The organism is Variovorax sp. PAMC 28711 (assembly GCF_001577265.1).
Classification (GTDB): domain Bacteria; phylum Pseudomonadota; class Gammaproteobacteria; order Burkholderiales; family Burkholderiaceae_C; genus Variovorax.
This window is the reverse complement of the sequence record NZ_CP014517.1, coordinates 2,394,601-2,452,271: the sequence shown is the minus strand read 5'-3', so window position 1 is coordinate 2,452,271 and position 57,671 is coordinate 2,394,601. Positions and strand designations below refer to the sequence as shown.

The following is a 57,671-nucleotide window of genomic DNA, read 5'->3' as shown; positions in this document are numbered from 1 at the left end:
GACGAAGGCATCCGCTTCGAAGCGACGCTCGAAGGCATCGCGGGCGTGAAGCTCATCGCCGAAGGCGGGCGCTGCACCGCGGCGACGGCGAGCCAGATCTGCGACGGCGCGAGCGGCGTGCTCATCGTGAACGAGCGCGGCCTGAAGGCGCTGGGCCACGGCGCGCGCCCGCTGGCACGCATCCACCACATGAGCGTGATGGGGCACGACCCGGTCATCATGCTGGAGGCGCCGTTGCCCGCAACCGAGCGCGCGCTCAAGAAGGCCGGCCTGTCGATCGACGAGATCGACCTCTACGAAGTCAACGAAGCCTTCGCGCCGGTGCCGATCGCCTGGCTCGAAACACTGCACGCCGACCCGGCGAAGCTGAACGTGAACGGCGGCGCGATCGCGCTGGGCCATCCGCTGGGTGCCTCGGGCACCAAGCTCATGACCACGCTGGTCCATGCACTCGGCCAGCGCGGCAAACGCTATGGCCTGCAGACGATGTGCGAAGGCGGCGGCATGGCCAACGTGACGATCGTGGAGCGACTCTGATGGCGCTGGTGATCTACGAGGTCGAAGACGGCGTCGCGACGCTGACGCTCAACCTGCCGGCCAAACTGAATCCGATCGCGAAGGAGCTTCAAGTCGAGCTGCGCGACGCGCTCGCCCGCGTGACCGACGACAAGGCGGTGCGCGCCGTGGTGCTCACCGGTGCCGGCAAGGCGTTCTGCGTCGGGGCCGACCTGAGCGCCATGAACGGATCGGGCGCGCCCGAAGCCGGCCAAACGCTCGGCGACGAAACGGCCGACTGGATGCAGTCGCTGAGCCATCCGCTCATCACCGGCCTGCGCAACCTGCCGGTGCCGGTGGTGTGCGCGGTCAACGGACCGGCGGCCGGGGCGGGCGTCGGCCTGGCGCTCGCAGCGGACGTCACGCTCGCGGGCCGCAGCGCCTTCTTCTACCTGCCCTTTTTGCCCAAGCTCGGCATCTCGCCGGACCTCGGCTGCACCTGGTTCATCCCGCGCGCCGTCGGCCGCGCACGCGCCATGGGCATGGCGTTGCTCGACGAGCGGGTGAGCGCCGAGAAGGCCGCGCAGTGGGGCCTCATCTGGGACTGCGTCGACGACAACGCGTTGCTGCCCGAAGCGCTCAAGCTGGCGCAGCGTCTCGCCAAACTGCCTGCGCACGCGGTGCAGGAAGCGCGCAACGCGTTCGCCGCCAGCGAGCGCCACACGCTCGACGAACAGTTGCACCACGAGAGCGAGCGCCAGCGCGAACTGATCGACAAGCCCAGCTTCGGCGAAGGCGTCGCGGCCTTCCTGCAGAAGCGTCCACCGGTCTTCCCGGGCCGTTGAAGGAACCCATGATCGAACGCACACTCTTCAGCGCCGACCACGCGGCCTTTCGCGATGCCTTCCGCCGTTTCATGGACAAGGAGATCGCGCCTTTTCACGAAACGTGGGAGGAGCAGGGGTACGTCGACCGCGCCGTGTGGACCCGGGCCGGCGAGAACGGCTTTCTCTGCATGGCGCTGCCGGAGGCGTATGGCGGCGCCGGTGCCGACCTGCTCTATTCCGTGATCCAGTTCGAGGAGTTGTGGGCGCGCGGTTTCACGGGCATCGGCTTCGGCCTGCACAGCGAGATCGTCGCGCCGTACATCGAACGCTACGGCACCGAAGCGCAAAAGGCGCGCTACCTGCCGAAGCTGGCGACCGGCGAAATGATCGGCGCCATCGCGATGAGCGAACCCGCCGCCGGCAGCGACCTGCAGGGCGTGAAGAGCACCGCGCTGCAGCAGGCCGACGGCAGCTACCTGCTGAACGGCAGCAAGACCTTCATCACCAACGGCTGGCACGCGGACCTGGTCATCGTCGTCGCCAAGACCGACCCCGCGGCCGGCGCCAAGGGCACCAGCCTCTTCCTCGTGGAGCGCGGCACGCCGGGCTTCGAGAAAGGCAAGCGACTGAAAAAGCTGGGGCTCAAGGCGCAGGACACGTCGGAGCTGTTCTTCCACGACGTGCGCCTGCCCGCCGATGCGCTGCTCGGCGGCGCAGCCATGAAGAACCGCGGCTTCGTGTGCCTCATGGAGCAGTTGCCGTGGGAGCGTTTGCAGATCGCGATCAGCGCGGTGGCCGCTTCGCAGGCGGCCATCGACATGACCGTCGCGTACGTGAAGGACCGCAAGGTGTTCGGCCAGCCCGTCGGCAGCTACCAGCACACGCGCTACGCGCTCGCCGAACTGCAGACCGAGGTGCAGGTCGCACAGGTGTTCGTCGACAAGTGCACCGAGCTGTTGATGGCCGACAAGCTCGACACCGCGACCGCCAGCATGGCCAAGTACTGGACCACCGACCTGCAGTGCAAGGTGATGGACGCATGCGTGCAGCTGCACGGCGGCTACGGCTTCATGTGGGAGTACCCGATCACGCGGGCGTATGCCGATGCCCGGGTGCAGCGCATCTACGGCGGCACGAACGAGATCATGAAAGAGGTGATCACGCGGCAGATGGGTTTGCCGGGGCGCTGAGGCTTGGCAAGGGACTGGCCGACGCACGAGAATGCGCCCATGCCTGCCTCCAATGCCTTCTACGCCCAGTCGGGCGGCGTCACCTCTGTCATCAACGCGTCGGCCTGCGGCGTCATCGAGACGGCGCGTCGGCACCCCGACCGCATCGGCACGGTGTACGCGGGGCGCAACGGCATCTTGGGCGCGCTGACCGAAGACCTGATCGACACCGCGCAGGAGTCGGCGGAGGCGATCGCGGCGCTGCGCAGCACGCCGTCGGGCGCCTTCGGCTCGTGCCGTTACAAGCTCAAGTCGCTCGAGAAGAACCGGCGCGAATACGAGCGACTCATCGCTGTCTTCAAGGCGCACGACATCGGCTATTTTTTCTACAACGGCGGCGGCGACTCCGCCGACACCTGCTTCAAGGTGAGCCAGTTGTCGCAGTCGCTCGGCTACCCGCTGCAGGCGATCCACGTGCCCAAGACCATCGACAACGACCTGCCGCTGACCGACTGCTGCCCCGGCTTCGGCTCGGTCGCGAAGTACGTCGCCATCGCCACGCTGGAAGCCTCGTTCGACGTGCGCTCGATGGCCGCGACCTCCACCAAAGTATTCGTGCTCGAAGTGATGGGCCGGCATGCGGGCTGGATCGCCGCGGCCGGCGGGCTGGCCGCGGACCACGGGATTCCGGTGGTGATCCTGTTTCCCGAAATCGCCTTCGACCCGGCGGCCTTCCTGGCGCGCGTCGATGCGCTGGTGAAGCAGCACGGCTACTGCACCGTTGTCGTGTCCGAGGGTGCGCACCATGCGGACGGCCGCTTTCTCGCGGAGCAGGGCACGCGCGATGCGTTCGGCCATGCCCAGCTGGGCGGCGCGGCGCCGGTCGTGGCGAACATGGTCAAGGACGCGCTGGGCCACAAGTTCCATTGGGCCGTGGCCGATTATTTGCAGCGCGCGGCGCGGCACATCGCTTCGGCCACCGACGTGCGTCAGGCCTACGAACTCGGCCAGCGCGCCGTCGAACTCGCGCTGGAAGGCCGCAACGCCGTGATGCCGACGATCGAGCGCACCAGTGACTCGCCCTATGCCTACACGCTGGGCAGTGCCCCGCTCGAGGCCGTGGCCAACGCCGAGAAATTCATGCCGCGCGACTTCATCACCGACGACGGATTCGGCATCACCGAACCCTGCCGGCGCTACCTGCTCCCGCTGATCCAGGGCGAGGACTACCCGGCTTACCGCGACGGCCTGCCGGTGTACGTCACGCTGAAGAATGCGCCGATGCCGAAGAAGCTGGCGGCCTTCGAGGTGGCATGAGCGAGACGCTGCGCGCCGTCGATGCCACGCAGTGCCCGCTGTGTGGCGAGCGCAATCGTTGCGCAGTGGAACTGGCGCGCGAAAGCGGCGAACCCCAAGCCGAATGCTGGTGCATGCAGGCCGACTTCAGCCGCGCGCCGCTCGCACGTCTCCCCGAATCGGCGCGCGGCCTCGCCTGCATTTGCGCCCGTTGCGCCGCGGGTCAGACGCGCGAGAAAAATCCGCTGTCGTAGGCGAAGCTCTGCGCCTGCTGCTGCATCTGCGGCACCGGCTCCGGCGCATCGTTCGCATCCGCTCCGACCGTCGAAGGCGCCAGGGCTGGCACAGCCGGTGGCGATTCGCCGAGCGCAGCCGGCGCCGGCGCCGAGCCAGTCACGCGGTGCCGTTGCTCGGTGATCACCTGGTGCACGAACTGCAGCTTTCCGACCGCGGCATGCGGCAACACGAACGGGTAGTAGTCGGGCTGGCCCATGCTGCGCGACAACTCGTTGAGCACGTTGGTGAGCCGCACCCACCCATTGAGAAAGTCCAGGAACTTGGCGGCATCCGGGTGGCCCGGCTGCCACAGGTCGCTCATCTCGAACAGGTCGCTGGCCAGCTCGGCGCGCGTCGCATCGACGCCGAAGCTCATCGCCGTGTCGGCGGTGTCGGCCATGTGCAGGTAGTGCGCCCAGGTTTCGGCCCAGTCTTCCCAGGGATGCGAGCTCGCGTAGCTGGTCACGTAGCGCAGGGCCCAGTCCGGCTTCGGGCCCAGTTCGTAGTGCGTTTTGAGCGCCGCCGCGTAATCGGCGCGCTCGTCGCCGAACAGCTCGCGAAAGCCCGCGATCCATGGCGTCGGCAGCACCACCAGATCCCAGTAGTAGTGACCGATCTCGTGGCGAAAATGCCCGACCAGCGTGCGGTAGGGCTCGCGCATTTCGGCTCGGATGCGTTCGCGCACCGCATCTTCGGCCTCCTCGGCATTCAACGTGATCACGCCCATCTCGTGGCCGGTGAGCACGTGCGGGCCGCCCGGCACGTTGCTGAGGAAATCGAAGGCCAGTCCGTGCACCGGATCGGCGAGTCGGCTCACCACCGGCAAGCCGAGCGCCAGCAGCTGCGAGATGAGGCGCCGCTTGGCCTGCTCGAGCTTGCGCCACTGCCGGCCGTTGCCTTCGACCGACTGGTCGGGGATGGTCCGCGTGACGCTGCACGACAAACAGAAGCCTGCGGCCAGGCCATCGACGTTGAAGGCATCGTCATCGCCCTCACGCGGGGCCGGCGCCATCCAGTTGCAGCTGGCGGCGGTCATCAGGTTGTTGCAGCGGCGATAGGCCCTGCCGTTCGTGTCGCCATGCACGGTGAAGGTGTCGGGCTCGGCGCCATTGAATGCGGCCGGCTGCAACGGCACGACGCCGAGGCTTTCGATCACATAGCCGAGCGGTGTGCGGCAAGCGAGGCATTCGCTGTTGGCGAGGAACACGGGGCGCCCGCACTGGCATTGGTAGGCGCGGCTGATGGTCGGCGCCTTGAGGTCGGCGGCCAGCGAGTGTTCGGTGTCCGGCGCGATGCCCTGCGCGGGATCGGCGTTGACGTGGGATTCCATGGTTGTTCTTCTTGGCGTGCGTGACAGCAAAGCGCGATTGTGCGGGTTGGCCCCGCGAGCGCAAGCGGGCGCAAAGGCCGATATCCTTGTAGGACGCTCAAACGCCCCCGAGCGCCCGCGCCACCCCCGACTTGCATGCCGCCCGCTTCCACGCCCTCCCCCGCTCCGCCCGCCCTCAGCGCCCTGCGCGAGCGCTACGGCGCGAAATACCGCTGGTATTTGCTGCTGTCGGTGATGGTCGGCGTGATGGCGTCGATCATGTCCTCGACCATCGTCAACGTGGCGATTCCCGACATGAGCCATCACTTCGCGCTGGGACAGGAGCGTGCGCAGTGGGTCAGCTCCGGCTTCATGGTCGCGATGACGGTGTCGATGCTGACCACGCCGTGGCTCTTGTCGCGCTATGGCTATCGGCGCACCTACGTCGGCACGATGGTGCTGCTGCTCGCAGGCGGCGTGGCGGGTGGCCTGGCCAACAATTTCTCGCTGGTGCTCGTGGCGCGCGTGGTCGAAGGGCTCGCGGCGGGCGTGGTGCAGCCGATCCCGGCCATCATCATCCTGCGGGCCTTCGAGCCGCACGAGCAGGGGCGCGCGAGCGGCGTGTTCGGCATGGGCGTGGTGCTGGCGCCCGCCATCGGGCCGAGCATCGGCGGCATCCTGGTCGACCTGTTCGGCTGGCGCTCGATCTTCTTCATGGTGGTGCCGTTCTGCCTCGCCTCGATCTGGCTGGCCTGGAAGTTCGTGCCGACCACGGCACCGGGCGGCGCGGTGGCGGCACGCGGCAACAGCCTCGACTGGCGCGGCCTCGCGCTGGGCACGATCGGCACGCTCTGCCTGTTGAATGGGCTGGTCGAATTGCGTGGCGACGCGCCGCTGCAGGCAGTGCTGCTCCTGGCCGGCGCGCTGGCCTCGGTGGTGGCTTTCATCGGCTGGCAAAAACGCATGGTCGCCAACGGGAAAGAGCCGCTCATGAACCTCGCGCTCTTCGGCTACCGGCAGTTCGCGATGGGCAGCGTGGTGGCCTTCATCTACGGCACGGCGCTGTTCGGCTCGACCTACCTGCTGCCGGTCTACATGCAGCTCGCGCTGCACCTCTCGGCCTCGCATGTCGGGACCATCATGCTGCCGGCCGGCATTGTGCTGGCGATCACCATCGCGCTGGTCGGCCGTGCCGCCGACCGGTCGCCGACATGGCTCCTGGTGAGCATCGGCCTCGGCCTTCTGGCGCTGTCGTTCGCGCTGATGATGGTGCTCAAGCTCGACAGCGGCATCTGGTTGCTGGTGCTGTTCGCGATCATCGGACGCATCGGTCTGGGCTTCATCCTGCCGTCGCTCAATCTCGGCTCGATGCGCCCGCTCGCCAGACCGCTCATTCCGCAGGGCGCGAGCGCCATCAGCTTCATCCGGATGCTGGGCGGCGCGGCCGGCGTCAGCCTGTGCGCGATCGTGCTCGAGTGGCGGCTCGCCGCGCACGGCGATTCGCTCGCCAACCCGACCACCAGCCTCGCGCGCATGGCCGCGTTCGACGAAGCCTTCGCGATGCTCGCCGGCCTCTGCGCCCTCGCCATTTGCGCCGCATGGCAGTTGCGCGAAAAAACCGCCGCCTGAAAAACGCTTTAATCCCCCCATGTGCCAATTGCTAGGGATGAACTGCAACACCCCGACCGACGTGACCTTCAGCTTCACGGGGTTCGCGCAGCGCGGTGGCCGCACCGACCACCACGCCGACGGCTGGGGCATCGCGTTTTTCGAAGACCGCGGCCTGCGGCACTTTGTGGACCACCAGCCGGCTTGTGAATCGCCCGTGGCGGAGCTGATCCGGCGCTACCCGATCCAGAGCCGCAATGTCATCGCGCACATTCGCAAGGCGACGCAGGGCGCCGTCAACCTGCAGAACTGCCACCCGTTCGTGCGCGAACTCTGGGGCCGCTACTGGGTGTTCGCGCACAACGGCGACTTGAAAGACTTCAACCCGCGCTTGCACGGCAGCTTCCGGCCGGTCGGCAGCACCGACAGCGAACGCGCTTTCTGCTTTGTGATGCAGGAGCTCGCCAAGTCGCATGCCGACGTGCCGAGCATCGAGGAACTGACGATCACGCTGCGCGAACTGGCGGTGCGCATCGGCAAGCACGGCACCTTCAACTTCATGCTGTCGAACGGCCAGGCGCTCTGGGCGCATGCGTCGACGAACCTCTGGTATGTGGAGCGCCAGCATCCTTTCGTCACCGCGCAGTTGTCGGACAAAGACCTCGCCATCGACTTCGCGCAGCACACCACGCCGAACGACCGGGTGGCGGTCGTGGTCACCGCGCCGCTCACCACCAACGAACAATGGACCGCGTTCGCGCCCGGCGAGTTGAAGGTGTTCGTCGACGGTCAGCTGCAGGACGATTAGGTCGCACGCGTTGTACTGACGCGTCAAATTCCCCTACTGCCGCATGAAAGTATCGGCGGACGCGACGCCGCCAAGAACAATAACGGTTCTCATTTGCAAAAAGAACCGAACATGGCCTCAACTCGTCATCCGCTGCGCGCCGTTTCCATTGCGAGCGCCCTCGCGCTCCACGCACTGAGCGCTACTGCGCAGACGACCGCAGCGCCGCCAGCGCCGACACTCGAAACCATCCGGGTCGAAGCCAGCGCCGATGCGTCGGCCGAGGGTTTGAGCAAGCCGTTCGCCGGTGGCCAGGTGGCCCGCGGCAGCCGCATCGGCGTGCTGGGCAACCAGGACATGATGGACACGCCGTTCAACACCACCACCTACACCCGCGACCTGATCTCCAACCAGCAGGCGCAGAGCATCGGCGACGTGCTGCTCAACGACGCGTCGGTGCGCTCGGCCCGAGGCTTCGGCAACTTCCAGCAGGCCTACTTCATCCGGGGCTTCCAGGTGTTCTCGGACGACGTGGCCTACAACGGCCTGTACGGCCTGGTGCCGCGCCAGTACATGGCGACCGAGTTCGTCGAACGCGTGGAAGTGTTCCGCGGTGCGAACGCGTTTCTGAGCGGGGCCGGTGGCGGCGCAGTCAGCGGCAGCGGCATCGGCGGCCTGATCAATGTGCTGCCCAAGCGCGCGTCGAACGAGGCGCTGAGCGAGATCACCGTCGGTGCGCAGACGGGCGGCCAGGGCTTCGCTGCCGTCGACCTCGCGCGCCGCTTCGGTCCCGACCAGTCCACCGGCATCCGCCTGAACGCGGTCCGCCGTGATGGCGGCACCGGCATCGACAACGAAAAGCACGAACTGAGCGCTCTGGCCCTCGGCCTCGACTGGCGCAGCCGCAACGTGCGCCTGTCGGCCGATTTCGGCTATCAAAACGACAAACAGAAGTCGCCGCGCCCCAGCGTGACGCCAGCGTCGGGCCTGCCGATTCCCGATGCACCCAGGGCCGACACCAATTTCGCGCAGCCCTGGACCTACTCCAACAGCCGCGACACCTTCGCCACCGCGCGCGGCGAGGTCGACATCACGGACAGCATCACCGGCTGGGCCGCACTGGGCGCGCGCCGCAGCACCGAAGACAACGTGCTGGCACCCACGAGCCTCGACAACACCTTGGGCGACTTCAGCGGCTACCGTTTCGACAACGCGCGCAAGGACAGCGTGAGCACGGGCGAAATCGGCCTGCGCGGCAAGTTCGTGACCGGCCCGGTCACGCACACCGCCACCGTGTCGGCTTCGCAATTCGAATCGAAGTCGCGCAACGCCTACGACTTCTTCGGCTTCGGCCTGGTGAACGACAACATCTACACCCCGCGCGGCTCGCTCGAGCCGACGCACTTCCCAGCCTATTCTCCGGGCGGTGGCCAGCTGTCGAACCCGCTGGTCACGGAACGCATCAAGAACAGCAGCTTCGCGATCGCCGACACGATGAGCTTCGCCAACGACGCCGTGCGCGTCTCGCTGGGCGCGCGCCGCCAGAAAATCGAAGACTTCACCTACGACTATGACGACGGTACGCCGTCGAGCGCATACAGCAAGTCCAGGACGACACCGGTCGCAGGCATCGTGTTCAAGCCGACCGCGAACGTCTCGATCTATGCCAACTACATCGAAGGGCTGGTCAAGGGCGACACGGCCGGTCAGCTCACCAGCACGGGCGCCGCGCTCCTCAACGGCGGCACCGTGTTCGCACCCTCTGTGTCCAGGCAGAAGGAAGTGGGCGTGAAATACGACGGCGGCAACTTCGGCGCCAGTGCAGCCTTCTTCGACATCGGCAAGCCGAACTACGGCGTGACCAACCAGGTCTTCGGGCGCGACGGCGAACAGCGCAACCGCGGCCTGGAACTGAGCGGCTTCGGCGAACCGGTGCGCGGCCTTCGCCTCTTGGCCGGCGTCACGCTGATGGACCCCGAAGTGCGCAGCCCCGGCAACAGCACCGATGGCAACAATGCGATCGGCGTGGCCAAGCGCCAGATCAACGTCGGCGCCGAATGGGACGTGCCGGGCGTGAGCGGCCTGGCCCTCAACGCACGCGTCATCCACACCGGCAAGCAATACGCCGATGCCGCCAACACGCAGGTCGTGAAGGCCTGGACGCGACTCGACATCGGTGCACGCTACCTGATGGACATCGGCGACAACCGGACGCTGATCCTGCGCGCGCGCATCGACAACCTGACCAACCGCTCGTACTGGGAATCGGTCGGCGGCTACCCGGGCTCCAACTACCTCGTGCTCGCCAAGCCGCGCACCTTCGCGGTGTCGGGCACCATCAACTTCTAAACGGGAACGCCCCGGCCGATGCGCGCGTTCTTCACCGTCGTCCACCGCTGGCTCGGCCTCGCCGTCGCGCTGTTCCTGATCGTCGCCGGACTCACCGGCGCGGTCACCTCGTGGGACCACGAACTCGACGAGTGGCTCAACAGCGCGCTCTACGACACCGACAGCCGCGGGCCCTTCCAGGACCCGATGGCGCTGGCGGCCGCCGTCGAGGCAGCCGACCCGCGCGCGAAGGTGAGCTACATCGCGCTCAACTTCGAGGTGGGCCACAACGCAGGCTACTTCGTGGAGCCGCGCATCGACCCGGCCACGAAGCAGCCCTACGACCTGGGCTACAACCAGGTCTACGTCGACCCCGTCACCGCGACGGTGAGGGGCCGGCGCGATTCGACGGCCGTGTCACTGTCGCGCGAGAGCCTCATGCCCTTCCTGCGAACGGTGCACTACAGCCTGCACATCCCGGCGCTGTGGGGCGCCGACCGCATCGGCTACTGGCTCATGGGCACGGTCGCGCTGGTGTGGCTGATCGACAGCTTCGTCGGCTTCTACCTGACGACGCCGCGCCGCTTGAAAACCTCGAAAGATGCCGCGCCGAAGCACCGCACGCCCTCGACCTGGTGGGCGCGCTGGATGCCGGCCTGGGCGATTCGCTGGCGCGCCGGCGGCTACAAACTCAACTTCGACCTGCACCGCGCGGGCGGGCTGTGGGTGTGGGTCTTCATCGTCATCGTGGCCTTCACCTCGTTCTCGCTCAACCTGTACCGCGAGGTGTTCTACCCGGTGCTGTCCCTGGTCTCGAAGACCACGCCGGGGCCGTACGAGACGCGCACGATGGCGACGCTCGGCACCACGATCACACCGACGCTCGGCTTTGCCGAGATCGTCGAACGCGCCGGCCGCGAAGCGAAGGCGCGTGGCTTCGACACGCCGCTCGGCGGCATCTACTACGAGGCGCGCTACGGCTTCTACAACGTGTCGTTCTTTTCCCCCGGGGCCGACCATGGCGCCGGCGGCATGGGCCTGTCGAACCTCTACATGGACGCCCACGACGGGCGCGTGCTGAGCCAGAACATTCCGTGGAAGGGCACTGCGGCCGATGTGTTCGTGCAGCTGCAGTTCCCGCTGCACTCGGGCCGCATCCTCGGCATGCCCGGACGCATCCTGATGTCGCTGATGGGTGTGATGGTGGCGATGCTGTCGGTCACCGGCATCGTGATCTGGGCCCGCAAGCGCAAGGCGCGGCTCAGCCGGCCGAGAGATGCGCTTCGAGCGCATCGATGAACATCGCCGGCACGTCGAAGCCGGTCTGCTCGGTGATCTCCTGAAAGCAGGTCGGGCTCGTCACGTTGATCTCGGTGACCGCATCGCCGATCACGTCGAGGCCGATCAGCAGCAGCCCGCGCGGCGCGAGTTGCCGGCCGATGGTCTCGGCGATTTCGCGGTTGCGCGCGGTCAGCGGTTGGGCCACGCCCTTGCCGCCCGCGGCCAGGTTGCCGCGCACCTCGGTGCCTTGCGGAATGCGCGCGAGCACGAAGGGTGCGGGCTCGCCGTTGATGATCAGGATGCGCTTGTCGCCCTCGGTGATCTGCGGCACGAAGCGCTGGACCATGATGGTTTCGGCGCCGCCCTTGTTGAGCGTTTCGATGATCGAGCCGAGGTTCAGCGCATCCTGTTTCACGCGGAAGATGCCCATGCCGCCCATGCCGTCGAGCGGCTTCAGGATGATGTCGCCGTGCTCGGCGTGGAAGTCGCGCACGGCTTGCGGGCTGCGCGTAACGAGCGTCGGCGTGACGAACTGCGGGAATTCCATGATCGCCAGTTTTTCGGGGTGGTCGCGCAATGCGCGCGGTGAGTTCACCACGTGCGCGCCCTCGCGCTCCGACTGCTCGAGCAGGTGCGTCGCGTAGATGTATTCGGCATCGAAGGGCGGGTCCTTGCGCATCAGCACCGCGTCGAAATCCTTCAGCGCCGTGGACTCGACGCGGTCGACGCGATACCAGTTTTTCGGATTGCCGGTCAGCGTGATCTGCTGCACGTTGGCCGTGACGAGCCCGCCCGATTTCCACTGCAGATCCTGCGCCAGGCAGGCCGCGATGCGGTGCCCGCGGCGTTGCGCCTCGCGCATCATCGAGAACGTGGTGTCCTTGTAGATCTTGAAGGTGTCGAGCGGGTCGGCGACGAAAAGGATGTTCTGGCTCATGGTGTCTTTCCGGCGGCCCGGTCGGCCGCCTTGCTGTCTTGCCGGATCTTGCAGGCAGGCGCGATGTCCTTGCCGGCAGCGGCCTTTTTGCCGAGTTGCTGCACCGCCAACGCGACCGCGCCAGCCACCACGCCCCAGAAGGCCGAGCCGATGCCCGCGAGCGTGACGCCCGACAGCGTGACGAGGAAGGTGATGAGCGCCGCTTCGCGATGCGATTCGTCGCGCACCGCCGCGGCCAGTCCGCCGCCGATGGTGCCGAGCAGCGCCAGGCCCGCGATGGTCGCGACCAGCTCTTTCGGAAACGCGGTGAGCAGGCCCGTCACCGCCGCGCCGAAGAGGCCGATGACCACGTAGATCGCGCCGCAACTCACGGCCGCCGTGTAGCGCCGTGCCGGATCGTCGTGCGCCTCGCGGCCCATGCAGATGGCGGCGGTGATCGCGCTCAGGTTGAGCGCATACGCGCCGAAGGGCGCGAGCAGCAGCGTGGCCAAACCGCTCAAGGTGATGAGCTTGCTGATCGGCATGTCGTAGCCCGCCGCGCGAATGGCGGCAACGCCGGGCAGGTTCTGCGACGCCATCGTCACGACGAAGAGCGGCAGCGCGAGGCTCACCGCCGCCTGCAACGTGAAGACGGGCATGGTGAACACCGGCATCGCGAGATGGAAGTGCACGGTCGACCAGGCCAGTTGGCCGCGTGCCGCCACGTACACGACCGCGACGAGCAAGGTGAGCGGCACCGCGTAGCGCGGCCAGAAGCGCTTGGCGAGCAGGTAGGTCGCGAGCATCAGCAGCACCAGCGGCAACGCGGTCTGCGCCGCGAGAAACGCCGAGAGGCCGAAGCGCGCCAGCACGCCCGCCAGCAGCGCCGAGGCGATGGCCATCGGGATCTTGTTCATCACGCGCTCGAACCAGCCCGTCGCGCCCGCGATGGTGATGAGCACCGCGCACACGATGAAGGCGCCGACCGCCTCGTTCATCGAATAGCCCGCGCCGGCCACCGCGAGCACCGCCGCGCCGGGCGTGCTCCACGCGATCATCACGGGCTTCTTCCAGTAAAGCGAGGGCAGCGCGGTGGTGAGGCCCATGCCGATGCCAAGCGCCCACATCCACGAACTGATCATCTCCGGCGTCGCGCCGAAAGACTGCGCCGCCTGGAACACGATGGCGACCGAACTGGTGAAGCCGACGAGCACGGCCACGAAGCCCGCGGTGAAAGCCGAGAGGCTCAGATCCTTGAAAAAACGCATGCCCGGATTGTGCCCGCGGCACATCTCTTGCAGCGTGCCTGACATGACTGCACGCTGGCCCGACAAACTCCCTTCCCACGACCGCTTCGACTATTCGCCGATCACGCAACGCGCCGACTACACCTGGCCGAACGGCGCGCGGCTCGCGGTCTACCTCGGCTTCAATCTCGAGCACTTCGCCTTCGGCGACGGGCTCGGCGCGCGCATCGGTCCGGCGTCGCCCGAGCCTGACGTGCTCAACCACGGCTGGCGCGAATACGGCAACCGCGTCGGCGCATGGCGTTGCCTCGCGCTGTTCGATGCGCTGGGCCTGCCGACCGGCGCGCTGGTCAACACCGCGCTGTACGACCATTGCCCCGATCTGTTGCGCGCGGTGCAGCTGCGCGGCGACGAAATCATCGGCCACGGCCACAGCAACGCCGAACGCCAGGGCGACTACAGCGAAGCCGGCGAGCGCGCCTTGCTGGAACGTTGCCGCGATCGCATCGCCGCCGAATGCGGCCAGGCGCCGGCGGGCTGGCTTTCGCCGTGGATTTCAGAGAGCAAGGTAACGCCCGATCTGCTCGCCGAAACCGGCTACCGCTACACGCTCAACTGGTGCCACGACGACCAGCCGACACGCATGCGCACCCGCAGCGACGCGCCGCTCTGGTCGGTGCCGTATCCGCAGGAGCTGAACGACATTCCAATGATCGTCGCGCGCCAGATGGATGCGAAAGACTTCGCCACGATGATCATCGACAACTTCGACGAGATGCAGTTGCAGGCGCGCGCGCAACCGCTGGTGATGGGCATCGCGCTGCATCCGTACATCGTGGGCCAGCCCTACCGGCTCAAGCACCTGCGGCGCGCGCTGGAGCCGTTGGCCGCCGCGCGTGACCGCGGCGAGATCTGGTTCACCACGCCAGGCGCGATCGCCGCGCACGTCGATCGGCTCGCCCCATGAATGCCGGGATCAGGGACGAATGACTGCCTCGGCGGGCGGGGCGAGCGAGGCCGGCATGCTGATGCGAATGTTGCCGCCGTTGTACGGGTTCGTGTGCCTGGCCAACTGCCAAAGGACGATGGCGACGCCCAGGCAGAACAGCGCAAGAATCAGCCGCCCGGCCGGTGGACGATCCATATGACAGGCCGCAAGCGCAGCGGCTGCGAAGAAGGTCAGGAGGAGCACGATGGCCCACTGGCTGTTGTCGGTGGCGTCGGAACCGATCAGCAAGCGACGATACCGCGCTTCCTCCAGGTCGTTGACCGAACGCATCCACTCGGCGGCGAGTACCGCAGGTTTGCCATCCCGCGCCAGCTGGGCGCCATGCAGGCGCAGCGCGTTGATGGCTGCGGCCGCGGCCGGATCCGCCGCGTGGTTGAAATTCAGGCCCCACTCCCGCCCGGTCACGGCCATCTGATACTGCGCGAGCATTGGACTGGCATCGGCCGTGTCCAGCGCGGTGGGGCCGGCCAGATCGCGCAGGCGTTGCAGTGACACGCCCTCTTTGAATGCCGCATCCACAGCCTGTCGCTGCTGGGCCCAGATGTCGGCGGCGAGAAAACCCAGCAACAAGGCAAAGAGAACGGTCAGCACCTGGAACGCCGGGCCGACAGGCAACAGTTTCGGGTTCCGCACATAGCGCGCGTGCAGGGTGCTCAGAATGACCAGGCTGACCGCAAGCACCACCCCACCGTAAACGATGAAGCAAAGGAGCTGCGCCGCAGCGGGGAGGTCAAAGAGAAGGTCAAGCATCAACGGAAAACACGCGAAGTCGCAGCGACGGGATCATGCCCACCGCTAGATATTGATCTTCGATCCCAACTCGACCACCGCGTTGTTGGGCAGCCCGAGAAAGTCGGCCGCGCCGCTCGCGTTGTGGTGCATCTGCGCGAAGAGCTTCTCGCGCCAGGGGCGCATGCCGCTGCCGAGCGTCGGGATGACGACGTCGCGCGACAGGAAGTAGCTGGTCGTCATCGGCTCGAGCTGGCAGCCGCGCATGCGGGCGTTCTCGAGCGCGCGCGGCAGGTCGATCTCGTTCTTGAAGCCGTAGTGCACGACCACTTGCCAGCAGTGGTTCCCGAGCGGTTCGATATCGATGCGCTTGTTCATCGGGATCCACGGCACCTCGTGGTTGCGCACCGTGACGAACAGGTTTTGCTCGTGCAGCACCTTGTTGTGCTTGAGGTTGTGCAGCAGCGCATTGGGCACCGTGCCGGGCTCGGCCGTGAGGAACACCGCGGTGCCGTCCACGCGCAGCGGCGGGCTGACGAACACCGACCCCAGGAACGCGCGCAGGTCGATTGCATCGGCGCGCTGCACTTCGCCCATCAGGCGACGGCCTTCCTTCCAGGTGATCATCAGCGTGAAGACGAAGCCGCCGATCATCAGCGGGAACCAGCCCCCCTCGAACAGCTTCAGCAGGTTCGATGCGAAGAACATGAAATCGATGACGAAGAAGACCGAGGTCGCGCCAATGCACAGCGCGAGCGGCAGCTTCCAGGCGTAGCGGATCACGAAGAAGGTGAGCACGGTGGTGATCAGCATGTCGGTGGTCACTGCGATGCCGTAGGCCGCGGCCAGGTTGCTCGACGAGCGGAACATCACGACCGCCAGCACGATCGCCACGAACAGGCCCCAGTTGACCAGCGGGATGTAGATCTGGCCGGCGGTGCGCACGCTGGTGTGCTCGATCTGCAGGCGCGGCAGGTAGCCCAGCTGGATGACCTGGCGCGTGACGCTGAAAGCGCCGGTGATGAGCGCCTGCGACGCGATCACCGTGGCCGCGGTGGCCATCAGCACCAGCGGGATGAGCGCCCACTCGGGCGCCATCATGTAGAACGGGTTCTTGACCGCTTCGGGGTTCTCCAGCAGCAGCGCCCCCTGGCCGAAATAGTTGAGCGTGAGCGCCGGCATGACGACCGAGAACCAGGCGATGCGGATCGGGCGCTTGCCGAAATGACCGAGGTCGGCGTAGAGCGCTTCGGCACCCGTCACGCACAGCACCGTGGCGCCCAGGATGATGAAACTGGTGCCCGGGTTGTCCCAGATGAACTTGAGCGCGTAGTGCGGACTCAGCGCTTTCAGGATCTCGGGATGGTTCAGGATCTGCGACACCCCGAGCACCGCGATCACCAGGAACCAGGCCAGCGTGACCGGCCCGAAGAACTTCCCGATGCCCGCCGTACCGCGCTTTTGCACCGCGAACAGCCCGAACAGCACGACCAGCGTGATCGGGATCACATAGTGCTTGAACGCGGGCGAGACCACTTCGAGGCCCTCGACCGCCGAGAGCACCGAGATGGCCGGCGTGATGACGCCATCGCCATAGAAAAGCGACGTGCCGAAGATGCCCACCACCAGCAGCACACTGCGCAATTTCGGTTTGTCATGCACCGCGCGGGACGCCAACGCCAGCATCGCGACGAGGCCACCTTCCCCCTCGTTGTCGGCCCGCAGCACCAGCACGACGTACTTGATCGACACGATGATCGTCAGCGTCCAGAAGAACATCGACAGGATGCCGTAGACGTTCTCCACGGTGAAAGGAACGTGGCCGTGGCCGAACACCTCCTTCACCGCATAGAGGACGCTCGTACCGATGTCGCCGTAAACGACGCCGATGGCCGCGAGGATCAGCGCGGCAGAAGTGGATTTGGGGGCTGACACAGACTCGTGGAGAAGCGCGGCAGGCCGCGGTGCGACATTGTGCCGCCCAATCTCAGGCGCCTGTCACTCGTAGACTTCTGCGTCGGGGTTGGTCGCTTCCATTTCGTAGCTGGCCGCGACCATCGCCAGGCGGCCGACCACGCCGTACATGTAGAAGCGGTTCGGCGCGCTCGCACCCGGCTTGGCGCCCGGCTGAGGCAAGTGCGCACTCTCCGAAAAAGCCAATGGCACGAAGCTCGCACCCGGCGACGCCAGGCTTTCGTCGGGGCTGCGTTCGGCGTGCACGCGGTAGAACCCGCCGACCACGTAGCGGTCCATCATGTAGACGACCGGTTCGGCCACGCCGTTGTGCACCCGCTCGTTGGTGAGCACGCCCTCCTGCACGATCACCTCGTTGATTTCGAGGCCGGTGCGGGTACTGCTCATCTTGCCCTTGGGCTTCTTGCCCAGCGCGTCGAGGTCTTTCACGTCGCGCACCGTCATCACGCCCATACCGGAGCCGCTCGCATCGCCCTTGACAATGACGAAGGGCTTCTCGTTGATTCCGTATTCCTTGTACTTGCGGCGCACCTTGGTGAGCATCGCGTCGACATGGCTGGTGAGCACGTCGAGCCCCATGCCCTCGGCGAAGTTCACGCCGTCGGCTTTGGAATGCATCGGGTTGATCAGCCACGGATCGATGCCCAGCAGCTTGCCGAAGCGCTTGGACAACTCTTCGTAGCCGTGCAGGTGATTGCTCTTGCGGCGCACCGAACTGCCCGCGTGCAGCGGCGGCAGCAGGTATTGCTCGTGCAGGTCTTCCAGGATGCCCGGCGTGCCGGCCGCCAGATCGTTGTTCAGCAGGATCGTGCAGGGATCGAAATTCTTGAGCCCGAGGCGCCGCTTGGTCCGCACCACGGGCTCCAGACACACGGTGCCGCCGTTCGGCAATTCGATCGTCTTGGGTGACTTGATCGCCGGGTCGATCGAGCCGACCCGCACGTTCAGCCCGGCCATCTGGAAGATGTGCACCAGTTGCGCGACGTTCGCCAGATAGAAGGTGTTGCGCGAGTGGTTTTCGGGGATGACCAGCAGGTTGCGTGCTTCGGGACAGATCTTCTCGATCGCCGCCTGGGCGGCCTGCACCGCGAGCGGCAGCATGGCCGGGGTCAGGAAATTCCAGCCGCCGGGAAAGAGCTTGGTATCGACGGGGGCCAGCTTGAAGCCGGCGTTGCGCACATCCACTGAGGTATAGAACGGCGGCGTGTGCTCCATCCACTCGAGCCGGAACCAGCGTTCGATGGCGGGCATCGAGTCGAGCACGCGTTGTTCGAGCTCATTGATCGGGCCGGTCAGGGCGGTGACGAGATGCGGAACCATGCGGCGGCCTTGTTGGACGTGTTCTGAATACTGGAGCGGGATTGTAGGATTTTGGGGCCGCCGCCCCGAATGACAAGTTGTCTCAGGTGCGTACTTCGCCCTGGCCCAACACCACGTATTTGAGCGAGGTCAGGCCCTCGATGCCTACCGGCCCGCGCGCATGAAACTTGTCGGTGCTGATGCCGATTTCCGCGCCGAGTCCGAATTCGAAGCCGTCCGCGAAGCGGGTGCTCGCATTGACCAACACGCTGGCCGAATCGACCTCGCGCAGGAAACGCTGGGCGTTGACATGGTCGCGCGTGACGATGGCGTCGGTGTGGTGGCTCGAATAGTGGTTGATGTGCGCGATCGCCTCGTCCACGCCGGCCACCACCTTGATGCTGATGACGGCCGCCAGGTATTCCTCGGACCAGTCCGATTCGACCGCGTCGACCACCGCGAAGCCGGCACCGCGCAACACGGCCGCGGCCGTCGCGTCGCAACGCATCTCGACACCCTTTGCTGCGAAGACGGCCCCGATCTGCGGCAGGAACGCGGCGGCGACTGACGCCGTCACGAGCAGCCCTTCGGCGGCATTGCAGGGGCTGTACTTCTGCGTCTTGGCGTTGTCGACGATCCTCTGCGCCATGTCGAGTTCGGCGCTGTCGTCGACGTAGACGTGGCAGTTGCCGTCCAGATGCTTGATGACGGGCACCTTCGCGTCGCGGCTGATGCGCTCGATCAGCCCCTTGCCGCCGCGCGGAATGATCACGTCGACAAACTGCGGCATCGTGATGAGCTGGCCGACGGCTTCGCGGTCGGTGGTTTGCACGAGCTGCACGGCATCGCGCGGCAGGCCGGCCTCGTCCAGCGCGGCGCCGACCAGCGCGGCCAACGCCTTGTTCGACTCGATGGCTTCGGAGCCGCCGCGCAGGATGGCCGCGTTGCCGCTCTTGATCGCCAGGCTGGCGGCCTCGATCGTGACGTTGGGACGGCTCTCGTAGATCATGCCGAAGACGCCGATCGGCACGCGCATCTGGCCGACGCGGATGCCGCTCGGCTGCTGGCGCATGCCGATGATTTCGCCGATCACGTCGGGCATGGCGGCCAGCTGGTCGCAGCCCTCGGCCACGGTGGCCAGCACTTTCGGGGTGAGCTTCAAGCGATCGACCATCGGCGCCGACAGGCCGGCCGCCGTGGCGCGCTCGACGTCGCGACGATTGGCCGCGTCGAGCGCCGGCCCGGCGTCGCGCACCCGCCGCGCCAGCGCTTTCAGGGCTCTCGTTTTGGTAGCGGCGTCGGCCTTCGCCATCAGGGCTGCCGCCGTTTTTGCCTGCAAACCCAAGGCTTGCATGTGCTCATGGACATTGAACGCGTTCATCCGGGCATTTTCCCACTCTTGCGCTTGCCATTGCGATATGTCGCGGCTACCCTACGCCCCGTCACACATCGTAGTACTTAAGGTTTCATATGAAAATCAGGCACCTGCCCCGGGGAGGGGTGGCCGCGGCATGCGCGGCACTGGCATTGCTGGCTTCTTGCGGTGGGGGCGGGGGCGGGGGCGGGGGCGGGAGCGGATTTCCGGTCATCGGCGCACCGACACCGACCCCTTCGCCAGCACCTGCACCCGCACCGGCCCCAGCGCCCGGTCCTGTGGCCGGCACCGATCCCACATCCACCCCGGCGCCGGCGCCTGCTCCCGTGAAGGCCGCCGTCCTCGCGAGCCCGCAGGCCGACAGCAAGCTCGCCGCGACCACCGTGTCGTTCGATTGGCTGGCCACCGGCGCGGATGAATACCGGCTGACGGTCAATGCATCCGGCGCCACGGTGCCGCTCTACGACGGCAAGACCACCGACACCCGTGTGAGCGTGGCGACACTGCCCGTCGATGGCAGTGCGATCACGGTGCAATTGCAAACCCGCGTGAAAGACGCGTGGCTCGATCCGGTCAGCTACACCTTTACCGCCGCCGGCTACACCGCCGCGCAGTCCACCGCCGCCAAACAGCCGTGGAGCGAAGTCATCGACCTGCCGCTGGTGCCCGCCTCCGCCGCCAACCTGCCCGACGGCAAGATCCTGATCTGGTCGGCCCGTGCGCCCACCTATTTCGGTGCGAACGAAGGCACTGCCACGTACACCTCGGTCTTCGATCCGGTCGCGAAAAAAGCGACGGCGGCTACGACGACCAATCCCGGCCAGGAGATGTTCTGCGAAGGTCTCAGCATGCTGGCGGACGGCGCCATCATGGTGTCGGGCGGCAGCGATGCGGGCAAGACGTCCATCTACGACAGCACCACCGCCAAATGGACGCAAAGCGCGATGCTGAACGTGCCGAGGGCCTACAACGCCAGCACCACGATGTCCGATGGCTCGGTGTTCACGGTCGGCGGGTCGTGGAACGGTGGCCTCGGCGGCAAGGTGGGCGAGGTCTGGTCGGTCACCAACAAGACTTGGCGCACGCTGCCCGGCGTGCCGTCGAACATGCCCGACGCCAGCAACGTGGCCGACCCGCCGCTCAATGGCCCCGACGCGGCCGGCTTCTACCGCGCCGACAACCACATGTGGTTGTTCGGCCAGGCGGACGGCTGGGTGTTCCAGGCGGGCCCGAGCGCCGCGATGCACTGGATCGACACGCGCGGCGCCGGCAAGATCGTCCAGGCGGGCCTGCGCGGCGACGATGCCTATGCCATGACAGGCAGCGCCGTGATGTACGACACCGGCAAGATTCTCAAGGCGGGTGGCGCACCGAACCATGACTCGGGTCAGGCCTTCAAGAGCGCCTACATCGTCGACATCAACGCCGGCCCGCCGAAGCCCGCGACAGTCCGCAAGGTCGCACCGATGGCGTATGGCCGCACGTTCCTGAACAGCGTCGTGCTGCCCAACGGCGAGGTGATCGTCGTCGGCGGACAGACGCAGCCGGTCGGCTTCTCCGACGCCTACGGCGTGCTCGCGGCCGAGCTCTGGAACCCGGTCACCGAGACCTTTGTCACGCTGCCGCCGATGCAAAAGGCGCGCAACTACCACAGCATCGCGCTGCTGCTGATGGACGGCCGCGTGATGTCGGGCGGGGGTGGCCTGTGCGGCTGTGCCGGCGACCACCCCGATGCCGAGATCTACACCCCGCCCTACCTGCTCGCACCCGACGGCTCGCCCGCGCCGCGCCCGGCGCTCACCGATGCACCCGCCAGGGCGACATGGGGCGACACCATCGCGGTCAAGACCGATCGCGCCGTGGCCCGCTTCTCGCTGGTGCGCATGGCCTCGACGACGCACTCGGTCAACACCGACCAGCGCCGCATCCCGGTGAGCTTCACCGGCAGCGCGGGCGACTACGCGCTGTCGATCCCGACCGATCGCGGGATGCTGCTGACCGGCAACTACATGCTCTTCGCGCTCGACGCCAAGGGCGTGCCGAGCGTGGCGCGGACGATCAGCATCCGCTAGCGAAAAAGGCTGCTGCATGACGAAGAACCTCTCACGCTCGCCGTGGCGCGGTCTGCTCGCACTGACCATCGCCATGCTGCTGGCGGTGGCCGTGGTTGCAGGCGTCGACGGCTGGCGGGAGCGGTCGGCACTGCAAGCCAAACTGACCCGTGGCGGACAGCTGTTCGACGGCCAGGAGCCGCTGGCCGGCATCTTGGCCGGGCACGCCGCGCCGATGCCGGCCGGCGCCATGCGCTGCAGCCAGTGCCACATGGGACCCGGCCCGGCGTCGCCCGTGGCCATCACGGCCCAGCCGCTGGGCCCGATCCTTGATCGCGCGCACTTGCAAGCCACCTTGTCGCGCCGCAACGGCCCGCCCACCGCCTACGACCTGCCGGGCTTTTGCCGCGCCCTGCGCATCGGTATCGATCCGGCGCACGTGACGCTGCCGCGGGTCATGCCGCGCTTCGAGATCGACGACGCGCGCTGCGACGCGCTGTGGACTTACCTCACCCAGGAACCGACATGAACACGCGCGTCCCCGACTCATTTTGCGGCCGGCGCCGACGCCTCATCGCCGCGGCCGGACTCGTCGCATTGGGCAGCCGGACCGGCGCCGCGCTGTCGGACGGCATGGGGCCGGTTCGGCCGAGAAGCGCGCCACCGTCGCTCCAGTTGCTTCGCAGCGACGGCCGCTCACTGCCTTTGGGCGAGCAGTTGAAAGGCGGTGTCACGGCTGTGCAGCTCATGTTCACGGGTTGCAGCGCCGTGTGCCCATTGCAGGGCGCATTGTTCGCTTCGTTGCAGGCGGGGTTGGCTGCGCGGTCGATGGGCGACGTGCGATTGCTCTCGCTCAGCATCGACCCGCTCGGTGACTCGCCCGCGGCACTGCGCGCCTGGCTGAAGCAGTACGGCGCCGATGCCCGCTGGAGCGCCGCAGCACCCGCCGCGAACGACCTCGACCGCATGCTCGATTTCCTCGGAAAGCGCGGCCAGACCACCGGCGACCGCCACACCACCGAACTCCATCTGTTCGACCGCGAAGGCCGTCTCGCCTGGCGCACGAGCGGGCTGCCGCCGGTTGCCGAAGTGCTCGGCGCGCTCCAGCAACTCCGGGCTTGAAGCGCGCCTCTTCAGGGGACGCACACATGACCTCATCGCCTTCGAGTCGCTTGCCAGTCCTCGCCCTCTTGCCCGCATTGCTTCTTGCCGCCTGCGGCGGTGGCGGCGGTGCCAGCGGTATCGGCTTCCTCCCCGGCACGACCGGCACGGCAGGCGCGCCCGCCGCCACCGAACCGGGTGCGCCAACGTCGCCCTCCTCACCGACCACCACGCCCGCAACCCCCGCAGCGTCCGCGCCGCGCGCCGCGGCCCTCGTCAGCCCCGCCGCGGACAGCAAGTTGCCCGGCGCCGACGTGCGCTTCAGCTGGGGTCCGACCGAGGGCGACGACTACGCGCTGCGCATCGAATCCGCCTCGTCGACCACCCCGCTCTACGATGGCATCGTCACCGGCAGCGAGACGACCGTGAAGGGCCTGCCGACACAAGGCGAAGCGCTGACGGCGACGCTCACGACGCGCAAGGACGGCGTGTGGCTCGCGCCGGTCGTGTACCACTTCACCGCGGCCGGTTACACGGCGCTGCAGTCGAACGCTGCCGTGCAGCCGTGGACGGACCCGATTCCGCTGACGCTGGTCCCCGCCGCCGCCGCCAACCTGCCCGACGGCCAGTTGCTGTTGTGGGCGGCGGGCAGCGACGACGGCATGGGCGGGCTCAACATCACCGGCCGCACGCTCACCGCCGTGTTCGATCCGCAGACGCAAACGGCCACCCCCCGCATGGCGACCGAAACCGGCCACAACATGGTGTGCCCCGGCATCAGCATGCTGGCCGATGGCAGCTTCATGGTGACCGGCGGCTGGGACAGCGGCAAGACCACGCTGTACGACCCGTCGCTGGGCGGCTGGGTCGGGGCGTCGTCGATGAACATCGCGCGCGGCTACCAGTCCAGCACCACGATGTCCGATGGGTCGGTGTTCCTCGTCGGCGGCTCCTGGAACGGCCTCGCGCTGGGCGGCAAGTACGGCGAAGTCTGGTCGGCGTCGGCCCGGACCTGGCGCACGCTGAGCGACGTGCCTGCCGACATGCCCTCGGCCGCCAACGCCAACGACCCGCCGCTGGCCGGCCCCGACCTCGGCGGCTATTTCCGCGCCGACAACCACATGTGGCTGTTCGGTTCGACGGACGGCTGGGTGTTCCACGCCGGCCCGAGCGCGGCGATGCACTGGATCGACACGCGCGGCAACGGCAAGATCGTCCAGGCCGGCCCGCGCGGCGACGACGCCTACGCCATGACCGGCGGCGCCGTGATGTACGACGTGAACAAGATCCTGAAAGTGGCCGGCTCGCCGGGCCACGACTACGGCATCCCGCTCAAGACGGCCTACAGCATCGACATTTCAGCCGGCGCGCCGAAGCCCCCCACGGTGCGCAAACTGGCACCGATGGCCTACGGCCGCACCTTCTCGAACAGCGTGGTGCTGCCCAACGGCGACGTGGTGGTGATCGGCGGCATGACCGAACACGGTCCGACGCCAGACGACTTCTCCGTCCTGACGCCCGAGCTGTGGAATCCGGCCACCGAGACCTTCATGCCCCTGAGGCCGATGCAGGTGCCGCGCAACTACCACAGCGTGGCGCTGCTCCTGATCGACGGCCGGGTGCTGGCCGGCGGCGGCGGCCTCTGCGGCACGGGCTGCGCCGCGAACCATCCGAACGCCGAGATCCTCACGCCGCCCTACCTGCTGACGCCGAACGGCAAGCTGGCCGAACGACCGGCCATCACAGCGGCGCCCGCGCTCACCACCTACGGCAGCGTGATCGCGGTGAAGACGGATCGCGCGGTGAGCCATTTCGCGCTGGTGCGCATGGCGTCGGCGACGCATTCGGTCAACACCGATCAACGGCGCATCCCGGTGAGCTTCACGGGCGCGACGGGGGACTACGCGCTGACGATCCCGACAGAACGCGGCGTGCTGCTGCCCGGCAACTACATGCTGTTCGCGCTCGACGCCCAAGGCGTGCCGAGCGTGGCGCGGACGATCAACGTCCGCTAGGCGGTGCGTTGGCGCAGGCGCGGCACAGCATCAGCGCGAGCCGCTGCAGCGCCTGCCAGCCGTTGGCCGGCCAGTCGGGCTGCTTCAAGCCCTTGACGATGCCGTCGACCACGTGCGCGGCGCGCAGCAGGCGCGCCAGCAGCCGATCGTCCATGCGCGGCAGCACCCGCTCGAAGGCGCGCTCGCGCGGTCCCCAGATGCGGTTCTCGCGCAGCGCCATCGGCAGCGGGCGGCCGGCGGCCATGGCGTCTTTCACGCGCTTGAGCGCGCGAATGTCTTCGGCCAGCGTGTAGTGCACCAGCACCTCGGCCTCGCCCTCGGCGCGCAGGCCGTCGAGCATGCGCGCCACGCGCACCGGGTTGCCGCCGAGCACCGCTTCGGACAGCTTGAACACGTCGTAGCGCGCCACGTTGTTGACCGCGCCTTCGACCTGTTCCCAGCTCAGCTCACCTGCCGGATGCAGCAACGCGAGTTTCTGGATTTCCTGGTGCGCAGCCAGCAGGTTGCCCTCCACGCGGTCCGCGAAGAACTGCAGCGTGCGCTGTCCTTCGTCGCCGGCCTTCACGCGCTGGTTCTGCGTGGCCAGACGTTGCGCGATCCACTGCGGCAGCGCGGCGCGCTCGACCGGATCGACCTGCAGGCTCACGCCGTTGTTCTCGAGCGCGGAAAACCACGCGCCGGTTCGCGTCGCCTTGTCCAGCCGCGGCAGCATGACGAGCGTGAGCGTGCTGTCGTTGCCGCGCGCCTGCTCGGCGATGTGCTGAAGCGCCGCGCTGCCGTCCTTGCCCGGCTTGCCCGACGGGACGCGAATCTCGACGATCTGCTTGTCGGCGAAGAGACTCAGCGAACCGCCGGCGGCCAGCACGGCGCTCCAGTCGAAATGCGCACCCGCCACGGTGTAGCTGCTGCGCTCGGTGTAGCCCTGCGTGCGCGCCACCGCGCGAATCGCATCGGCGGCCTCTTGCGCGAGGAGCGGCTCGTCGCCGTGCAGGGTGTAGAGCGAGCGCAGTCCCTGCTGCAAGTGCCCGGTGAGCTGGGCTGCGGCGAGTTGCATCGCTTCAGGCGGTCAGAGTTGCTTCACGGCACCGAGACGGCGCACCACCTGCTGCGCCACATCGCTCTGCATGTCGCGGTAAAGCAATTCGGCTTCGCTCTCTTTGGCGATCGCATTGGTCTCGTTGTAGGTCAGGTCGCGGCGCTGCTCGATGGTGGTGGGGCCGAGCAGCTCCTTGCCGCCGGGCGTCACCACCTTGAAGCGGAAACGCAAGCTCAGCTCGAGGTCGCGGACCAGCCCCGAGGTGTTGGTCGACACCACGTTGCGACCCCGCTCCTCGGCCAGCACTTCGACGATCGCGTCCGCCGCGATCGCGGTATCGAGCGTGCCCGCCGGCCCGGCATCGACGACGGTGACCGTGCCGGCCGCGCGCAGGTTGCGGCGGATCATGTTCACCGTGGCCGACGAGCCCCGCACCGAAATGGTCTTGAACGCGAACACCGGCGGCTTGCGCAGCTCGAAGCCGCAACCCGCCAACGCGAGCAACGGAACGCCGAGAAGGGCGAGCGCGCCGCGGCGCGTAGGGAGTGAGGTGGCTTTCATGGGACCGATCAAAGGACAACGTTGACGAGACGACCGGGCACGACGATCACGCGTTTGACGGCTGCGCCTTCGGCGTGCGTCGCGAACACCTCGCTGGCCAGCACCAGCGCTTCGATCTCCTGCTTCGACGCACCGGCCGGCACGCTCACCGAGCCGCGCAGCTTGCCGTTGATCTGCAGCATCATGTCGATCTCGTCTTGCACGAGCGCAGCGACATCGACCACCGGCCAGGGCGCATCGAGCAGGTCGCCCGACGCGTCGACGTAGCCGAGTTCGCGCCAGAGCTGGTGCGTGATGTGCGGCGTGGCCGGATAGAGGCAGCGCAGCAGGATGCCGAAGCCTTCGCGCACGGCGGCCGCATCGCCGGGACTGCCATCGGGCTTGAAGCCCTCGAGCGCGTTCAACAGCTTCATCGCGCCCGACACCACCGTGTTGTATTGCATGCGCTGGTAGTCGTAGTCGACCTGGCGCAGCACCGTGTGCACTTCGCGACGCAGCGCCTGGGCGCCCTTGCCGAAAACGGGTGCCGCGCCCTTTCCACCGGCGGGCGCGGCGCTCGCCTGGAGCGCGACGCCGAAGTTCCAGACGCGGCGCAGGAAGCGCGAGCTGCCTTCGACCGCGGCGTCGTTCCACTCCAGCGTGGCCTCGGGCGGCGCGGTGAACATCGTGTACAGCCGCGCGGTGTCGGCGCCGTATTTTTCAATCAGGTCCTGCGGGTCGACGCCGTTGCGTTCGCTCTTGCCCATCTTGCCGACGCCGCCGTATTCGACGGTCGTGCCGTCGGCCAGCGTGCCGCCGGTGATGCGGCCGGCCGCGTCGAGCACCGGCGTCACTTCGAGCGGCGGAAAGTAGTCCTTGCCGCCCGACGCACCGCGCTTGTAGTAGATGTGGTTGAGCACCATGCCCTGGGTCAGCAGCTTGGCGAAGGGCTCGTCGACCGTCACCAGGCCGAGGTCGCGCATCACTTTGGTCCAGAAACGGGCGTAGAGCAGATGCAGGATCGCGTGCTCGATGCCGCCGATGTACTGGTCCATCGGCATCCAGTATCTCGCGCCCTCGCCGACCATGGCCGTGTCCAGCTTCGGGTCGCAGTAGCGCATGAAGTACCACGATGAATCGACGAAGGTGTCCATCGTGTCGGTCTCGCGGCGCGCGGGTTGGCCGCACACCGGGCACACCACGCCGGCGTGGAAACCTTCGTGCTTCAGGAGCGGATTGCCCGAGCCGTCGGGTACGCAATCGGTCGGCAGCACGACCGGCAGGTCTTTCTCCGGCACCGGCACCGCGCCGTGTTCGTCGCAATGGATGATCGGGATCGGCGTGCCCCAGTAGCGCTGGCGGCTCACGCCCCAGTCGCGCAGTCGCCAGGTCGTCTGCAGTTCGCCGAGGCCCTTGTGCTGCAGCGCATGGGCGACCGCCGCGACCGCTTCCTTGAAGGACATGCCGCTGAAATTGTCGGAGTTGATGGTGACGCCGCGCGTCTTGTCGCCGTACCAGTCCTGCCACCGGTGGTAGTCGAAATGCGGCTCGTCGTCGACCAGCACGACCTGGATGATCTCGATGCCGTACTTGTTCGCGAAGGCGAAGTCGCGCTCGTCGTGCGCGGGCACGCCCATCACGGCGCCGTCGCCGTAGCCGATGAGCACGTAGTTGCCGACCCACAGCGGGACCGGCTCGTCGGTGATCGGATGCCGCACCACGAGGCCGGTGTCGACGCCCTTCTTTTCCTGCGTGGCGAGTTCGGCCTCGGTCGTGCCGCCGCCCTTGACGTCTTCGATGAACGCCGCCACGGCGGGGTTCGTCTTGGCGGCGTGCAGCGCGAGCGGATGCTCGGGCGCGACGGCGCAGAAGGTCACGCCCATGATCGTGTCGGCGCGCGTGGTGAACACGTACATGCGGCCGTCCTGGATCGCCTGGCCGTCGTCGCCGCGGATGTCGTGCGGGAACGCGAAGCGCACGCCTTCGCTCTTGCCGATCCAGTTCTCCTGCATCAGCTTGACGCGTTCGGGCCAGCCCGGCAGCTTGGTCTGTGTGTGCTCGAGCAGTTCGGGCGCGTAGTCGCTGATCTTGAGGTAGTAGCCGGGGATCTCGCGGCGCTCGACCGTGGCACCGGTGCGCCAACCCTTACCGTCGATCACCTGCTCGTTGGCCAGCACGGTCTGGTCAACCGGGTCCCAGTTGACGACCTGCGTCTTGCGGTAGGCGATGCCGTTTTCGAGCATCTTCAAAAAGAGCCACTGGTTCCACTTGTAGTAGCCCGGATCGCAGGTCGCGATCTCGCGACTCCAGTCGATCGCCAGCCCCATCGCCTGCAGCTGGCTGCGCATGTAGTCGATGTTCTCGTGGGTCCACTTCGCGGGCGGCACACCGTTCTTGATGGCGGCGTTTTCGGCGGGCAGGCCGAAAGCGTCCCAGCCCATGGGCATGAGCACGTTGTAGCCCGACATGCGCAGGTAGCGCGCCAGCATGTCGTTGATGGTGTAGTTGCGCACGTGGCCCATGTGCAGCTTGCCGCTGGGGTAGGGCAGCATCGAGCAGGCGTAGTACTTCTTCTTGCTCGCGTCTTCGGTCACGCGGTAGGCGTCGACAGCGGTCCATTGGGCCTGGGCGGCCGACTCGACTTCGCTGGGTTTGTAGCTGGGGTTCATGGCGTTCACTGGAGCCCGGCGCCGGGTGGCCGGGAACCCCGGGATTATCGCGGCTGCGCTCAGCCCGCGGGCCGGGCCGCCGTTTCAGGCGCCGACGCGCTCCAGCCGCCGCCCAGCACCTTGTAGATGACGAGCCGGTTGGCCTGCTCGGTGAGTTGCAGGCCGATCAGCGTCTGCTGCGCCGAATACAGCGAGCGCTGGGCGTCGAGCACGTCGAGATAGCCGGCGCGGCCGCTGCGGAACAAGGCCTGCGACAGCTCGAAGCTGCGCGCGCTGGCCGCCAGCAGCGACTGCTGCGCACTGAGCCGCTCGGCCATGGTGCGACGCTCCGCCAGCGCATCGGCAACCTCGCGAAATGCGGTCTGCAGCGTCTTCTCGTAGTTCGCGAGCTGGATCTGCTGCTGCGCCTCGGCCACGCGCAGGTTGGCGCGGTTGAAGCCGCCGTCGAAGATCGGCACGCTGACCGAGGGTGCGAAGCTCCAGGCCTTGCTGCCGCTCTTGAACAGGCCCGACAGGCTGCTGCTCGCGGTGCCGGCCGAAGCGGTGAGCGCGATGCGCGGAAAGAAGGCCGCCCGCGCCGCGCCGATGTCCGCGTTGCTCGCCTGCAGTGCGCGCTCGGCCGCCAGCACATCGGGCCGCTGCTGCAGCACGCTCGAAGGCAGGTCGGCCGGCGGAGCCAGCAGCCGGGCGACCGGCGCCGCTGCGGCAACGGTGCCGCCCTGCGGCAACAGGTCGTCGGGCGGCAGGGTGCCGACCAGCAGCGTCAGCGCGTTGCGATCCTGCTCGACCAGGCTGTCGAACGCGGCCGCATCGGCACGCGCCGCATCGACCGTGCTCTGCGACTGCGCGAGCGCCAGGCCCGACTGCGCGCCCAGCGCGTGGCTGCGCTCAATGAGGTCGTAGGACTTGCGCTGGCTTTCCAGCGTGTTGCGCGCGAGCTGCAGGCGCTGCTCATCGGCCGCGAGCTGCAACCAGGCGGTCGCCACCGACGCGACCAGGCTGATCTGCGTGCTGCGCCGCGATTCTTCGGTGCCGAGGTAGCTCTGCAGCGCCGATTCGCCCAGGTTGCGCACCCGGCCGAACAGGTCAAGCTCGTAGCTCGTCAACCCGAGGTCGGCGCTGTATTGCGACGCGACGCGCGACGCGCCGCTGGTCGACAGGCTGCCCGGCGTGCGCGAGCGGCTGCCGCCGGCGCCCGCGTCGATGACCGGGAACAGCGCCGAGCGCGTGATGCCGTACTCGGCTCGCGCGCGCTCGATGTTGAGCGCCGCCACGCGCAGGTCGCGGTTGCTTTCCAGTGCCAAAGCCACCGTGCGGCGCAGCTTGTCGTCGGTGAAGAAATCCTGCCAGCGGGTGTCGAGCGCGGTCGCCTCGCCGGCCGCGGCGGGTGCCACCGCGTCGCTGCGGCTTTGCCACGCCGCCGGCACCGGCGCGGCCGGGCGGGCGTAGTCGGGCGCGAGGTTGATGCAGCCGGCCAGGCACGCGAGCGCCACGAGGCTGCAGGCCAGCGGCACGGGGCGAAACGATGGAGATTCGATGCGTGTCATGTCAGCCTTCCTGCCCGGCCGCATCGCCAACGGCCGCTGGCGGGACCGGCTTGCGCCTGCGCTCCAGCAGCGTTCGGATCATCACGAAGAACAGCGGCACGAAGAAGATGCCGAGCGCCGTGCCGAGCACCATGCCGCCGAGCACGGCGGTGCCGATCGATTGACGCCCACCCGCACCGGCGCCCGTGCCGATGGCCAGCGGCAACACGCCGAAGCCGAAGGCCAGCGACGTCATCAGGATCGGCCGCAAGCGCAGGCGCACCGCCATCAGCGTCGCGTCGATCGCGCTCTTGCCCTGCTCCTGCAGGTGCTTGGCGAACTCGACGATCAGGATCGCGTTCTTGGACGACAGCCCCACGGTGGTCAGCAGCCCGACCTGGAAGTACACGTCGTTGCTCAAGCCCCGCACGCCGGTGAAAAGCAGCGCGCCGACGATGCCCAGCGGCACCACCAGAATCACCGAAAACGGCACCGACCAGCTTTCGTACAGCGCGGCCAGGCACAGGAACACGAACAGGATCGAAATGGCGTACAGCATGGGCGCCTGCGAGCCCGACAGCCGCTCCTGGTAGGACGCGCCGGTCCATTCGTGGCCGATGCCCTGCGGCATCTGGCGCATCACCTCTTCTACCGCCTGCATTGCCGCGCCGGAGCTCACGCCCGGGGCCGCGTCGCCCACGAACTCGTAGCTCGGACTGCCGTTGTAGCGAATGAGCTGGGGCGAGCCATACGTCCAGCGCGTGGTCGAGAACGCGCCGAACGGCACCATCTGGCCGAGCGTGTTGCGCACGCTCCATCGCCCGATGTCGTCGGGCAGCATGCGAAAGGCCGTGTCGCCCTGTAGGTACACGCGCTTCACGCGGCCGTTGTTCAAAAAGTCGTTGACGTAGGTGCCGCCCATGGCCGTGGACAGCGTGCTGTCGATCTCGCTGGTCGGGACGCTCTGCGCGCCGGCGCGGGCATCGTCGATGTCGACCGCGAACTCCGGCGTGTCTTCCAGGTTGCTGGTGCGCACGTTGGCCAGTTCAGGGCGCTCGGCCATCAACCGCAGTGCTTCGTCGCGCGCCTTGAGCAGCGCATCGTGGCCCAACGCATTGAGGTCTTTCAGGTAGAAATTGAAGCCCGCGTTGGCGCCCAGTCCGCGCACCGCCGGCGGCAGCGCGACGAAGATGCGCGCGTCACGGATCGCCGCCAGGTCCTTGCTGCCGCGCCGCGCGATGGCGGCGGCCGACTGGTCCTTGCCGGTGCGCTCGCGCCAGTCCTTGAGCTTGACGAAGGCGCGCGCGGAACTCTGGTCGCCGTTCTGGCCGGTGATCACGTTGATGCTCACGACCTCGGGCTGCCGCGCGAAATAGTCCTGCACCTGCGTGATGATCGGCTGTAGCCGCGCATTCGAGGAGGCTGGCGGCAAGGTGATCTGCACCGACACGAAGCCCTGGTCTTCGTCGGGCAGGAAGGACGTCGGCAGCCGCAAGAACATCACGGCCATCACCACGCAGAGCGCGAGATACACCAGCAGGCTGCGCTTGCTGCGCCGGATGATGGCGCCGACCCAGCCCTGATAACGGTCGGCCGCGCTGTCGAAGCGCCGGTTGAAGCCGATGAAGAAGCGGTCGACCCCGCCGAAGAGGCCGCGCCGCGGAGCGCCGTGGCCGTGCGCCCCCTTGGCGACCGGCTTGAGCAACGTGGCGCACAGTGCCGGCGTGAGGCTCACCGCCACCAGCACCGACAGCACCATGGCCGAGACGATGGTGATGGAGAACTGCCGGTAGATCACCCCGGTCGAGCCGCCGAAGAAAGCCATCGGGATGAACACAGCCGACAACACCATCGCGATGCCGACCAGTGCCGGCGTGATCTCGGCCATCGATTTCTTCGTGGCCTCGCGTGGCGACAGGCCCTCCTCGCTCATCACCCGCTCGACGTTCTCGACCACGACGATCGCGTCGTCCACCAGCAGGCCGATGGCCAGCACCAGCCCGAACATGGTCAACGTGTTGATCGAATAGCCGAAGACGGACAGCACCCCGAACGTGCCCAGCAGCACCACCGGCACCGCGATGGCGGGGATCAGCGTGGCGCGGAAGTTCTGCAGGAAGATGTACATCACCAGCACGACCAGCACCATCGCCTCGATCAGCGCCTTGACCACTTCGTCGATCGACGCGCTCACGAACGGCGTGGTGTCGTAGCTGACGAAGGTCTCCATCCGGTTGGGAAAGAACGGCTTGAGTTCGGCGATCTTGGCGTTGACCGCCGCGGCCACCTGCACCGCATTGGCGCCGTCGGCCAGCACCACGCCCAGGCCCGCGCCGGGTCGGCCGTTGAGCAGCGAACGCACCGTCAGGTTTTCGGCACCGAGCTCGATGCGCGCGACGTCGTGCAGCCGCACCACCGCGCCGTCGGGCGTGGCCCGCAGCACCACGGCGCCGAACTGGTCGACCGTCCTGAGCTTGCTGCGCGCGGTGATCGTGGCATTGAGCTGCTGACCGCTGGCGGCCGGGAGCGCGCCCAGCTGGCCGGCCGACACCTGCGCGTTCTGCGCCTGCAGTGCGCTGTTCACGTCCGACGCCATCAGCGCGTACTTGCGCAGCTTGTCGGGGTCCAGCCAGATGCGCATCGCGTAGCCGGTGCCCAGCGTCTGCACTTCGCCCACGCCGTCGATCCGGCTGATGACGTCGACCAGGTTGCTCGAGATGTAGTCGCCCACGTCGACCGCGCTGGCGCTGCCGTCGCCCGAGAACATCGACACGATCATCAGGAAGTCGTTGCCGCCCTTGATCACGAACACGCCGCGGGTCTGCACCTGCTGCGGCAGCCGCGCCATGGCGGGCTGCAGCTTGTTCTGCACCTGCATCTGCGCGGTGTCGATGTTGGTGCCGGGCGCGAAGGTGAGCGTGAGGCGCGACACCCCCGACGAATTGCTGGTGCCCTGCATGTACAGCAGGTTGTCGATCCCCGTCATCTGCTGCTCGATCACCTGGGTGACGGAATCTTCGACCGTCTTGGCCGAGGCGCCGGTGTAGGTCGAGACGACCGACACGCGCGGCGGCGCGATGTCGGGGTATTGCTCCAGCGGCAGCGTGCGGATCGACATCAGCCCCGCGAGCATCACGATGATGGACAGCACCCACGCGAAGATGGGCCTGCGAATGAAGAACTGCGCCATGGCGGTGCCTCAGCGCGCAGCGGAAGGGGCGGCGCTGGCGACGGTGCCCGGCGACGCGCCGGCGGGCAGCGGTCCGCTGCCGCTGGCGGGCGCCACCTCGATCGCCTTGACCAGGTCGCCCGCACGGGCGCGCTGCATGCCTTCGACCATCACGCGGTCGCCGGCGGCCAGGCCGCTCAGCACCTGCCATCGGCTGCCGACCGCACGGCCGACGACGATCGGCCGCTTGGCCAGCTTGCCCTCGCCGTCCACCACGAGCGCCGACGCGCTGCCGTCGGCGGCGCGGGTCACAGCCTGCTGCGGCACCAGCAGCGCCGCGTCGTCGACGCCTTCCTGCAGCACCGCGCGCACATACATGCCGGGCATCAGCAAGCCGTCCGGATTGGGCATCACCGCGCGCAAGGTCACCGTGCCGGTGCCGGCGTCGACCGTGACGCCACTGAAGGTCAGGCGGCCATCGTTCGGGTAGGCCGTGCCGTCTTCCAGCAGCAGGCGGATGCGCGCCTCGTCGCCATTGCCGCGCTGCAACCGGCCGCTGGCGAGTTCGCGCTTGAGGCGCAGCAGTTCGCTGCTCGACTGCGTCACGTGCACGTGCACCGGGTCGCGCTGCTGCACGGTGGTGAGCGCCATGGTCTGGTTGGCGGTGACGAGCGCCCCCGGCGTCACGCTCGAGAGCTCGACCCAGCCGGTGATCGGCGAATTGATGCGGGTGTAGCCCAGGTTGATGCGGGCCGTCTGCTCGGTCGCGCGGGCCACGGCCAGCTCGGCCTCGCCCTGCTGCACGGCGGCCTGCGACTCGTCGTTGACCTGCTGGCTGATGGCGTCGATCTTGACCAGCTCGGTGTTGCGTTTGGCCACCGTGCGCGCCGTCGCCAGTGCCGATTCGGCCTTGCGCACGCCGGCTTGCGCGCTGGCATACACGGCCTGGAACGGCGCCGGGTCGAGCTGGTACAGCGCCTGACCTTCCTTGACCTGGGAGCCCTCGACGAACAGCCGCTTTTGCAGGATGCCACCCACCTGCGGCCGGATTTCGGCGATCACCGGCGCCACCGTGCGTCCCGGCAGTTCGGTCTGGAACACCGCGCGTTCCGTCTTCACGGTGACCACGCCGATCTCCTTGGGTCGGCTCGCCGCCGCGCTGTCGGCACTGGCGGCGTCGGTCTTCTTGCAGCCCGCGACGAGCACGCTCGCCGCCAGCAAGACCCCGCAGCCGATCCGCAGCGACAGGGAAAAACGGGTCTTCGGGTATTCAGGGATGGGCATGGAAGGCGTTCGGGCGTGCGGTATGGCACGCCGATGGAGTGGAAGCCGGGGCATCGAGTTCACCACAGCGGGCGCAATCACGTCAGCTGATGGTCAGCTTTACAAAGCCGATACACGCGAGCCCGATGCCGGCAGGGAGAAGTGGGGCGCCGGTCGCGTGCCATCATGGCGGCTCGCCCTCCTTCGCGGACGTTTCCTGCCGAGCCTGCCCATGCCAACGCTGACCGCCCCCGAAACCCAAGCGCTGATGCGCGCCGAGCATGGCGATCCCTTCGCCGTGCTCGGCCTGCATGAAACCCCCCAGGGGCTGGTGGTGCGGGCCCTGATGCCCGGCGCCCGCAGCGTGGCCGCCTTGCACAGCCGCACCGGCTGGCCGCTGGCCGTGCTGGAGCGGGAACACGATTCCGACGTTTTCAGCGCCCTCGTGCCGGCGGCGCAGGCGCGCCTGGGCTATTCGCTCCAGGTCGACTGGGGCTCTCACAGCTCGGAACTCCAGGATCCGTACCGCTTTCCCCCCGTGCTCGGCGACACCGACGTGTGGCTGCTGGCCGAGGGAACGCACCTGCGCCCGTGGGAGCGACTGGGCGCACACCTGCGAGAGCTGGACGGCGTCAAGGGCGTGGCCTTTGCCGTGTGGGCGCCGAACGCGCGCCGCGTCTCGGTGGTCGGCGATTTCAACAATTGGGACGGACGGCGCCATGCGATGCGCTTTCGCCCGGAGTGCGGCGTCTGGGAAATATTCGCGCCGCACGTCGCGACCGGCGACGCGTACCAGTTCGAAATCCTGTCGGCGCAGGGCGAGGTGCTGCGCAAGGCCGATCCGTTCGCGTTCTCGGCCCGGCTGCGCCCCGACACCGCCTGCGTCGTGGCGCCGCTGCCGCCCGCCGTGGCACTGCCGGCAGGCCGCGCCGAAGCCAACGCCCGCGACGCGCCGATCAGCATCTACGAGGTGCATCTCGGCTCGTGGGAGCGCAAGAACAACGGGCAGGACTGGCTCGACTACAGCGAGCTGGCCGACACTCTCGTGCCCTACGCGCGCGACATGGGCTTCACGCACATCGAGCTCATGCCGGTCACCGAGCATCCGTTCGACGGCTCGTGGGGTTACCAGCCAATCGGCCTCTACGCGCCGACCTCGCGCTTCGGAACGCCGGGCGACTTCCGCTATTTCGTCGCGGTGGCGCATGCCGCCGGACTCGGCGTGATCCTCGACTGGGTGCCCGCGCACTTTCCGACCGACGCGCACGGCCTCGGCACCTTCGACGGCACGCCGCTCTACGAATACGCCGACCCGCGCGAAGGCTTCCACAACGACTGGAAGACGCTCATCTTCAACTACGGTCGCAACGAAGTGCGCAACTACCTCGTGGGCAACGCGCTGTACTGGCTGGAGCGCTACGGCATCGACGGTTTGCGCGTGGACGCCGTCGCGTCGATGCTGTATCGCGACTACAGCCGCGCGCCGGGCCAGTGGATTCCGAACGCGCACGGCGGGCGCGAAAACCTGGAAGCGATCGACTTCCTGCGCCGCATGAACCACGTGGTCGGGGTCGAGCGGCCCGGCGCCGTCACCATTGCCGAAGAGTCGACCAGCTTCCCCGGCGTGACGCGCCCGCCCGAAGACGGCGGCCTCGGCTTCCACTACAAATGGAACATGGGCTGGATGAACGACACGCTGGCCTACGCCGGCACCGACCCGGTCCATCGCAAGCACCACCACCAGAAGATCACCTTCGGCCTGATGTACGCGCACGACGAGAACTTCGTGCTGCCCTTCTCGCACGACGAAGTGGTGCACGGCAAGGGCTCGATGATCGGCCGCATGCCGGGCGACGACTGGCAGAAATTCGCCGGCCTGCGCAACCTGTACGGCTACCTCTGGGCGTACCCCGGCAAGAAACTGCTCTTCATGGGCAACGAGTTCGCGCAGGTCACCGAATGGAACGCCGACCGCAGCCTCGACTGGCACCTGCTCGACCACGAGGGCCTGCACCGCGGCGTGAGCCGGCTGGTGCGCGACCTGAACAACGTCTACCGTCATTTCCCCGCGCTCTATCAACAGGACAGCGAAGGCGACGGCTTCGAATGGATCGTGCACGACGACGTCGACCAGTCCGTCTTCGCCTTCGTCCGGCGGGCAAAGGATGGGTCGTTCGTGATCGCCGTCTGCAATTTCACGCCGGTGGTGCGGCCGGCGTACCGGCTCGGCGTCCCGGCGGCCGGGTCGTACCGCGAGATCATCAACACCGACAGCGCGACCTATGGCGGCAGCGGCGTGGGCAACGGCGTCGTCGCGAGCACCGCGCACGGGTGCCACGGAAAGGCGGATTCGATCTGCATCGACGTGCCGCCGTTGGGGACGGTGATGTGGGTGCTGGCATGAGGCTCGCCTGCGATCTGCGTCATGGACATGCCACCAGAGAATTTGTACAATAAAACGTACAACTACCGAGGTTCTCTATGGATGCCATCACCTACTCATCCGCTCGTGCGAACCTGGCTCGCACGATGGACCGTGTGTGCGAAGACCACGAGGCCTTGATCATCACCCGCAACGGCGAGCAGGCGGTGGTGATGCTTTCGCTGGACGACTACCAGGCCCTGGAAGAGACGGCGTACTTGTTGCGCAACCCCTCGAACGCCAAGCGGCTGCTTTCTGCGACCTCCCAATTGAACGAAGGCAAGGGCGTGGAGCGAAAGCTTGCCAAGTGAAGTTGATCTTCGCCGACGAAGCGTGGGACGACTACCTCTCTTGGCAGAAGCAGGACCGGAAGATGGTCGAACGAATCAACAAGCTGATTGCCGAAGTCACGCGCGATCCGTTCGCCGGCGTGGGCAAGCCTGAACCGTTGAAGCATGCGCTGGCGGGCTACTGGTCCAGGCGCATCAACGACGAGCACCGGATGGTCTACAAGATCGAGGGGGGCTCGCTGCTGCTGGCGCAGCTTCGATACCACTATTGATGCGCAAAGACTCATGAACCCCGGAACCCCCCACCCGCTTGGCGCCACGCCGACAGCGCAAGGCATCCACTTCGCCCTCGTCGCGCCGAACGCGACGAAAGTCGAGCTGTGCCTCTTCGACCACGCCGGAAAAAGCGAGCAGCAGCGCATGGCGCTGCCCGCCTGCACCGACGGCGTGTGGCACGGCCTGCTGCCGAGCGGCCGGGCCGGCCTCGTTTACGGCTACCGCGTGCACGGACCCTGGGCGCCGCGCGAAGGCAAGCGCTTCAACCCGGCGAAGGTCGTGCTCGACCCGTATGCGCGTGAAGTCGTCGGCCACTACGGCGGCGAAGACATCTTTGCCGGCCACAGCGCGGCAGACCCGATGCAGCCCGACCGGCGCGACAACGCCGCGCTCGCGCTCAAGGCGCGCGTCACCATGCCGCTGCCCGCCGCACCGGCCGGCCGCGCGCGCATTCCCGCCGGTGAACGCGTGCTCTACGAAGCCCATGTGCGCGGCCTGACCCGGCGCCATCCGGCCGTGCCCGAAGCGCTGCGCGGGCGCTACGCCGGCCTGGCGCATCCGGCCGTGCTCGACCACCTGCAGCACCTGGGCGTCACGACGCTGAGCCTCATGCCCGTGCAGCACCGCTGCGACGAACAGCGCCTGCTCGGGCTCGGCCTCACCAACTACTGGGGCTACAACACCATCGGCTGGTTCGCGCCCGAGCCGCGCTACTGGAGCGGTCAGGTCGGCACCACGCCGGCCAGCGAATTCCGCGCGATGGCCGACGCGGTGCACGCGCGCGGCATGGAACTCGTCATCGACGTGGTCTATAACCACAGCGCCGAAACCGACGAATTCGGCCCCACGCTCTCGATGCGCGGCATCGACAACACGCTTTATTACCACCTGCGACCCGACGATCGCGCCCTCTACGAGAACTGGACCGGCACCGGCAACTGCCTCCGGCTGGACGAACCGCGCGTCGTCCAGCTGGTGATGGACAGCCTGCGCCACTGGGTCACCGAGTTCGGCGTCGATGGCTTTCGCTTCGACCTCGCACCGGTGCTCGGGCGCAACGCGAGGACGGGTTTCGACCGACGCGCGCCCTTCTTCGCCGCGCTGCTGCAAGACCCGGTGCTCTCGCGCACCGTGCTCATCGCCGAGCCGTGGGACATCGGCCCCGGTGGCTACCAGCTCGGCGCGTTCCCGGCGGGATGGCTCGAATGGAACGACCGCTACCGCGACACGCAGCGCGGCTTCTGGCTGCGGCAGGGCCTTGCAGGCGGCGCCGGGCTCGGCGACTTCGCGCACCGCGTGACCGGCTCGAGCGCACAGTTCCAGCACGACGGCCGCGCGCCCACCGCGAGCGTCAACTTCATCGCCGCGCACGACGGCTTCACGCTGCGCGACCTGGTGAGCTACGACGCGCGCCACAACGAAGCCAACGGCGAGCACAACCGCGACGGCCACGGCGACAACCTGAGCCGCAATGGCGGCGTCGAGGGCCCGACCGACGACCCCGCGATCCTGGCCGAACGCACCCGCCTGCAGCGCGTGCTGCTGGCCGCGCTGATGCTCTCGCAAGGCACGCCGATGCTGCTGGCCGGCGACGAGCTCGGCCACAGCCAGCAGGGCAACAACAACGCCTATTGCCAGGACAACGAGATCACCTGGCTCGACTGGTCGGCGGCGGACCCGGCGCTCGGCGATTTCGTGGCGCGCCTGGCTGCGCTGCGCCGCGCAGCGCCTGCCCTTCGCAGCACGCGCTGGTGGCCGACCGACGCGGCGGCCGCCGCCTCCGGCACACCCGGCGTTCACTGGATGCATCCCGAAGGCCGGCCGATGGCGTCGTCCGACTGGGACCGCGGCACGGCCCTTGCAATCCTGTTCGATGCGGCGACGCCCGACGCGGCGGCCTGGCTGGTGCTGGTGAACGCCGGTGCCGCACCGGTCGAATTCACGCTGCCGCCAGGCGACTGGAACGGCTGCCTGTCGAGCGACCCCGCGGACGATCCGGGCCCGGTGCCCCGTCCGCTGGGGCGCACCCTGACGGTGCCGCATTCGAGTCTGTGCGTCGCAAGAACGTAGGAGCCAGTGGCACCGGCCGGTGCTACGCTGACCACGCCTAAAAAAGGAGACACAAAATGGACACCTCGAACCCGTCGACCCCGGCAATCCAGGCCACCCAGCCGGCCTTGCAGGCGCACCAGCTCGTGCGCCGCACCATCGCGCTGGTGCTGGCCGGCGGTCGCGGCTCGCGCCTGAAGCAGCTCACCGACCGGCGTGCCAAGCCGGCCGTTTACTTCGGCGGCAAGTTCCGCATCATCGATTTCGCGCTGTCGAACTGCCTCAACTCGGGCATCCGGCGCATGGCGGTGGTCACGCAGTACAAGTCGCATTCGCTCATGCGCCATCTGCAGCGCGGCTGGAGCTTTCTGCGGGCCGAGCTCAACGAGATGGTCGATGTGCTGCCCGCGCAGCAACGCGTGGGCGACGAGCACTGGTACCGCGGCACGGCCGACGCGGTGTTCCAGAACCTCGACATCATCCAGACGCGCTCCACGCCGCACGACTACGTGGTGGTGCTGGCCGGCGACCACATCTACAAGATGGACTACTCGATCATGGTCAAGGACCACGCCGAGCGCGGCATGGGCTGCACGGTCGGCTGCATCGAGGTGCCGCGCATGGAAGCCACCGCCTTCGGCGTGATGGCGATCGACGCGGACCGCAAGGTCACCGCCTTTCTCGAGAAGCCGGCCGATCCACCCGCGATGCCCGGCAACCCCGAGGTGGCGCTGGCCAGCATGGGCATCTACGTCTTCGACTCCGAATACCTCTACCAGCTGCTCGAGGAAGACAATCTCAATCCCGACTCCGATCACGACTTCGGCAAGGACATCATTCCGCGCGCCGTGGCCGAGGGCCGCGCGCTTGCGCATCCGTTCGGGATGTCGTGCGTCACGCGCGCCTCGAGCGGGCCGGGCGCGCAGGCGTACTGGCGCGACGTGGGCACGATTGATGCATTCTGGGCAGCCAACCTGGACCTCGCCTCCATCACGCCCGAGCTCGACATCTATGACACCGACTGGCCCATCTGGACCTACCAGCGGCAGCTGCCGCCGGCCAAGTTCGTGCTCGGTCGCGACGGAAAGCACGGCGTGACCTACAACACCATCGTGTCGGGCGGCTGCATCGTGTCAGGTTCGACCGTGCGCGATTCGGTGCTGTTCTCGAACGTGCGCATTCACTCCTTCTGCGACATCACGCGCGCGGTGCTGCTGCCCGACGTCGAAGTCGGTCGCGGCGCGCGCCTCACCAACGTCGTGATCGACCGCGCCTGCGTGATCCCCGACGACATGGTCATCGGCGAGGACGCCGCAGCCGATGCTGCGCGCTTCGAGCGCACCGAAGCCGGCGTCACGCTGGTCACGCGCGACATGCTCATGCGGCTGCAAACCGCCGCCGGCTGATGCGGGTTCTTCAGGTCAGCGCCGAGATTTTTCCCCTGCTCAAGACCGGCGGACTGGCAGACATCGCCGGTGCGCTGCCCCACGCGCTGATTGCCGTCGGGCAAGACGTGCGGGTGCTGCTGCCGGGCTTTCCAGCCATCGTCGCGGGTGTCGAAGATCTGGTGCCGCTGCACGACTTGCGGGCGCCGTGGGGCGACCGCACCCGCCTCTTGGTCGGCCGGGTCGCGACCGCCGGCGCGCCCGACGTCACCGCCTACGTGATCGACGCGCCGCACCTCTACGACCGGCCCGGCAATCCGTACGAAGACACACATCGGCAGCCCTACGGCGACAACCACCGGCGCTTCGCGCTGCTCGGTTGGGCCGCGGCGCAACTCGCGCAGGGCCTCGACCCCACCTGGCAGCCTGCGGTGGTGCATGCGCACGACTGGCATGCCGCGCTCGCGCCGGCCTACCTCGCCTTCGCGCAACGCCCACCGGGCCCCCGCGTCGGCAGCGTCTTCACCGTGCACAACCTGGCCTACCAGGGCCTGTTCGCGCCCTGGGATTTCGCCGACCTCGGCCTGCCGGGCCCGGCCTTCCAGATGAACGGGCTCGAATACTTCGGCCAGCTCAATTTCATGAAAGGCGGGCTCGTGTTCGCCGATCGCCTCACGACCGTGAGCCCTACCTACGCGCGCGAGATCCAAACGCCCGAGCAGGGCCAGGGCCTCGATGGCCTGCTGCGCCAGCGCAGCGATGTGCTCACCGGCATCCTCAACGCGGTCGACGACCAGGTCTGGAATCCGGGCACCGATGCCCTGCTGCCGCAGGGGTTCAGCCTGCCCGAGGGCAAACGCATGGCCGGCAAGGCGGCTTGCAAGGCGGCACTGCGGCAGCAGCTGGGCCTGGCCGCATGGCCGGACGTGCCGCTCTTCGTCGTGGTCAGCCGGCTCACCGAGCAAAAGGGCTTGCACCTCGTGCTCGATGGGCTCGATGCGCTGTTGGCGCAAGGCGGCCAGCTCGCGCTGCTCGGCGGCGGCGAGGCCTGGCTGGAAGAGGCCTTTCGCCAGCGCGCTGCGGCAACGCCCGAATCGGTCAGCGTCACCATCGGCTACAACGAGAACCTCGCGCACCAGCTCTTCGGCGCCGGCGACGTGACCCTGGTGCCATCGCTGTTCGAGCCCTGCGGGTTGACGCAGATGTACGGCCTCAAATACGGTAGCCTGCCCCTGGTGCGCAGCGTCGGCGGACTGGCCGACACCGTGGTCGACTGCACCCTTGAAAACATGGCGAGCGGCGAAGCCACCGGCTTCGTCTTCGGCCACTTCGACGACACCGACTACGCGCGCGCCGTGCGCCGTGCCTTCGCGCTCTACAAGCGCCCCGCCGATTGGCGCCGGGTGCGCGCCACCGCCATGCGGCGCCCGGCCGACTGGGCCACCGCAGCGGCGCAATACGTCGCCGTCTACCGGCAAGCCGCCCCCAACGTTGCCGTTTGACGGCCCCCCGACAAGAACCTGCGAGCACTCTCATGACCACGACACCCAAGACCTTCGAATACGACCATCCGGACCGCGACGTCGCCGCCTTCAAGCGTGCCGTGGCCAACAAGCTGATTTACCAGGTCGGCAAAGACCCGATCGCGGCCAGCCAGGACGACTGGCTCAATGCCACCGCGCTGGCCGTGCGCGACCAGCTGGTCGAGCGCTGGATGACCACCACGCGCGCCAACTACCAGCAAGACCTCAAGCGCGTCTATTACCTCTCGATGGAATTCCTGATCGGACGCACCTTCACCAACGCGATGCTGGCGGTCGACATCTACGACATCGTGCGCGAGGCGCTGGCCGACTTCGGCGTCGACATGTCGGCGCTGGCCGAGCGCGAGCCCGATGCGGCGCTGGGCAACGGCGGCCTCGGCCGGCTGGCCGCCTGCTTCCTCGATTCGATGGCGACGCTCGGCGTGCCGGGCATGGGCTACGGCATCCGCTACGAGTACGGCATGTTCCGCCAGCGCATCGTCGACGGCCAGCAGATCGAGATGCCCGACTACTGGCTCACGCGCGGCAACCCGTGGGAGTTCCAGCGACCCGAGGTGAACTACCGGGTGCGCTTCGGCGGCCATGTGCAAAAGCGCGAAGGCGCGGCGGCCGCCTCGGGCGCGGCCGACTGGGTCGACACGCACGACGTGCTCGCCGTGGCCTACGACACCATCATTCCGGGCTACGGCACGCAGGCGACCAACACGCTGCGCCTGTGGTCGGCACGCGCCACCGAGGAGATCGACCTGTCGGCCTTCAACAAGGGCAACTACATGGCGGCGGTGGAGAGCAAGAACCACTCCGAGAACGTCTCGCGCGTGCTCTACCCGGACGACTCCACGCCGTCGGGCCGCGAGCTGCGCCTGCACCAGGAATACTTTTTCTGCAGCGCCAGCGTGCAGGACTTGCTGCGCCGGTACCTGCGCAACCACACCACCTTCGACCAGCTCTCCGAGAAGGTCAGCATCCACCTGAACGACACGCACCCGGTGCTGGCCGTGCCGGAACTCATGCGCCTGCTGCTCGACGAGTACGGCCTCGACTGGGACGCCGCCTGGGCACAGACGCAAAAGGTGTTCAGCTACACCAACCACACGCTGATGCACGAGGCACTGGAGACCTGGCCGGTCGAGATGATGGGGCGCATCCTGCCGCGCCATCTGCAGATCATCTACGACATGAACGCGCGCTTCCTCGCGCTGGTGACCCAGATCGCGGGCGACGACGTGGAGCTGCCGCGTCGCCTCTCGCTGGTCGACGAAGCCGGCGAACGACGCGTGCGCATGGCCTACATCGCGGTGCTGGCGAGTCACTCCATCAACGGCGTGTCGGGCCTGCATTCGGAACTCATGAAGCAGTCGATCTTCGCGGACTTCAACAAGATCTTCCCAGAGCGCTTCAACAACAAGACGAACGGCGTGACGCCGCGTCGCTGGCTTGCGCAGGCCAACCCGTCGCTCGCCGCGTTGCTCGACCAGCGCATCGGCAAGGGCTGGCGCCGCGACCTCACGCAGCTCGAAGCGCTGCGTCCGATGGCCGCGCAGCCCGCCTTCGCGCGCGCCTTCCGCCATGCCAAGCGCGAGAACAAGCTGCGCCTGGCCAACTGGGTCGAGCAGAACATGGGGATCGTGCTCGACACCGACGCGATGTTCGACGTGCAGGTCAAGCGCATCCACGAATACAAGCGCCAGCTCATGAACGTGCTGCATGTGATCTCGCGCTACCAGCGCATCCTCGACGCGCACGCTGCAGGCGACACCGCCGCGCTGGCCGCCATCGTGCCGCGCGTGGTGGTGTTCGCGGGCAAGGCCGCGTCGGCCTACGCAGTCGCCAAGCTGGTGATCCGCCTCATCAACGACGTCGCCACCACGATCAACCACGACGAGCGCGTGGGCAAGTTGCTGAAGGTCGTCTTCCTGCCGAACTACAGCGTGAGCCTGGCCGAAATCATCATGCCGGCGGCGGACCTTTCCGAGCAGATCTCGACGGCCGGCACCGAAGCCTCGGGCACGGGCAACATGAAGTTCGCGTTGAACGGCGCACTCACCATCGGCACGCTGGACGGCGCCAACGTCGAGATGAAGGAAAACGTCGGCGACGACAACATCTTCATTTTCGGCAACACCACGCCGGAGGTCGCCGACATCCGCCTGCACGGTTACCAGCCACGCAGCTACTACGACGGCAATCCCGAGCTCAAGCGGGTGCTCGACGCGATCCGCGACGGCGTGTTTTCACCGTCGGAGCCGGGCCGCTTCCAGGGCATCTACGACGGCCTGGTGAACTGGGGCGACCACTATCTGCTGCTGGCCGACTACGCGAGCTACGTCGAAACGCAAACGAAGGTCGACGACCTGTACCGCGACACCGATGCGTGGACGCGCAAGGCGATCCTCAACGTGGCGGGCATGGGCGCTTTCTCGTCGGACCGCACGATCGCCGAGTACGCGCACGAGATCTGGCACACGAAGCCGGTGCAGCTCTGAGTCGCGTCGGTCAGGGCTTCCGGCCGGCGGCAGGCGCCTCGGTCACGAAGCCGATGCGGCTCAAGCCCGCCTTGTTCGCGATGCCCATGAGTTCGACCACGCGGCCGTAAGGCACCGTCTGGTCGGCGCGCAATTGCACTTCGGTGTCCTTGCTGTCGGCCGCAGCTTTGGCGAGCTTGTCGGCCAGTTCCTCGCGCGTCACAAGCTGATCGTTGAAGAACTCTTTGCCCGACGCATCGACCGACAGGCTCACGAATTTCGGCGTGTCGTTCGGCTGGCCGGCATCGGTTTGCGGCAGGTCGAGCTTGATCGAACTCGCCATGAGCGGTGCGGTGATGATGAAGATCACCAGCAGCACCAGCATGACGTCGACCAGCGGGGTCACGTTGATGTCCGACAACGGCCGCGGGCCGCCGGCGCCGGTGGCACGCCCGCCGCCGCCGGAGTTGCTGCCGAGCGAAGTGCGACCGAAGGCCATGGTCTGGCGCGCCGCCCTAGACGGGCATCACGCGCGCCGGCGGCAAGGCGTCGTCGGGCGTTTTCGCAGGCTCGCCGAAGGTGGCGAGCAGGTCGTGCGCGAAGCCTTCAAGCTCGGCTTCGATGCGGCCGATGACGCGACCGAACACGTTGTAGGCCAACACGGCCGGAATCGCGACAGCGAGCCCGAAGGCCGTCATGACCAGCGCTTCGCCGACCGGGCCGGCGACCTTATCAATGGTGAAACCGCCGGTCTCGCCAGCGATGCCCGCGAGCGCGCCGTAGATGCCCCAAACGGTGCCGAGCAAGCCGACGAACGGCGCGGTGGCGCCGACGGTGGCCAGCAGGATCTGGCCGCCCTGGAGCCGGCGCAGTGCGCCGTGCAATGCGTCCCGTAACGAGCGCGTGAGGCGCTGGCCACGGTCGCCCGCGCTGCCGAGCGTCGTCGCTTGCGAATCGTCGGCCACGCGCCGGACGGCGCCGACCGCCGGCAGGACCAGCATCGGGCCATCGAACGCCTTGAGCTTTTGCTCGGCTTCGGTGACCGACGACGACTGCCAGAACGCGGCGATGCTGCGCAGCACGCCGCGTGTGCCGCTGCGCAGCAGCCAGGCCTTCTGCAGGATCGCGACCCAGCTCGCCACGGACATCGCGAGCAACAACGCGGCCACCGAGCGGCTGACGCCGTCGCCGTGGGTCAGCAGTTCGAGCACGCTCATGGGGGAGGCGCGATCAGCGCAGGCTCAACACGTCGAACATGTCGAACAGGCCGGTCTTCTGCGATGCGAGAAAACGCGCGGCGCGCAGGCTGCCCTGGACGTAGGTCGTGCGGCTCGACGATTTGTGCGTGATCTCGATGCGCTCGCCGATGCCGGCAAAGAGCACGGTGTGGTCGCCGACGATGTCGCCACCGCGGATGGCCGAGAAGCCGATGGTCGACGGGTCGCGCTCGCCCGTGATGCCTTCGCGCGCGTAGACGGCGCAATCTTTGAGGTCGCGGCCCAGCGCATCGGCGATCACTTCGCCCATCTTGAGCGCGGTGCCCGACGGCGCATCGACCTTGTGGCGATGGTGCGCTTCGATGATCTCGATGTCATAGCCGGTCGACAAGGCCTTGGCCGCCATCTCGAGCAGCTTGAGCGTGACGTTGACGCCCACGCTCATGTTCGGCGCCATCACGATCGCGATGTCCTGGGCGATCTCGGCGATCTCGGCTTTCTGGGCGTCGCTGAACCCGGTGGTGCCGATGACCGCCTGCACGCCGAGCTCGCGGCACACGGCGAGGTGCGCCAGCGTGCCTTCGGGACGGGTGAAGTCGATCAATACCTGCGCGTTCTTCAGGCCGCCGCGGAGGTCCGCCACGATCGGCACGCCACTGGTGAAGCCGAGAAACGCCGCCGCGTCGGTGCCGATGGCCGGCGCGCCGGCCACGTCGAGGGCACCGGCCAGCTCACAGTCGTCGGTTGCGCGCACGCCTTCGATCAGCATGCGGCCCATGCGGCCGGAAGCGCCGGCGATCGCGATGCGCCGCATGTCAGCGGGCGGTTTCGAGCGGCGGGTAGCTCGGCGGCAAGGGCGCGAGCGGCGCGGCCGGTGCTTCGGTCTTCGCGGCCTTCTTGTCGTCCGGCTTGAACTTGTCGAGCTGGCTCTCGGTGGCTTCGAGCTGCGGAATCTTGGACGTTTTGCTGGCACGCGTGTCGACGGCGGCCACGAACTCTTCTTCGCTTGGCATCGTGTCGCCTTCGAAGCGGTCCAGCGCGTCGTTCTTGAAGAACAACGTCAGCCGCCGTTGCTGCGGCTCGACGCCCTGGCGACGCATCGTGAAGACGTAGTCCCAGCGGTCGGAATGGAAGACGTCCGTGAGGAGCGACGTGCCCAGGATTTCACGCACCTGCTGACGCGACATGCCCGGCTTGAGCGCTGCGACCTGCTCTTTGGAAACGAAGTTGCCCTGCACCACTTCGACCCGGTAGGGCGTGATCTTTTCCAACGCGCTGCGGGTGCTGTCGGTGACGGTGCTGCAAGCGCCAAGGCTCAAGCTCGCGGCGGCGCCGAAGAGCAGCCAGAGGCTGCGTTGGGGAATGGCAAGCATGGAAGAAAGAGGTAGCGATATGATCGGCCCATTGTAGCGGCTGGCCCCCGGCGGGCCTCCCCGCCCGGCTGGCGCAGGAACGACCCATGGCCAATATCGACGAACTCAAGAACACCGGCCTCAAGGCCACCTTGCCGCGCCTGAAGATTCTTGAAATCTTCCAGACCGGCGGCCTCAGGCACATGACGGCCGAAGATGTTTTCCGAATCTTGCTCAACGAGCATTCGGACATCGGCCTGGCCACCGTCTACCGCGTGCTGACGCAGTTTGAGCAGGCCGGCATCCTGGAGCGCAGCCACTTCGAAAGCGGCAAGGCCGTCTACGAACTGAACGAAGGCAAGCACCACGACCACCTGATCTGCACTTCGTGCGGAAAGGTCGAGGAGTTCTACGACGCCGAGATCGAACGCCGTCAGCAAATGATCGCGCATGACAAGGGCTGGATCCTGCAGGACCACGCCATGTCGCTCTACGGCTTGTGCGGCGACTGCGCCAGCCGCCGCTGACTTGCGCTCAGTCGTCGCGCCCGGCTTCCATCGCCTTGTGGTGGCGCGCGACGAAGTCGGCATACGTGTCGATGCCGCGCAGTTGCAGGATCGAGTTGCGCACCGCCGCTTCGACCAGCACCGCGATGTTCCGCCCGGCCACCACCTGGATGATGACCTTGCGCACCGGAATGCCCAGCACGTCCTGCGTGAGCGGCGCCGACGGCATGCGCTCGTAGTCGCGCTCGAACGAGTCACGCCGCACCAAGTGCACGATGAGCTTGAGCCGCATCTTGCGGCGCACGGCCGTCTCGCCGAAGATCGCGCGAATATCGAGCAGGCCGATGCCGCGCACTTCCAGCAGGTTCTGCAGCAGGTCGGGGCAGCGACCCTCGAGCGTGTTCTGGTTGATGCGGTAGAGGTCGACCGCATCATCGGCCACGAGCCCGTTGCCGCGCGAAATCAGCTCCAGCCCGAGTTCGCTCTTGCCGAGCCCCGATTCGCCGGTGATCATCACACCGAGCCCCAGGATGTCCATGAACACGCCGTGCATCGAGGTGCGCTCGGCGAAGTGCTTGGACAGGTAAGCGCGCAGCAGGTCGATCACGTGGGCCGACGATTCGCGCGTCGCGAACAGCGGCAACTGGGCGCGCTCGCAGATCGTGAGGAGTTCGTCCGGCGCGGGCTGCCCGTCGGCCAGCACCAGCATCGGCGGCTCCAGCGTGACGATGCGGGCAATGCGCCGCGCGCAGTCTTCGCCGGTGCCGCGCGTCAGGTACGCGATTTCGCGCGCGCCCATGATCTGGACGCGATACGGATGGATGTAGTTGAGGTAGCCGACCAGGTCAGCCGCCGACTGCGCGCGGCTGATGACTTCAGGCTCGAACTGACGCTCCGAAGCGCCGAGACCCGCCAGCCACTCCCAGCGCAGCGAACCGCGAAACTCCTCGAACATCGCGTCCGCGCTGATGACGGTCGGCTTCATGCGCGGAGCGAAACGGGGTTCAAGCCACTTGGGCGGATTGCCAGCCGGCGATCAAGGCGTGCAGTTCGCCCGCGTCGGTGCTCGACTTGATCTGCTCGCGCAGGCCGGCGTCACTGAGCAGTTCGGCGATCTCGGACAGGATCTCGAGGTGTTTTTGCGTCGCCGCTTCGGGCACCAGCAGGAAGATGAGGAGCGCCACGGGCTGCTCGTCGGGAGCGTCGAAGCCGATCGGGTTCGCCAGCTGGAACACCGAGGCCATCGGCGACTTCAGTCCCTTGATGCGGCCATGCGGGATCGCGACGCCGTGGCCCAGACCGGTCGATCCGAGCCGTTCTCGGGCGAACAGGCTGTCGGTGACCAGCGCGCGTCCCAGGCCGTGAAGATTCTCGAACAGCAAACCTGCTTCTTCAAAAGCACGCTTTTTGCTGGTGGCGTCAACGCTCACGAGCACTTGAGCGGGCGGCAGGATGGACGCGAGGCGATTCATGGTGGGGCAGGGCGGGCGCGATTATGCACCTCATTGGTAAAAACCCCCACCTCGGAGCGGCGGGTGTCTGTAAAAAACAAAAAGCCGCCCGAGGCGGCTTCGTTGGCGATCGCCTTCCGGCGCGGCCCCTTCACATCAAGCGCTTGGGCGCCTGGTGATGGTGATTCTGCAACCGCGTCTTGTGGCGCACCACCTGGCGGTCGAGCTTGTCGACCAGCTCGTCGACGGCTGCATAGAGATCAGCGTGACTCGACTCCGCGAACATGTCGCTTCCCTTGACGTGGATGTTGCACTCCGCCTTCTGCCTGCGTTCCTTTTCCTTTTGCTTTTCCACAGTGAGGATGACCTTCACATCGACCACTTGGTCGAAGTGGCGGGTGATCCGGTCCAGCTTGCTCGTGACATACGTGCGCAAAGCGGGAGTGACGTCGAGGTGATGACCGCTGATCGTCAGATTCATGAATGACCTCCTGGAATTGACGGTTGGGAAAATAGCCAACGCTCCGGAATGGCGCGTGGCCGGCGAAACAAGAATGGGTGTGAGCGGGAGAGAAAGAGAGCGGAAGGGAAGAGAGTCGATTCACTATGCCCAAGCTACAAGGCGATTGCAATCCCCCACTTGCCCTGATCCGACATTTACCGTCAGTTGACATTTTTTTGCTCCTCCTTTGATAGCAGCAGAGCCCCACGAGAGCTGCGCTGCGGGCGATTTCTTCCGATAAAGAGACCGCGTCTGCGGGAGGGCCAGAGCGCCGCTCACTTCCAGCTCGCGCGCATCCGGGCCAGCAGGTCGATCGTCGCGGCCGGCGGCGGAACGGCGGGCGCGCGCGGCGGCGGAGGCGGCCAGGTCTGCTGCTCGAAATGCGCGGTGTCGGCTTCGCTGATGAAGCGCGTGCGCCCCGCATAAAGATGCCGGTCGCCGCGCGCCGACTGCTGCGTCACGTAGAAGCGCTGCGGCACCAGCAGGTGCAAATGGTCTCGGGCGCGCGTCATCGCGACGTAGAGCAGGCGTCGCTCTTCCTCGAGCTCGCTTGCGCCCTGCGCCACATCGGCCGGGAGGCAGCCGTCGACCACGTTGAGCACGTGCACCGAATTCCATTCCTGTCCCTTGGCCGAATGGATGGTCGACAGGATGAGGTAGTCCTCGTCGAGCAGTGGCGGGCCGGGGCGGTCGCTCGTCGCCTCCGGTGGATCGAGCGTGAGCTCCGTCAGAAACCGCTCGCGCGAGGCGTAGCCCGACGCCAGCCGGGCCAGTTGCTCGACATCGCCTCGCCGCACGTCCGAAGTGTCGTCGTACAGCCGCTCGAGATGCGGGATGTACCAGCGCAATGCCAGTTCCACATCGGCCGGCCACGGCAGCACCGCACTGCGCAGCGCCGCGTAGGTTTCGGCGAAACGTTGCCACTCGACCTGCGCCGTCGCCGGCGGCACGAAGTCCTGCACCGCAGCGCCCGGATCGGCCGCCACGTCCATCGCATCCAGCAGGCGCGTCGAGGTCACCGGGCCGATGCCGGGAATCAGTTGCGTGACACGAAAGCCCGCCATGCGGCCGCGCGGGTTCTCGGCGAAGCGCAGCACCGCGAGCAGGTCCTTCACATGCGCGGCTTCGAGAAACTTGAGCCCGCCGAACTTGACGAACGGGATGTTGCGGCGCGCCAGTTCGAGCTCCAGCGCGGCGCTGTGCGTCGAAGTGCGGAACAGCACGGCCTGCGACTTGAGTGCCAGCCCGCCTTCGCGGTGGGCGAGCACTCGGTCGGCCACCCAGGTCGCCTGCTGCGCTTCGTCGGGCACCAGGATGATCTGGGGCCGACCGGCGGAAGGTTTGTCGGTCCAGAGCGTCTTGGCATGCCGCTCGGCAGCTTGCGCGATCACCGCGTTCGACGCATCGAGGATCGGCTGGGTCGAACGGTAGTTGCGCTCCAGCGTGACGACGCGCGCTGCTTGCGAGAACTGCGCCGGAAAGTCGAGGATGTTGCGCACCGTCGCACCGCGGAACGAATAGATCGACTGGGCGTCGTCGCCCACCACCGTGACACCGCGACCGTCGGGCTTCATCGCGGTGAGGATGGCGGCCTGCAAGCGGTTCGTGTCCTGGTACTCGTCGACCAGCACATGGTCGAAGCGCGCGCCGACGGCCGCGGCCAGCGCGGGCTCGGCCACCATGCCGGCCCAGTAAAGGAGCAGGTCGTCGTAGTCGAGCACGTTCTGCTGCTGCTTGGCCTCGACGTAGGCGCCGAACAGGCGCTTGAGTTCGGCCTCCCATTCGGCGCACCACGGGAAGGCGTGCTTGAGCACCGCGTCGAGCGGCTCGCAGGTGTTGACGGCGCGCGAATAGATAGAGAGGCAGGTGCCCTTGTGCGGAAAGCGGCGTGCACTGGACGACAGGCCGAGGTCGTGCCGCACCAGGCCTAGCAGGTCTTCCGCGTCGCCGCGGTCATGGATCGTGAAGTTTTCCTTCAGCCCGATCTGTGCGGCGTACTCGCGCAGCAGCCGCGCGCCGATGCCATGGAAGGTGCCGGCCCAGGGCAGCGCCGGGGGCGCTTCGGACTTCAGCGCGAACACGCGCGCCACCACCTGACCCGCACGGCGCGCCATCTCCTGTGCGGCACGGCGAGAGAACGTGAGCAGGAGGATGCGCTGCGGATCGACGCCGCCTGCAATGAGCCGGGCGACGCGGTGCGCCAGCGTGCTGGTCTTGCCCGATCCGGCGCCAGCGATCACCAGCAAAGGCTGCAGTTCGTGCTCGACCGCCGCGCGCTGTTCGTCGTTGAGCGTGGACAGCACGGCCGCGAGCCTTTCGGCCTGGGTAGTAGGAAGCATCGCCACAGCGGACATGTCGCAACTTTACTGGATGTCCATCCAGCCCGCGTCACAAAGCAGTCCACTCGCGGCGGGATAATTCGGGATGCTCAATATCTTTACGCTCGCAAACGGGCGGCTCGTCCAGGAAGAGATCGAGTCGCTCGAGGAGCTTTCCAACTTCCAGCCGATCTGGGTCGACCTGGAGTCTCCTTCGGTCGACGAAAAGCGCTGGGTCAAGCAGTACTACGGCCTGTCCATTCCCGAAGACGCGATGGACGAGGACATCGAGGAATCGGCCCGCTTCTACGAAGAAGACAACGGCGAACTGCACATCCGCTCCGACTTTTTGATCGACGACGACGAAGACCCGCGCTCGGTGCGCGTCGCCTTCATCCTGAACCAGCACAACGCCGAGCTGCGCAGTCGCGGCGTGCTGTTCTCGATCCACGACGAAGACGTGCCGGTGTTCCGCCTGCTGCGCATGCGCGCCCGCCGCGCGCCGGGCCTGATCGAGGATGCCAAGGAAGTGCTGCTCAAGCTGTTCGATGCCGACGCCGAGTACTCGGCCGACACGCTGGAGAACATCTATGACGAGCTCAAGAAGGTGAGCGAGAAGGTGCTGCGCGGCAACATCACCGATGCACTGGCGAGCATCGTGCTCGGCGAGATCGCGCGCCACGAAGACCTGAACAGCCGCATCCGCCGCAACGTGATGGACACGCGACGCGCGGTCAGTTTCATGATGCGCAGCAAGATGCTCAACGCCGAGCAGTTCGAGGAGGCGCGGCAGATCCTGCGCGACATCGAGTCGCTCGACAACCACACCGCGTTCCTGTTCGACAAAATCAACTTCCTGATGGACGCGACCGTCGGCTTCATCAACATCAACCAGAACAAGATCATCAAGATCTTCTCGGTGGCGAGCGTCGCGCTGCTGCCGCCGACGCTGGTGGCCAGCATCTACGGCATGAACATGAAGTTCCCCGAGCTGGAGTGGTTGGGCAGCTCGCTCAGCTACCCCTACGTGGTGACGTTGATGCTGGCCAGCGCGCTGGTGCCGATGTGGTACTTCGGGCGCAAGGGCTGGTTGAGCTGAACGACGGCGGCCCGCGTCGGGGCACTACAGGAACGAGAGCTGCTCGCCACCGCCCGGTGCGTCCGGCGAATCGCTGGCGTTGAACACCGTCACGGCATCGTCGCGGCGAAGAAGGCCGCCGTGCAGCACGCGTGCGGTCATGCCGCCATGACCGCGCATGGCGTTGTAGCCACCAGCGCCGAGCGCTTCTTCCATGCGGGTGCAAGGCTCGCACGGCCCGGTAATTTCCAGTACGACCTGCGCGCCGATGCGCAACTGCAGCGTCTGGTCGCGAAAAAGCGACCGCGCAGCGATGAGGTTGAGGCCTGACACCACAAGATTGCGCCGCAATGTTTCTGCGCGCACTGCGTCGCGCCCTGCAAGCGCCGCGATGACCGAGAGATGCTCCGCCTGGATCAACGTGACCTGCCGCTTGCCACCGCCCGCCAGCATCGGTGGGCGCTGCGCGATGCGGTCGCCCTCGAGCCCGCGACCGACGATCGCCTGCACGTGCGGCACCGACCGCATCGGGACACGGCGCTCGGGCCGCAACAGGATCGCGTCCAGCCGGCCCGCGCGCGGAAAGCGGGCGGTGAGTTCGCGCAGGCCGCTCATGGCGACGGGAGCATCGGCAACAGCGCCGCGATCAGCGCCTGCGCCTGGCGGCCCGCGACCTGCGACAGGTAGGCCGGAAAGTCCACATGCGCGCTGTCGTCGGCGCGGTCCGAAATGTTGCGTACGGCGGCGAACGGCACGCCGTAGTCGTGACACACCTGCGCGACGGCGGCTGCTTCCATCTCGACGGCCATTGCATCCGGCAGCTCGCGCCGCAACGCCATCGCTTCGTCGGCACCCGAGACGAAGCGATCGCCGCTCACGATCAAGCCACTGTGCACGCGCATGTCGCCGAGCTTGAACTGCGCCACAACGCCGGCCGCGAAATGGCCGTAAGCGCCTGTCGAAATGGCGCGCGCAGCGGTCAGGAGCAGTGCGGACAGCGCGGCATCCGCCTCGAAACGGGCGCGGCTGTAGAGCGGCACTTCATGGCGCGGAAACAGCGGCGAGGCGTCCATGTCGTGCTGCAGGAACGCGCTGCCGACCACCGTGTCGCCGACCTTCACGTCCGGATGCAGCCCGCCGGCGACGCCGGTGAAGACGATGCGCTTCGCGCCGAATCGCTCGATCAGCACCGTCGCGGTGGTGGCAGCTGCGACCTTGCCGACACGCGACAGCGCGAGCACCACCGGCTGGCCGTGCCAGATGCCCGCGTGGAAGTCACGGCCCGCATGCCGCACGTGCGTCGGCGCATCGAGCTGTTCGCGAAGGCCCTGCTGTTCTTCGGGCAGCGCGCTGAGGATGGCAGTGGTCATGGCGTGCCATTCTCGCGGGCGCGCTGCTACTTCTTCACGTCGCGAAGTTCGCGGCGCAGGATTTTCCCGACGGGCGTCTTGGGCAGGTCGGTGCGGAACTCGATCACGCGCGGCTGCTTGTAGCCCGTGAGATTGGCGCGGCAGAAGTCCTTGATCTGCGTTTCAGTCAGCGCTGGATCTTTCTTGACGATCACCAGCTTGACGGCCTCGCCGGTCTTGTCGTCCGGCACGCCGACCGCGGCGCATTCGAGCACACCGGGAATCTGCGCGACCACATCTTCGATCTCGTTCGGGTACACGTTGAAGCCCGACACCAGAATCATGTCCTTCTTGCGGTCGACGATCTTGAAGTAGCCACGCTCGTCGGCAACGCCGATGTCGCCGGTCTTGAACCAGCCGTCGGGCGTCATGACCTTGGCGGTTTCGTCAGGGCGTTGCCAGTAGCCGGCCATCACCTGCGGGCCCTTGATCGCGATCTCGCCGGCCTGGCCGAGCGCCACGGGTTGCCCGTCGTCGTCCAGCAAGGTGAGCCAGGTGCCCGGCAACGGCACGCCGATGGTGCCGGTGAAAGCGGTGCTCGTGGTCGGATTGCAGGTCGCCGACGGCGAGGTCTCCGACAGGCCGTAGCCCTCGCAGATCGGGCAGCCCGTCTTGTCGAGCCACAGCTTGGCGACCGCGCCCTGCACCGCCATGCCGCCGCCCACCGACACCTTCAGGTTCTTCCAGTTGACGGTGTTGAAGTCGGGGTGGTTGGCCAGCCCGTTGAAGAGCGTGTTGACGGCCGGAAGACTGTGGAAGGTGTGCTTCGACAGCTCTTTCAGCACCGCCGCCATGTCGCGCGGATTCGGGATCAGGATGACTTTGCCGCCCGTGCGCAGCCCCAGCATCATGTTCACGGTGAACGCGAAGATGTGATACAGCGGCAACGCGCACACGCTGGTCGGCTGTTCGCCCTCAGGCACCCTGGCCATCACGGGCTCGTTCCACGCTTCGGACTGCAGCACGTTGGAGATCACGTTGCGGTGCAGCAGCACCGCGCCCTTGCTCACACCGGTGGTGCCGCCGGTGTATTGCAGCACCGCTACGTCATCGGGGCCGATCGCGGGCGCCTGCAGTGTGCGACCTGCGCCCTGGTCGAGCGCCTCGTTGAAACGCACAGCGCCCGGCAGGTTGAAATCGGGCACCAGCTTCTTGACGTTGCGCACCACATAGTTGACGAGCGCACCTTTCAGGAAGCCGAGACGGTCGCCCATCGAGGCGAGCACGACGTGTTTGACCGGCGTGGCACCGATGCATTGCTGCAGCGTGGTGCCGAAGTTTTCCATGACGACGATCGCCTTGGCGCCGGAATCCTTGAGCTGGTGCTCGAGTTCGCGCGGCGTGTAGAGCGGGTTCACGTTCACGAGGATCAGCCCTGCGCGCAGGATGCCGGCCACCGCGATCGGGTACTGCGGGCAATTGGGCATCATCGCCGCGACGCGATCGCCCTTCACCAGGCCGATGCCCTGCAGGTAGGCCGCGAACGCCTTGCTCTGCTTGTCGGTCTCGGCGTAGCTCACGTCCTTGCCCATGAAGCTGTAGGCCGTGCGATCAGCGTACTTGCTGAAGCTTTCTTCCATGAGCGCGACGAGCGACGTGTACTTCGAGGCATCGATGTCGGCAGGAACGCCTGCGGGATAGCTGCTGAGCCAGGGGCGATCGGTCATGTTCTGTGTCTCATTCGTTCTGTGGGGCCGCGCCACTTTTACTCGATGGCCTTGCCCATGTCTTCCACGACCTTCTTGGCGTCACCGAAGACCATCATGGTCTTGTCCATGTAGAAGAGTTCGTTGTCCAGGCCGGCATAACCCGCTGCCATCGAACGCTTGTTCACGATCACCGTCTTGGCCTTGTACGCCTCCAGGATCGGCATGCCGTAGATCGCGCTGCCCTTCACGTGCGCGGCAGGGTTCACCACGTCGTTCGCGCCGAGGATGATCGCGACGTCAACCTGGCCGAATTCGCCGTTGATTTCGTCCATTTCGAACACCTGGTCATAGGGGACTTCGGCCTCGGCCAGCAGCACGTTCATGTGGCCGGGCATGCGGCCCGCCACCGGGTGGATCGCGTACTTCACCGTGATGCCCTTGTCGGTGAGCTTCTGAGCGAGTT

The 57,671-nt window shown here is 67.2% G+C and carries 48 protein-coding genes (2 of these 48 only partly in view); 23 read left to right on the top strand and 25 right to left on the bottom strand.

Annotated elements, in window-relative coordinates; translation table 11 throughout:
* The 5 genes in view from AX767_RS11980 to AX767_RS11960 are tightly spaced (at most 39 nt apart) and all read left to right on the top strand, a layout consistent with a single transcriptional unit that may run on beyond the window.
* On the top strand, window positions 1-537 hold the final stretch of the coding sequence (locus tag AX767_RS11980; protein WP_068631553.1) for an acetyl-CoA C-acetyltransferase. The gene continues 648 nt to the left of window position 1, outside the view; the window shows 537 of its 1,185 coding nt (coding positions 649-1,185); its start codon lies off the left edge, out of view; its stop codon occupies window positions 535-537.
* On the top strand, window positions 537-1,340 hold the full coding sequence (locus tag AX767_RS11975; protein WP_068631552.1) for an enoyl-CoA hydratase-related protein: 804 nt from the start codon (window positions 537-539) through the stop codon (window positions 1,338-1,340). Before AX767_RS11980 ends, AX767_RS11975 begins: the two co-directional genes overlap by 1 nt.
* 8 nt (window positions 1,341-1,348) lie before the next feature.
* Complete coding sequence (locus tag AX767_RS11970) at window positions 1,349-2,512, top strand: acyl-CoA dehydrogenase family protein (protein ID WP_068631551.1); 1,164 nt, start codon at window positions 1,349-1,351, stop codon at window positions 2,510-2,512.
* A gap of 39 nt (window positions 2,513-2,551) precedes the next feature.
* A complete protein-coding gene (locus tag AX767_RS11965; protein WP_068631550.1) occupies window positions 2,552-3,808 on the top strand; it encodes a 6-phosphofructokinase in 1,257 nt (418 codons plus the stop codon).
* Complete coding sequence (locus AX767_RS11960; RefSeq protein WP_068631549.1) at window positions 3,805-4,041, top strand: cysteine-rich CWC family protein; 237 nt, start codon at window positions 3,805-3,807, stop codon at window positions 4,039-4,041. Before AX767_RS11965 ends, AX767_RS11960 begins: the two co-directional genes overlap by 4 nt.
* Here the strand turns inward: AX767_RS11960 and AX767_RS11955 are convergent.
* A complete protein-coding gene (locus tag AX767_RS11955; RefSeq protein ID WP_068631548.1) occupies window positions 4,011-5,393 on the bottom strand; it encodes a zinc-binding metallopeptidase family protein in 1,383 nt (460 codons plus the stop codon). The genes AX767_RS11960 and AX767_RS11955 overlap by 31 nt on opposite strands.
* A gap of 135 nt (window positions 5,394-5,528) precedes the next feature.
* Here AX767_RS11955 and AX767_RS11950 point away from each other — a divergent pair, with 135 nt between their 5' ends.
* From AX767_RS11950 to AX767_RS11935, 4 genes are all read left to right on the top strand, one after another.
* Complete coding sequence (locus AX767_RS11950) at window positions 5,529-7,001, top strand: DHA2 family efflux MFS transporter permease subunit (protein ID WP_068631547.1); 1,473 nt, start codon at window positions 5,529-5,531, stop codon at window positions 6,999-7,001.
* A 19-nt stretch (window positions 7,002-7,020) separates the two neighbouring features.
* Window positions 7,021-7,788 (top strand): class II glutamine amidotransferase, encoded by a 768-nt coding sequence (locus AX767_RS11945; protein WP_068631546.1) that lies wholly within the window; start codon window positions 7,021-7,023, stop codon window positions 7,786-7,788.
* Window positions 7,789-7,899: 111 nt separating this feature from the next.
* Window positions 7,900-10,116, top strand: a complete 2,217-nt coding sequence (locus tag AX767_RS11940; protein WP_068631545.1) for a TonB-dependent receptor — start codon at window positions 7,900-7,902, stop codon at window positions 10,114-10,116.
* 18 nt (window positions 10,117-10,134) lie between these two features.
* Window positions 10,135-11,394 (top strand): PepSY-associated TM helix domain-containing protein, encoded by a 1,260-nt coding sequence (locus AX767_RS11935; RefSeq protein WP_068631544.1) that lies wholly within the window; start codon window positions 10,135-10,137, stop codon window positions 11,392-11,394.
* Here AX767_RS11935 and gshB read toward each other — a convergent pair.
* Complete coding sequence (gene gshB, locus AX767_RS11930; protein ID WP_068631543.1) at window positions 11,357-12,313, bottom strand: glutathione synthase; 957 nt, start codon at window positions 12,311-12,313, stop codon at window positions 11,357-11,359. The two genes, AX767_RS11935 and gshB, sit on opposite strands and share 38 nt — an antisense overlap.
* Entirely contained in the window at window positions 12,310-13,560 is a 1,251-nt protein-coding gene (locus AX767_RS11925) for a benzoate/H(+) symporter BenE family transporter (RefSeq protein WP_068633629.1), read from the bottom strand. The genes gshB and AX767_RS11925 overlap by 4 nt, the downstream gene beginning before the upstream one ends.
* Window positions 13,561-13,603: 43 nt before the next feature.
* Between AX767_RS11925 and AX767_RS11920 the strand changes: the two genes are divergently transcribed.
* A complete protein-coding gene (locus AX767_RS11920; protein WP_068631542.1) occupies window positions 13,604-14,506 on the top strand; it encodes a polysaccharide deacetylase family protein in 903 nt (300 codons plus the stop codon).
* 9 nt (window positions 14,507-14,515) lie between these two features.
* On the opposite strand, the gene AX767_RS11915 is transcribed toward AX767_RS11920, so the two are convergent.
* The 4 genes from AX767_RS11915 to AX767_RS11900 all read right to left on the bottom strand — a co-directional run bounded on the left by AX767_RS11915 (window position 14,516) and on the right by AX767_RS11900 (window position 19,931).
* Window positions 14,516-15,298 (bottom strand): bestrophin-like domain, encoded by a 783-nt coding sequence (locus AX767_RS11915; RefSeq protein WP_068631541.1) that lies wholly within the window; start codon window positions 15,296-15,298, stop codon window positions 14,516-14,518.
* 45 nt (window positions 15,299-15,343) lie between these two features.
* Window positions 15,344-17,212, bottom strand: a complete 1,869-nt coding sequence (locus tag AX767_RS11910) for a potassium transporter Kup (protein ID WP_068631540.1) — start codon at window positions 17,210-17,212, stop codon at window positions 15,344-15,346.
* A 63-nt stretch (window positions 17,213-17,275) separates the two neighbouring features.
* Window positions 17,276-18,571, bottom strand: a complete 1,296-nt coding sequence (gshA, locus tag AX767_RS11905) for a glutamate--cysteine ligase (protein WP_068631539.1) — start codon at window positions 18,569-18,571, stop codon at window positions 17,276-17,278.
* Between the two features lie 82 nt (window positions 18,572-18,653).
* Entirely contained in the window at window positions 18,654-19,931 is a 1,278-nt protein-coding gene (locus tag AX767_RS11900; RefSeq protein ID WP_068631538.1) for a glutamate-5-semialdehyde dehydrogenase, read from the bottom strand.
* A gap of 320 nt (window positions 19,932-20,251) precedes the next feature.
* Between AX767_RS11900 and AX767_RS11895 the strand changes: the two genes are divergently transcribed.
* From AX767_RS11895 to AX767_RS11880, 4 genes are read left to right on the top strand one after another with little or no spacing between them, the layout of a single operon-like run.
* Window positions 20,252-21,997: a galactose oxidase-like domain-containing protein gene (locus tag AX767_RS11895; RefSeq protein ID WP_068631537.1), complete on the top strand. Its 1,746-nt coding sequence runs from the start codon at window positions 20,252-20,254 to the stop codon at window positions 21,995-21,997.
* Between the two features lie 16 nt (window positions 21,998-22,013).
* Window positions 22,014-22,505 carry a hypothetical protein gene (locus tag AX767_RS11890; RefSeq protein ID WP_068631536.1) on the top strand — a complete coding sequence of 164 codons (492 nt, stop codon included), beginning with the start codon at window positions 22,014-22,016 and terminating at the stop codon, window positions 22,503-22,505.
* Window positions 22,502-23,098 (top strand): SCO family protein, encoded by a 597-nt coding sequence (locus AX767_RS11885; protein ID WP_068631535.1) that lies wholly within the window; start codon window positions 22,502-22,504, stop codon window positions 23,096-23,098. The genes AX767_RS11890 and AX767_RS11885 overlap by 4 nt, the downstream gene beginning before the upstream one ends.
* Before the next feature lie 26 nt (window positions 23,099-23,124).
* Complete coding sequence (locus AX767_RS11880) at window positions 23,125-25,092, top strand: galactose oxidase-like domain-containing protein (protein WP_082754999.1); 1,968 nt, start codon at window positions 23,125-23,127, stop codon at window positions 25,090-25,092.
* On the opposite strand, the gene holA is transcribed toward AX767_RS11880, so the two are convergent.
* The 6 genes from holA to AX767_RS11850 are packed head-to-tail and all read right to left on the bottom strand — an operon-like array spanning window position 25,079 to window position 35,316.
* Entirely contained in the window at window positions 25,079-26,146 is a 1,068-nt protein-coding gene (gene holA / locus AX767_RS11875) for a DNA polymerase III subunit delta (protein WP_068631533.1), read from the bottom strand. The two genes, AX767_RS11880 and holA, sit on opposite strands and share 14 nt — an antisense overlap.
* Before the next feature lie 12 nt (window positions 26,147-26,158).
* On the bottom strand, window positions 26,159-26,689 hold the full coding sequence (locus AX767_RS11870) for an LPS-assembly lipoprotein LptE (protein ID WP_068631532.1): 531 nt from the start codon (window positions 26,687-26,689) through the stop codon (window positions 26,159-26,161).
* Window positions 26,690-26,697: 8 nt separating this feature from the next.
* Window positions 26,698-29,337 carry a leucine--tRNA ligase gene (leuS, locus tag AX767_RS11865; protein ID WP_068633627.1) on the bottom strand — a complete coding sequence of 880 codons (2,640 nt, stop codon included), beginning with the start codon at window positions 29,335-29,337 and terminating at the stop codon, window positions 26,698-26,700.
* Between the two features lie 59 nt (window positions 29,338-29,396).
* Window positions 29,397-30,884 (bottom strand): efflux transporter outer membrane subunit, encoded by a 1,488-nt coding sequence (locus AX767_RS11860; RefSeq protein WP_068631531.1) that lies wholly within the window; start codon window positions 30,882-30,884, stop codon window positions 29,397-29,399.
* Between the two features lies 1 nt (window position 30,885).
* Complete coding sequence (locus AX767_RS11855; RefSeq protein WP_068631530.1) at window positions 30,886-34,053, bottom strand: efflux RND transporter permease subunit; 3,168 nt, start codon at window positions 34,051-34,053, stop codon at window positions 30,886-30,888.
* Between the two features lie 9 nt (window positions 34,054-34,062).
* Window positions 34,063-35,316 (bottom strand): efflux RND transporter periplasmic adaptor subunit, encoded by a 1,254-nt coding sequence (locus AX767_RS11850; RefSeq protein WP_156481033.1) that lies wholly within the window; start codon window positions 35,314-35,316, stop codon window positions 34,063-34,065.
* A 211-nt stretch (window positions 35,317-35,527) separates the two neighbouring features.
* Here AX767_RS11850 and glgB point away from each other — a divergent pair, with 211 nt between their 5' ends.
* The 7 genes from glgB (at window position 35,528) to AX767_RS11815 (ending at window position 45,747) form a co-directional block, all read left to right on the top strand.
* On the top strand, window positions 35,528-37,699 hold the full coding sequence (glgB, locus tag AX767_RS11845) for a 1,4-alpha-glucan branching protein GlgB (RefSeq protein ID WP_068631529.1): 2,172 nt from the start codon (window positions 35,528-35,530) through the stop codon (window positions 37,697-37,699).
* Between the two features lie 77 nt (window positions 37,700-37,776).
* Window positions 37,777-38,028, top strand: a complete 252-nt coding sequence (locus tag AX767_RS11840; RefSeq protein ID WP_068631528.1) for a type II toxin-antitoxin system Phd/YefM family antitoxin — start codon at window positions 37,777-37,779, stop codon at window positions 38,026-38,028.
* Complete coding sequence (locus AX767_RS11835; RefSeq protein ID WP_068631527.1) at window positions 38,025-38,279, top strand: Txe/YoeB family addiction module toxin; 255 nt, start codon at window positions 38,025-38,027, stop codon at window positions 38,277-38,279. The genes AX767_RS11840 and AX767_RS11835 overlap by 4 nt, the downstream gene beginning before the upstream one ends.
* A 13-nt stretch (window positions 38,280-38,292) precedes the next feature.
* Window positions 38,293-40,353, top strand: a complete 2,061-nt coding sequence (gene glgX, locus AX767_RS11830) for a glycogen debranching protein GlgX (RefSeq protein WP_068631526.1) — start codon at window positions 38,293-38,295, stop codon at window positions 40,351-40,353.
* A gap of 56 nt (window positions 40,354-40,409) precedes the next feature.
* Complete coding sequence (gene glgC / locus AX767_RS11825; protein WP_068631525.1) at window positions 40,410-41,738, top strand: glucose-1-phosphate adenylyltransferase; 1,329 nt, start codon at window positions 40,410-40,412, stop codon at window positions 41,736-41,738.
* Complete coding sequence (gene glgA, locus AX767_RS11820) at window positions 41,738-43,219, top strand: glycogen synthase GlgA (protein WP_068631524.1); 1,482 nt, start codon at window positions 41,738-41,740, stop codon at window positions 43,217-43,219. Before glgC ends, glgA begins: the two co-directional genes overlap by 1 nt.
* A 32-nt stretch (window positions 43,220-43,251) precedes the next feature.
* A complete protein-coding gene (locus tag AX767_RS11815; RefSeq protein ID WP_068631523.1) occupies window positions 43,252-45,747 on the top strand; it encodes a glycogen/starch/alpha-glucan phosphorylase in 2,496 nt (831 codons plus the stop codon).
* Between the two features lie 10 nt (window positions 45,748-45,757).
* Here the strand turns inward: AX767_RS11815 and AX767_RS11810 are convergent, their stop codons facing one another.
* The 4 genes from AX767_RS11810 to AX767_RS11795 are packed head-to-tail and all read right to left on the bottom strand — an operon-like array spanning window position 45,758 to window position 48,316.
* Window positions 45,758-46,225, bottom strand: coding sequence for an ExbD/TolR family protein (locus tag AX767_RS11810; protein WP_068631522.1), 468 nt, complete (start codon window positions 46,223-46,225; stop codon window positions 45,758-45,760).
* A gap of 16 nt (window positions 46,226-46,241) precedes the next feature.
* On the bottom strand, window positions 46,242-46,943 hold the full coding sequence (locus AX767_RS11805; protein WP_068631521.1) for a MotA/TolQ/ExbB proton channel family protein: 702 nt from the start codon (window positions 46,941-46,943) through the stop codon (window positions 46,242-46,244).
* A 13-nt stretch (window positions 46,944-46,956) separates the two neighbouring features.
* Window positions 46,957-47,757 carry a 4-hydroxy-tetrahydrodipicolinate reductase gene (gene dapB, locus AX767_RS11800; RefSeq protein ID WP_082754998.1) on the bottom strand — a complete coding sequence of 267 codons (801 nt, stop codon included), beginning with the start codon at window positions 47,755-47,757 and terminating at the stop codon, window positions 46,957-46,959.
* A 1-nt stretch (window position 47,758) separates the two neighbouring features.
* On the bottom strand, window positions 47,759-48,316 hold the full coding sequence (locus tag AX767_RS11795) for an outer membrane protein assembly factor BamE (protein ID WP_068631520.1): 558 nt from the start codon (window positions 48,314-48,316) through the stop codon (window positions 47,759-47,761).
* Between the two features lie 86 nt (window positions 48,317-48,402).
* On the opposite strand from AX767_RS11795, the gene fur reads away from it, so the two are divergent.
* A complete protein-coding gene (gene fur / locus AX767_RS11790) occupies window positions 48,403-48,822 on the top strand; it encodes a ferric iron uptake transcriptional regulator (RefSeq protein WP_068631519.1) in 420 nt (139 codons plus the stop codon).
* Between the two features lie 7 nt (window positions 48,823-48,829).
* Here the strand turns inward: fur and hprK are convergent, their stop codons facing one another.
* The 4 genes from hprK to AX767_RS11770 form a co-directional block, all read right to left on the bottom strand.
* Window positions 48,830-49,786: an HPr(Ser) kinase/phosphatase gene (gene hprK, locus AX767_RS11785; RefSeq protein ID WP_068631518.1), complete on the bottom strand. Its 957-nt coding sequence runs from the start codon at window positions 49,784-49,786 to the stop codon at window positions 48,830-48,832.
* A 19-nt stretch (window positions 49,787-49,805) separates the two neighbouring features.
* Complete coding sequence (locus AX767_RS11780; RefSeq protein WP_068631517.1) at window positions 49,806-50,273, bottom strand: PTS sugar transporter subunit IIA; 468 nt, start codon at window positions 50,271-50,273, stop codon at window positions 49,806-49,808.
* 130 nt (window positions 50,274-50,403) lie between these two features.
* Window positions 50,404-50,733: a ribosome hibernation-promoting factor, HPF/YfiA family gene (gene hpf / locus AX767_RS11775; RefSeq protein ID WP_068631516.1), complete on the bottom strand. Its 330-nt coding sequence runs from the start codon at window positions 50,731-50,733 to the stop codon at window positions 50,404-50,406.
* 296 nt (window positions 50,734-51,029) lie between these two features.
* Window positions 51,030-53,108: an ATP-dependent helicase gene (locus AX767_RS11770; RefSeq protein ID WP_068631515.1), complete on the bottom strand. Its 2,079-nt coding sequence runs from the start codon at window positions 53,106-53,108 to the stop codon at window positions 51,030-51,032.
* Window positions 53,109-53,178: 70 nt separating this feature from the next.
* Here AX767_RS11770 and corA point away from each other — a divergent pair, with 70 nt between their 5' ends.
* Window positions 53,179-54,171 (top strand): magnesium/cobalt transporter CorA, encoded by a 993-nt coding sequence (corA, locus tag AX767_RS11765; RefSeq protein WP_068631514.1) that lies wholly within the window; start codon window positions 53,179-53,181, stop codon window positions 54,169-54,171.
* Between the two features lie 24 nt (window positions 54,172-54,195).
* Here the strand turns inward: corA and AX767_RS11760 are convergent, their stop codons facing one another.
* The 4 genes in view from AX767_RS11760 to AX767_RS11745 are tightly spaced (at most 38 nt apart) and all read right to left on the bottom strand, a layout consistent with a single transcriptional unit that may run on beyond the window.
* Entirely contained in the window at window positions 54,196-54,765 is a 570-nt protein-coding gene (locus tag AX767_RS11760; RefSeq protein WP_068631513.1) for an MOSC domain-containing protein, read from the bottom strand.
* Complete coding sequence (locus AX767_RS11755; protein ID WP_068631512.1) at window positions 54,762-55,520, bottom strand: 5'-methylthioadenosine/adenosylhomocysteine nucleosidase; 759 nt, start codon at window positions 55,518-55,520, stop codon at window positions 54,762-54,764. Before AX767_RS11755 ends, AX767_RS11760 begins: the two co-directional genes overlap by 4 nt.
* A gap of 26 nt (window positions 55,521-55,546) precedes the next feature.
* Window positions 55,547-57,226 carry a long-chain-fatty-acid--CoA ligase gene (locus AX767_RS11750; protein ID WP_068631511.1) on the bottom strand — a complete coding sequence of 560 codons (1,680 nt, stop codon included), beginning with the start codon at window positions 57,224-57,226 and terminating at the stop codon, window positions 55,547-55,549.
* Window positions 57,227-57,264: 38 nt separating this feature from the next.
* On the bottom strand, window positions 57,265-57,671 hold the end of the coding sequence (locus AX767_RS11745) for an NAD(P)(+) transhydrogenase (Re/Si-specific) subunit beta (protein ID WP_068631510.1). It continues 1,018 nt past the right edge of the window; only the last 407 of its 1,425 coding nucleotides appear in the window; the start codon falls outside the window, past its right edge; the stop codon is at window positions 57,265-57,267.

Excerpts from the sequence above, each read along its gene's own strand:
- AX767_RS11975 (WP_068631552.1), top strand. The coding sequence starts at position 537 with ATGGCGCTGGTGATCTACGAGGTCGAAGACGGCGTCGCGACGCTGACG.
- AX767_RS11970 (WP_068631551.1), top strand. The coding sequence starts at position 1,349 with ATGATCGAACGCACACTCTTCAGCGCCGACCACGCGGCCTTTCGCGAT.
- AX767_RS11965 (WP_068631550.1), top strand. The coding sequence starts at position 2,552 with ATGCCTGCCTCCAATGCCTTCTACGCCCAGTCGGGCGGCGTCACCTCT.
- AX767_RS11960 (WP_068631549.1), top strand. The coding sequence starts at position 3,805 with ATGAGCGAGACGCTGCGCGCCGTCGATGCCACGCAGTGCCCGCTGTGT.
- AX767_RS11955 (WP_068631548.1), bottom strand. The coding sequence starts at position 5,393 with ATGGAATCCCACGTCAACGCCGATCCCGCGCAGGGCATCGCGCCGGAC.
- AX767_RS11950 (WP_068631547.1), top strand. The coding sequence starts at position 5,529 with ATGCCGCCCGCTTCCACGCCCTCCCCCGCTCCGCCCGCCCTCAGCGCC.
- AX767_RS11945 (WP_068631546.1), top strand. The coding sequence starts at position 7,021 with ATGTGCCAATTGCTAGGGATGAACTGCAACACCCCGACCGACGTGACC.
- AX767_RS11940 (WP_068631545.1), top strand. The coding sequence starts at position 7,900 with ATGGCCTCAACTCGTCATCCGCTGCGCGCCGTTTCCATTGCGAGCGCC.
- AX767_RS11935 (WP_068631544.1), top strand. The coding sequence starts at position 10,135 with ATGCGCGCGTTCTTCACCGTCGTCCACCGCTGGCTCGGCCTCGCCGTC.
- gshB (WP_068631543.1), bottom strand. The coding sequence starts at position 12,313 with ATGAGCCAGAACATCCTTTTCGTCGCCGACCCGCTCGACACCTTCAAG.
- AX767_RS11925 (WP_068633629.1), bottom strand. The coding sequence starts at position 13,560 with ATGCGTTTTTTCAAGGATCTGAGCCTCTCGGCTTTCACCGCGGGCTTC.
- AX767_RS11920 (WP_068631542.1), top strand. The coding sequence starts at position 13,604 with ATGACTGCACGCTGGCCCGACAAACTCCCTTCCCACGACCGCTTCGAC.
- AX767_RS11915 (WP_068631541.1), bottom strand. The coding sequence starts at position 15,298 with ATGCTTGACCTTCTCTTTGACCTCCCCGCTGCGGCGCAGCTCCTTTGC.
- gshA (WP_068631539.1), bottom strand. The coding sequence starts at position 18,571 with ATGGTTCCGCATCTCGTCACCGCCCTGACCGGCCCGATCAATGAGCTC.
- AX767_RS11900 (WP_068631538.1), bottom strand. The coding sequence starts at position 19,931 with ATGAACGCGTTCAATGTCCATGAGCACATGCAAGCCTTGGGTTTGCAG.
- AX767_RS11890 (WP_068631536.1), top strand. The coding sequence starts at position 22,014 with ATGACGAAGAACCTCTCACGCTCGCCGTGGCGCGGTCTGCTCGCACTG.
- AX767_RS11885 (WP_068631535.1), top strand. The coding sequence starts at position 22,502 with ATGAACACGCGCGTCCCCGACTCATTTTGCGGCCGGCGCCGACGCCTC.
- AX767_RS11880 (WP_082754999.1), top strand. The coding sequence starts at position 23,125 with ATGACCTCATCGCCTTCGAGTCGCTTGCCAGTCCTCGCCCTCTTGCCC.
- holA (WP_068631533.1), bottom strand. The coding sequence starts at position 26,146 with ATGCAACTCGCCGCAGCCCAGCTCACCGGGCACTTGCAGCAGGGACTG.
- AX767_RS11870 (WP_068631532.1), bottom strand. The coding sequence starts at position 26,689 with ATGAAAGCCACCTCACTCCCTACGCGCCGCGGCGCGCTCGCCCTTCTC.
- leuS (WP_068633627.1), bottom strand. The coding sequence starts at position 29,337 with ATGAACCCCAGCTACAAACCCAGCGAAGTCGAGTCGGCCGCCCAGGCC.
- AX767_RS11860 (WP_068631531.1), bottom strand. The coding sequence starts at position 30,884 with ATGACACGCATCGAATCTCCATCGTTTCGCCCCGTGCCGCTGGCCTGC.
- AX767_RS11855 (WP_068631530.1), bottom strand. The coding sequence starts at position 34,053 with ATGGCGCAGTTCTTCATTCGCAGGCCCATCTTCGCGTGGGTGCTGTCC.
- AX767_RS11850 (WP_156481033.1), bottom strand. The coding sequence starts at position 35,316 with ATGCCCATCCCTGAATACCCGAAGACCCGTTTTTCCCTGTCGCTGCGG.
- glgB (WP_068631529.1), top strand. The coding sequence starts at position 35,528 with ATGCCAACGCTGACCGCCCCCGAAACCCAAGCGCTGATGCGCGCCGAG.
- AX767_RS11840 (WP_068631528.1), top strand. The coding sequence starts at position 37,777 with ATGGATGCCATCACCTACTCATCCGCTCGTGCGAACCTGGCTCGCACG.
- glgX (WP_068631526.1), top strand. The coding sequence starts at position 38,293 with ATGAACCCCGGAACCCCCCACCCGCTTGGCGCCACGCCGACAGCGCAA.
- glgC (WP_068631525.1), top strand. The coding sequence starts at position 40,410 with ATGGACACCTCGAACCCGTCGACCCCGGCAATCCAGGCCACCCAGCCG.
- glgA (WP_068631524.1), top strand. The coding sequence starts at position 41,738 with ATGCGGGTTCTTCAGGTCAGCGCCGAGATTTTTCCCCTGCTCAAGACC.
- AX767_RS11815 (WP_068631523.1), top strand. The coding sequence starts at position 43,252 with ATGACCACGACACCCAAGACCTTCGAATACGACCATCCGGACCGCGAC.
- AX767_RS11810 (WP_068631522.1), bottom strand. The coding sequence starts at position 46,225 with ATGGCCTTCGGTCGCACTTCGCTCGGCAGCAACTCCGGCGGCGGCGGG.
- AX767_RS11805 (WP_068631521.1), bottom strand. The coding sequence starts at position 46,943 with ATGAGCGTGCTCGAACTGCTGACCCACGGCGACGGCGTCAGCCGCTCG.
- dapB (WP_082754998.1), bottom strand. The coding sequence starts at position 47,757 with ATGCGGCGCATCGCGATCGCCGGCGCTTCCGGCCGCATGGGCCGCATG.
- AX767_RS11795 (WP_068631520.1), bottom strand. The coding sequence starts at position 48,316 with ATGCTTGCCATTCCCCAACGCAGCCTCTGGCTGCTCTTCGGCGCCGCC.
- fur (WP_068631519.1), top strand. The coding sequence starts at position 48,403 with ATGGCCAATATCGACGAACTCAAGAACACCGGCCTCAAGGCCACCTTG.
- hprK (WP_068631518.1), bottom strand. The coding sequence starts at position 49,786 with ATGAAGCCGACCGTCATCAGCGCGGACGCGATGTTCGAGGAGTTTCGC.
- AX767_RS11780 (WP_068631517.1), bottom strand. The coding sequence starts at position 50,273 with ATGAATCGCCTCGCGTCCATCCTGCCGCCCGCTCAAGTGCTCGTGAGC.
- hpf (WP_068631516.1), bottom strand. The coding sequence starts at position 50,733 with ATGAATCTGACGATCAGCGGTCATCACCTCGACGTCACTCCCGCTTTG.
- AX767_RS11770 (WP_068631515.1), bottom strand. The coding sequence starts at position 53,108 with ATGTCCGCTGTGGCGATGCTTCCTACTACCCAGGCCGAAAGGCTCGCG.
- corA (WP_068631514.1), top strand. The coding sequence starts at position 53,179 with ATGCTCAATATCTTTACGCTCGCAAACGGGCGGCTCGTCCAGGAAGAG.
- AX767_RS11760 (WP_068631513.1), bottom strand. The coding sequence starts at position 54,765 with ATGAGCGGCCTGCGCGAACTCACCGCCCGCTTTCCGCGCGCGGGCCGG.
- AX767_RS11755 (WP_068631512.1), bottom strand. The coding sequence starts at position 55,520 with ATGACCACTGCCATCCTCAGCGCGCTGCCCGAAGAACAGCAGGGCCTT.
- AX767_RS11750 (WP_068631511.1), bottom strand. The coding sequence starts at position 57,226 with ATGACCGATCGCCCCTGGCTCAGCAGCTATCCCGCAGGCGTTCCTGCC.